Consider the following 52940-nt stretch of genomic DNA (forward strand, 5'->3'; position numbering starts at 1 on the left):
CATTGAGATTTATTACAGCTTTGTCGGCAAGATTGACTTGCCCGAATAACCGCCCGACCTATCCGACACAATGGCCAAGTGTCGGATAGGAACGGCAAAATTTTTTGCACTTCTATTGCTTCTTTATCACACATAAGCAAATGCGCAACGATTACAAAATAAACGTATTTGAAATTGCCTATCTCACCCAAGAACAGATAGACATGTTCCAAAGTGACTTTAGGTACGTGGCGGAATACATGGTTCAAAAACGGACTAATAAAGGATATCATCCATCATCCGGTGTCGTTAAGCACGTTGATGCGGTTTTGAAATTGTTGAGCGCTGTTTCCGGAAATCCTAATTTTGAGTTGATTATTCCTGAGGTTGAAGAAGGAGGTTTGAGTACAATGGATGCGATGATAGCTAGATTTGAACAAAGAGCTGAAGCTCGTGGTGAAAGAAAAGCCAACGACAGCTCTGCCGCTGAAATGATTAAGGACGGTCTTCCTGTTAGCAAAATTCAAAAATATACTAAATTAACCGTGGAACGCTTAGAGGAAATCGCCAAGAGTTTGAATACTACATTGGTAATGTAATTTCTTAAATAAGTTTTGAGCCAAAAAGTACGCAAGAGCCTGTATCACAAGGATGCAGGCTCTTGTTTTTTCTTAGGATATCCACGCCGTACACGCGTCTCTCTTCATCTTGGGCAATCATCAATATCCATATTTCTTTTGCTTAATTTTCAGGAAAAACGTCATTAATATAACAGCCATACACTCTGCTACTACCACTGACATCCAAATTCCATCAGCGCCAAATATTTTAGGTAAAAACAAGATTGCCCCAGCTTCGAAAACCAAGGTTCTAAAGAAAGCAATTATCGCTGATGTTACCCCATCATTCAAGGCCGTGAAAAACGCTGAACCAAAAACACCAAAACCCATAAAAAGAAAAGACAAGGAAAAAATCCGGAAGCCAGTAACAGTCAACGCCATAAGCTCTTTGTCATAGCCTGCGAATATTGTTGCCAAGGGTACAGCACCGATTTGAGCAACTAGCACCATCACTATCGTTACCATTGCAATCAAGGTTACACTTTTTCTCAGAATACTTTGCAACTCGCTCTGGTTACATGCACCATAATGGTAGCCAATTACAGGCGCAGTACCAAGAGAATATCCCAAAAAGCCAGCAGCAAAAACAAAGCTTACATACATCATGATGCCATAAGCTGCAACGCCATTTTCTCCTGCATACGCTAGGAGCTGTATATTGTACAGCATACCGACAATACTTACGGAAATATTGCTCATGAATTCCGAGGATCCGTTAGTACACGCTTTCCATATAGCATGAGTATCAAAATGTACTTTTCCTAGATGTAAAATGCTATTGTTCCGACGATAAAAGTAAAACAACGGCACAGCACCACCTACGACCTCGCTTAAAGCCGTAGCAATGGCTGCACCTGCCAGTTTGTATGCTTGCGGCAGCAGCATAATTAGCACTGCGTCCAAAACCATGTTAGTAACACCAGCGCCGACAGTTACCACCAGCCCAATCCGCGGTTTTTCAGCAGCAACGAAAAACGACTGAAAGAAAAGTTGCAATATAAAAAACGGTAAAGCCAAGAGAACAATACGTCCATAGGTTACACAATTTTCCAGCAGTTCCCCTTCTGCACCCAGAAAAACAGCGACAGAACGTATGTTAAGTATGCTGATTATAGAAATAATTACACCTAAAGCGAAGGCTGTACAAGTAAACAAAGAAAAAAGAGCATTGGCTTTTTCATTATCGCCTTCACCAAAGGTCTTGGCAACTAGAGCGGTGCCGCCTGTCCCAAACATTAGGCCAACGGCCGCAACAATCATCAGGAAAGGCATGATCAGATTTACAGCTGCAAAGGATGTTTTCCCCACATAATTGGATACGAAAAAGCCATCTACTACGCTATATACTGATGTGAAAATCATCATGGCAATGGAAGGAATGGTAAATCTTATTAGTTTGCTATAAGAAAAGTGATCTGAAATCTTTATCATATTATCCTCATCCTCATAATCCGATCTCTAACTTCGTGTTCCTTTTCCATCACCTTAAAGCTGCTTTACCTGAGCGCGAAAAGTGTCTGCATACTTTTGCGTAAGATGGATGTAAGTAGCAATCTCCTCCTCGGTCCAACTTGCAAAAGCCCCTATTTCCGCGGCTACCATTTTAGAAATCGTTGCATCGGCTTTCTGCTTCCCCAGCTCGGTCAAAAAAACTTTCTTGGCTTTCCCATAATGCTGTTCCAATTTGATAATATCCTGCTCTTCCAATTTGCGCAGAGCCGAATTAACCGTCTGTTTACTGATGCCAAAATCTTTATAAATGTCACTGAGCAGGCAAGAACCACCGGCTGTATAAAGTGCATATAAAATTCTACATACACTGTCACTCAGTCCAATCTTGAAAGATGCTTGGTGATATAATCCGATAATCTCAGATGACAATAAATTAATCCTCTGAAGTGTTGCCAACTTATTTGCTTGCATAATGCGCCTCCCTATGTCCGAAATCATACTTGTAAGTATAGTACGAAATCGTACATAAGTCAATATAAAAATAGCGATACCCAGTTTTTACACCAAGTACCGCTATTGATTCTACTAGACAATTACCACAAAACGTCCGCTTTTAATTTTATTTTTTCGGCGTGATAGCTACAACGCGTACAGGCAAACCCGTAGCACCTTCAATGCGCGGCCATGCGGCCAATAACAATGCGCCTGCAGGAGCAACTTTGTCCAGATTGTCCAAAACTTCGATTTGCAGCTTGCCTTTGCTCAAAACATAACGCTCGCAAGCAAGGTCACCTGCAGCGGCAGCAACAGCACTGGCGTCAGTATCGAGAGTTTCGTGACCATTAGCAGCAGCATTGCGTTCTTCATAAATGTATTGTAAAGCTTCCAAAGACCATCCCGGGAAATTCTCGCTACCATCTTCGGCAATACCGCTAAGAGCATTCATATCAGGCCAGTTTTTGCCCCAACCTGTGTACAGCGCTACAAAAGCACCCTCAGGAATGGGACCGTATTTAGCTTCGTACTCTTTGATATCTTCCACAGTAACCGCATAATGCACATCTTTTGCTACCTTGGCAGTAACATCAATGACGCACAGCGGAAACAGCATTTGTTTAGCACCATATTTTTCAGACAAAGGCGCATCTTTTACAAAATGCCCCGGAAAATCAATATGGGTACCAAATTGACCGGGGAATTTAAAGGTTTGAATCAAGCATTCCAACATAGGATTGCCCCAGTCAAAAACAGTCTTGCCCAACTCCACGCTGCCTTCCGGAATACCTGCCCAGAAAGGACTTTCATTATTCAAGGAATGGGACAACTCCACCCATTCATATTCATCGGATTGTAATTCGTTTAAAACATTCCACAGCTTGTAGCTCATGATATTTCCCCCTCAGATTAGGCCCATAGCCTAGTTATTTAGTGGGGTTATTGTAACACTAAACAGACCCTTTGTAAATAAAAAACGTCTTGAGCCTTCCGAAGAAACTCAAGACGTTAATTTTGTAACAATATTCAGGTTAGTCCGCCGTATGGCCTGCATGTAGCTGAGCTAAAGCCTGTTGGGCAGCGTGCTGCTCAGAATCTTTCTTCGTACGTCCTTGTCCTTCGCCAATTACTTTACCTGCAAGCAGAACTTCAGAAGTAAAAGTCTTGTTATGTTCAGGACCGGTACTGTTCAACAAGCGATAGCTGATATCAACTTCACCATCCCGTTGCAAAATCTCCTGCAGACGGGTCTTGTAATCGTTATAAATACCATGACGGCAGATATAATCGATTTCCTGTTGCATCAAGCCTAACAGATAAGTACGCGCTACCTCAATGCCTTGGTCCAAGTAAATGGCGCCCAGCACAGATTCAAAAGCATCCGCCAAAATGGAAGGACGCTCGCGTCCACCACTCATGGCTTCGCCATGACCTAAGCGGAGCAGGTCACCTAAATGAATACGCTTAGCGAACTCATACAGGGAACCTTCACACACAAGATGCGCGCGGAACTTAGTCAGCTGGCCTTCCGCCAAATCGGGGAAGTTGTTATACATATAGGTGCTGACAATAATGCTCAGCACGGAATCACCTAAAAATTCAATACGTTCGTTATGCTGCGGTTTAGGAGCCTCCTTAGCTTCATGGGCATAGGATGTATGGGTTAGAGCCATATCTAGCAGCTCCAAGTCATGCATTTGGATACCCACTGTGTTACAGAAGCTTTGCAGCTGCTGTTTACGTTTATCCTGCATCACCGTCAACCTGCTTTAATCAACGTATTTTTTGAAAACGATGGAAGCGTTATGGCCGCCGAAGCCCAGATTGTCGCTGAGAGCAACGTTAACTGCGCGTTCACGAGCAACGTTAGGAACATAGTCCAGATCCAGTACGCCTTCGGGATCGTCCAAATCCTTTTCTTTGTAGTTGATGGTAGGAGGAACGATGCTGTTTTCAATGGTCATAACGGTAGCGATTGCTTCTACACCGCCTGCAGCACCCAGCAAATGGCCAATCATGGATTTGTTGGAGCTAATGCACAGTTCGTAAGCATGGTCGCCAAATACTTTCTTGAAAGCAATGGTTTCGCCCAAGTCGTTACGATGGGTAGAAGTGCCATGAGCGTTGATATAGTCAACTTCTTCCGGTTTTACGCCAGCGTCATCGATTGCTGCTTGGATGCAGGCAGCCGGAGTTTCGCCGGTCGGATCGGGAGCAGTGATATGATAAGCGTCGCAGTTCATAGCGAAGCCTGCCAGTTCAGCGTAGATGTGTGCGCCACGTGCTTTTGCGTGTTCCAATTCTTCCAGAACCAGTACGCCTGCGCCTTCGCCCAGAACAAAACCGTCACGGTTTTTGTCGAAGGGACGGGAAGCGCCTTGAGGATCTTCATTGTTGGTGGACAGTGCTTTCATGTTAGCAAAGCCTGCGATAGCAACCGGGTTAACAGCTGCTTCAGTACCGCCAGCCAGCATTACATCAGCATCGCCATATTGGATAGTACGCAGAGCATCACCAATGCAGTTGGTGCCGCTAGCGCAAGCAGTTACGATACAGGTGTTGGGGCCTTTCAAACCGCATGCAATAGCGATTTGACCTGCGGACATGTTAGGAATATCCATAGGAATGAAGAAGGGGCTAACTTTGGAAGGGCCTTTGGAGCCATATTTCAAGGATTGTTCCAAGAAAGTATGGATACCGCCGATACCGCTGCCAACACATACGCCGCAACGGAGAGCATTTTCTTTGCTCATATCCAGTTTAGCATCTTCAATAGCCAATTTTGCAGCAGCTACTGCAAAATGGGTTACGCGGTCCATGCGTTTGCCTTCTTTTTTGTCAATGAATTTAGTGTAGTCAAAATCATTAACTTCACCGGCAATTTTAACGGTAAAGCCTTCAGTATCAAATTGGGTAATAGGGCCAACGCCGGATTTACCTGCTACCAGGTTGCTCCAAAATTCGTCTTTGCCAATACCAATCGGGGTAATGGGGCCAACGCCGGTTACTACAACACGTCTTTTAGTCAAAATTGTTCACCTCGTACTTAAATATTCGCGATTTCTTCTTTGATACGCCTAAAAATTTCTTTAACAGGCAAAATTTCTTTGATTTTCCACATATTGGCACCGGTAAATACCAAGCCATTCTCCACATCACCCTGTTGTGCGCGGGTCAGCGCGCGGATAATGCAGAAGCTGTGGGTACAATGCTTCAAACACAGATCACATTGGGTCGGTTTGGGAGCTCTATTTTCCAAAGACAGCTGTGCAAAAGGATTGCGGATTGCACGACCTTTGTAGCCTACAGGGCTATCGATCTGCACAACATCTTCTTTAGTCATTTTCAAGTAAAATTCTTTCAGGGCCGGTGCGCCGTTGGATTCTTCACTGGCAGCGAAACGACTGCCCATTTGCACGCCGCTGGCACCCAAATTCAAGAGTTCTGCCACATCTGCGCCGCATACTGCACCGCCTGCAGCAATAACAGGTATATTAACGGAGCTTACAATCTCCGGAAGAATTTCTTTAATGGAGCGTTGGGTACCAAGATGGCCGCCAGCTTCGGTACCTTCTACAACAATTGCAGAAGCACCCAGCTTTTCAGATATTTTAGCCAGCTTTACAGAAGATACAATAGGTACTACTTCAACACCATATTTACGTCCGACGGCAAAAATATCTCTTGAAAAACCGGCGCCGGCTACGATTAAATCAATTTTTTCTTCTGCAGCAGTAGTAATCAGACCTAAAAACTCTCTAGCTGCAAACATAGCATTAATGCCGATAATGCCTTTGCCACCGGTCAGTTCACGTGCCAGACGAATTTCCTTGCGCAGTTCGTCAAAGCTCATGCCGGATGCGGCAATAAGGCCGATACCGCCTTCATTTGCTACAGCAGCTGCCAAACGGGCAGTGGACAGTCTGATAGCCATGCCTCCTTGTATAATCGGTACTTGTGCAGTAAGCTTACCGATTTTCAGCACTGGTAGTTTCAACAAATATCCCCCATTTCAGGACAAGATTGCTTGTGCCGCGGAGCCCCCTAAGGGACTCCGCAAACATAAGCGTTAAGGAATTATTTTTCTTCGTCCAGCAGCTTAACAGCGTCAGCTACAGTGCGGATTTTTTCAGCTTTCTCATCGGGAATTTCTACGCCGAATTCTTCTTCGAAAGCCATGATCAGCTCAACGATATCGAGGGAGTCTGCGCCGAGGTCATCGATGAAAGCGGATTCCATCTTTACTTCGTCAGCGTCAACGCTCAATTGTTCAACAGTGATGTCTCTTACTTTTTCGAAAGTGCTCATTACGATTCACCTCCTTCCACTAGGCAAATTTGCATGTTGCCTTATTACATTACCATACCACCGTCGACATGTAAAGTCTGTCCGGTTATATATTTGGCGTCGTCGCTCGCAAGGAAGACAACAGCCTTGGCAATATCAGAGGGCTCACCCAATGCATGCAGGGGTATAGAAGCCAGCATGCCCTCTACAACTTTGTCGGAGAGAACAGCGGTCATGTCAGTTTTAATAAAGCCGGGAGCAATAGCATTTACGGTAATACCGCGAGCAGCAACTTCTTTGGCTACAGCTTTGGTAAAGCCGATTACGCCAGCTTTAGCAGCTGCATAGTTAGCTTGACCTGCATTGCCCATTACACCAACAACGGAGCTGATGCTCACGATGTGGCCTGCTTTTTGTTTCATCATGTATTTTACGGCAGCCTTGGTGCAGTTAAATACGCCCTTCAGGTTGGTGGTCAGGACTGCGTCCCAATCTTCTTCCTTCATACGCATCAACAGACCGTCACGGGTGATGCCTGCGTTGTTAACCAGAATATCGATGCGGCCGAATTCCTTCACCATTGCGTCCACCATAGCGGTAGCAGCTTCGTTGGAGGAAATATCTGCTTGCAGCACATAAGCCTTACGACCCATAGCTTCGATTTCAGCAGCAACTTCTTTAGCAGCAGCTTCGCTGCCTGCATAGTTAACTACAACGTCAGCGCCTTCAGCAGCCAATGCCAGAGCGATAGCGCGGCCAATGCCACGGGATGCGCCTGTTACCAGGGCTTTTTTGCCTTCTAATTTCATGTTAATTCTCCCTTAAAATTTATTTCGCGAAATGAGCCAAAGTTTTCTCCAGGCTTGCAGGATCTTCTACATTCAGAGCGGGGATGCCTTTAGCAATTTTCTTGGTGAAACCGGTCAGAACTTTACCCGGGCCAACTTCTACAAAAGTATCAACGCCGTTAGCAACCATGTTGCGTACGCTGGTTTCCCACAGTACAGGAGCAGCAGCTTGTTTAATCAAAAGCTTTTTGATTTCTTCGCCGCTTACAACTTCTTGAGCAGTTACGTTAGCAACTACAGGAATGGTGATATCAGCAATCTCAATGGGAGCCAGAACCTCTGCCAGACGGTCAGCAGCAGGTTGCATCAGAGTGCTGTGGAAAGGTGCGCTTACGGGCAGCAGTACGGCACGTTTAGCACCTGCAGCCTTCAATGCTTCGATTGCTTTATTTACAGGAGCAACAGCACCGGCGATTACAACTTGACCGGGGCAGTTGAAGTTTACAGCTTGTACAGCAGCACCGCATTCAGCTTCTACAGCTTTGCAGATTTCTACGATTTTGTCGCTGTCCAGGCCCAGAACAGCAGCCATGCTGCCTTCGCCTACAGGAACAGCTTCTTGCATGAATTGGCCGCGTTTGTGAACGGTGCGTACAGCATCAGCAAATTTCATAGCACCGCATTGAACCAGTGCGGAATATTCGCCAAGGCTATGGCCTGCAGCGATATCGCAAGTCAGACCGTGTTCCTTCAATACAGCGCCGCAAGCAGTGCTGACAGTCAGGATAGCAGGCTGGGTGTTAGCGGTCAAACGCAGTTGGTCTTCAGGACCTTCGAAGCACATCTTGGTAATGGAATAACCAAGAGCATCATCAGCCTCTTCAAAAATTTGTCTTACAACAGCATATTCATCATAAAATGCTTTGCACATACCCACGGTTTGGGAACCTTGTCCCGGAAAAACAAATGCAATCTTGCTCATGGGAAAAACCTCGCTTTCTCTAATTATACTCGTTAATTGAAAAACCTTCTATAGTTAAATGGGATATTCTAAAAATTATTTACTCCATTTCAGAACGATAGCAGCCCAAGTCAAACCTGCACCGAAACCATCCAGAATGATGTTGTCGCCTTTTTTCAGCTTGCCTGCAGCTTGTGCTTCGCACAAAGCGATAGGAATGGAAGCTGCGGAAGTGTTAGCATATTTATCAACGTTAACCCAAACTTTATCCATAGGCATTTTCAAGCGCTTAGCTGCAGAAGTGATGATACGCAGATTTGCTTGGTGGGGGAAGAGCATATCCAGTTCTTCCGGTTTCATGCCTGCGTTAGCCAAAGCCTTCTTAGCAGTTTTGCCCATGATTTGGATAGCGAATTTGAACACTTCTTGACCATTCATATTGATGGTGTGCTCGTTAGCTGCCACAGTTTCAGGGCTAGCAGGTTTACGGCTGCCACCTGCAGGTTGGAACAGGTATTTGCCACCGTTGCCGTCAGCACCCATATCGATGCCCAGCACGCCATAGCCTTCTTCAACTTCGCCAACAACTGCTGCACCGGCGCCATCGCCGAAAAGTACGCAGGTGTTACGGTCGGTCCAGTTCATGATACGGGACAGAGTTTCTGCACCGATAATCAGAATCTTGTTGTACAGACCGGATTTAATCATTTGGCTTGCTACTGCCAAGCTGTATACAAAGCCGCTGCAGCCTGCTGCCAAGTCAAATGCTGCTGCATTTACAGCACCAATGCGCGCTTGTACCAAGCAAGCAGTGGACGGGAAAATATGGTCGGAGGAAGCAGTACCCACAATAACCAGGTCGATTTCCTCAGGAGCTACATTAGCGTCCTTCAGCGCTTCCATAGCAGCATTGTAAGCCATATCGGAAGTTGCTTCCTCGGGAGCTGCAATATGACGTTGTTTAATACCGGTACGTTCTGTAATCCATTCGTCACTGGTATCTACGATTTTTTCCATCTCTTTGTTAGTAATAATTTTTTCAGGAACGTAATGTCCCACACCTAAAATACCAACTGCTCTAGTCATTGAACTATTTCCTCATTTCTTCTGTGATTCAGCAATTTTCTTCGCGATGATGCTGACTACATCCTCTTCAGCAAAATCCATAGCCACACGGATTGCATTAGTAATAGCCTTAGCTTTGGAGCTGCCGTGACAGATAATAAACGGAGCACGGATGCCCAGAAGCGGAGCACCGCCATATTCAGCAGGGTCCATACGCTTCTTTAAACCTTTCAGCGCAGGCTTTATTAAAAGGCCGCCCAGTTTTGCCAAGAAACCGCCGTTCATGATGCTTTCCTTTACCAAAGTCATCATAGCACCGGCAAGCCCTTCTGCAAACTTCAGGACTACATTGCCCACAAAGCCATCGCAGACAACTACGTCCACAGTGCCTTTGTTAATATCACGCCCTTCAACATTACCGATAAAGTTAATGGTTTTATTTTCCTTCAACAACGGATATGTCGCCAGAGCTTGTTCGTTACCTTTAGTTTCTTCTTCACCGATATTCAAAAGTCCTACCCGCGGTGAAGAAATTTTAAGAATTTTTTCTGCGTAGACCGTACCCATAATAGCGCTCTGCACCATATGTTCCGGTTTAGCATCAACTTTAGCACCACTATCCAGCACTACAGTAGTACCCTTCAAGTTAGGAATAGGAGTAGCTATGGCCGGACGCTCCACGCCTTTAATACGGCCTACGCCGAACAGTGCTGCCGCTACAGCTGCGCCGGTACTGCCGGAAGAAACCAAGGCGTCACACTCCTTATTGCGCAACAGTTTGGCTGCCACCACAATGGAAGCGTCCTTTTTAGATTTAACAGCAATTGCAGGATGCTCTTGCATTTCGATTACTTCGCTGGCATGGTGGATGGAAATGCGTTCATCCTTGTCCGCACCATATTTCACCAGCAGCTCTTTAATAACGCTTTCATCACCTACCAGTACCGTTTCACAGCCGTATGCCTTGACCGCGTTAACCGCGCCCAAAACCAGCTCCTTGGGACCGTAATCGGTACCCATAACGTCTACTGCGATTTTCATGCTTCCTGCTCCCTTTCCTGTTGATCGCGTTTATCCATGGACACAATAATGAATTTTGCACGGAAGACTTCTTCGTTATTGCTCTTGATGGAAACGAAAATGTAATATTTATCCAAGCGGCGATGGGTCACCACAGCCTTGGCCACTAAAGTAGCGCCCGGATTAACGGGAACCTTATATTTTACATTACCGACAGCGGTCAAAGCTTTTTCCGCATCCACCACTGCCAAAGCCAAAGTGTTGGCCATGGCAAACATATAATAACCCCGCGCGATGCCGGTTTTTTCCAGCACCATGTCCGCAGAGATTTTCAAAGTAGAAATGCCGACTTTATTCAGCTCCAAATCCAACAACTCGCCTACGATATCTTTTTTATCAATAGAGCGCACTTTGGTCTGAGCATCTTCGGCCATGGTACGTGTTCTGGCCCGCAGCTCAGGAATTCCTAAGGCAACACGGTCCAGGCGGATAGTCTGCACGCTGACGCCCAACATTTGGGCCAACTGCTCATCCGTGCTGAAAGGATTCTCCCGCAGCAGCTTCTGCAAGTTATTGTGACGTATTAACTTTTTAGAAGAATTCATGACCTCACCCGCTTTTTAGTACCTACTCTTAATATCAGTTTTTATTATACGGGTATAATTTAGTTTTGGCAAGTGTTTTCACAGATTTTTTTCTTAATTGATGACGAATTTTTACTTACTCAATTAAGGAGATTATCGCTAATAAAGTAAAAAGCCTCCGGAGAACTCCGGAGGCCTAAAGGTTCGCTTATTCAGCTACAGCGATGACTTGCTTGCCGTTGTAGTAACCGCATTCGGGGCAAACGCGGTGAGGCATTTTCAATTCATGACATTGCGGGCATTCAACCATGCCAGGAACGCTCAGTTTCCAGTTAGCACGACGTCTGTCACGACGAGCTTTGGACATTTTTCTCTTAGGTACTGCCATTTCTCAATACACCTCCTCAGTGCTATGAAGTGAAATTTAATTTTTGATGAATTGCTTCAATGCCGCCAGCCTGGGATCAATAGAAACCTTGTCACAACCGCAGTCGCCTTCATTCAAGTCGGCGCCACAGACAGGACACAGTCCTTTGCAATCCGGCTTACACAGAGCCTGCATGGGCTCTGCAAGCAGCAGCCCTTCACGAAGCGGTTCCGTTATATCAATAACGTCCGAATCGTAGACAAAAGCATCATTTTCAATATTCTCAGTACCGGCAGGGTAGAATTTCTCCACAACCTCTGCTTCGTTTGTACCTGTAAATTCCTTCAAGCAACGTCCGCAAGTGCGATGCACTTCGCAGCTCAGCTTAGCCTGCAACAGCAGAACATCACCGGTATTGCTGATGGAACCTTCCATTCTGATATCACCAACCACTGCCATTTCGGAAGGATTGATTTCCAATTCAGAAGGAGCCAGATTAAAAGCAAGGGGCTTTTCCCCAACCAGTCTTCTTTTGATTTGTGCGACATTTATTTGTATCATATTTCACCAATCGTTACAATTATAGCGGTCTTGAGGCTCTTTGTCAAGAAAAAACCTTGTCAACCTGTCATTATTTTTACAGTTTGATAATTCTACGGCAGATATTAAAGGTATCGCGAGCGATAACTAATTCCTCGTTAGTAGGAATAACAAAAATCTTTACTCTTGCTCGACGCACGCTGATTTCCTTCTCTTTGCCGCGCACCTTATTCAACTCCGGATCAATACGTGTACCCAAATATTCCAAACCATTGCAGATCTTGTCACGCATAAAGGGGGAGTTCTCGCCTAAGCCTGCGGTAAAGACGATGGCATCTACACCGCCCATGGCAGCTACGTACCCACCGATATATTTCTTTACCTTATAGGCAAAAACATCGATAGCTAATTGGCTGCGGTCGTCACCACGGTTAGCTGCGCTTTCCAAATCGCGGAAATCGCTGGACAGACCGCTGATGCCAAGGATGCCGCTACGACGGTTAAGATAATCGTCGATTTGTGCAGGCGTCATATTTTCCTTCTCCATGAGGAAAGGAATAATGGCAGGGTCGATCTCGCCGCTACGAGTACCCATAATCAAACCTTCCAAAGGAGTATAGCCCATGCTGGTATCAATGGACTTGCCATATTTAATAGCTGTAATGCTGGCACCATTGCCCAAGTGACAGGTAATAATGCGCAAGTCGCTCATGTGCTCGCCCATCATCTCCGCTGCTCTTTGAGCAACGTACTTGTGCGAAGTACCATGGAAACCATAACGGCGCAAACCGTATTTTACATACAGTTCGTAAGGCAGGCCGTATAAATAGGCAACCTTAGGCATAGTCTGATGAAAAGCAGTATCAAAGACCGCTACCTGAGGCACATCCTTCATAATCTCCATGCAGGCATGAATGCCATGCAGATTAGGAGGATTATGCAAAGGTGCGATTTCACAGCAAGCCTTGATATCGTTCAGTACCTCGCCGGTAATCAACACACTGTCCGTAAAGCGCTCACCGCCATGTACTACGCGATGGCCTACGGCATCAATCTCAGACATATCGCTGATAACACCGTACTCCTTGCTGGTCAAAGCCTTGAGGACCATTCTAATGCCAACTACATGGTCAGGAATATCCTCTTTAATATCAATAGTATATTTACCTGCAGGCGTATGCTTCAGGGTAGAGCCATCCATACCGATACGCTCTACAAGGCCCTTAGCCATAACCTTTTCGCCCTCCATATTAATCAACTGATATTTTATGGATGAACTACCGCAGTTTACAACAAAAACAATCACAACGTGCCTCCTGTTTGAACTTTAAAAGTAACACTATTAACTAAGCAGAAAGCTCCTGCATTACCTTATAGTATACACTATTTCATTCCACTTGAACAGAGATTATTTTGTATATTCATGTATTTCTGTTATAATATGGGTAAACAAAAGCACGGGAGGCGAAGATAGTGCAAAAAAATTACCTTCAGGCAACTGGCATTGTAGCTGAATATAATCCTTTCCACAACGGCCATCTGTACCATGTACAGGAAACAAAAAGACTCACAGGACTACCTGTAATCGCCGTTATGAGCGGCAGCTTTATGCAGCGTGGCGAACCTGCCATCCTCAGTAAATGGCAGCGTGCTTCCCTAGCCATCGCCGGAGGCGTAGATTTAGTGGTAGAGCTGCCCACCGCCTTCTCCCTGCGTAGCGCCCAGTTCTTCGCCCAAGGCGCTGTCCAAATTCTGAACGCTACAGGCTGCGTTTCCCACCTCGCCTGCGGCGTAGAAAGCCCGGAGCTGGACTTTACCGCCATTGCCGCTGCTATCACCGCTCCCCAAGCCCAAGAACGTTTAAAAGCTTTACTAAGTAAAGGTCTAGGCTACGCCGCTGCCTGTGCCCAAGTGCTACCGGAGTTTGGCTTGACCACTCCCAATGATATTCTAGCCTTAGAATACTGCAAAGCATTGCAGAATACTAATATACGTCCCCTATTCATTAAGCGCCACGACAGAGGCTATAACAGCACGGAAATCACAGTAGGAACCAACACCTTGGCCAGCGCCACTGCCATCCGTCAAGCATTACGCCAACGCGATAATGCTTGGCAGCAAGCTGTTCCCCCTGCCACTGCCGCAGCCTTGCACAGTGCGCATCCCGGTTACGACGAAACGCTGCTGTGGCAGTTATTGCGCTACCGCCTGCGCCTGTTTACAGCACCGCAGATTGCCGCACGCTGCCAATGCAGCGAAGGCTTGGAAAACCTGCTCAAGTCCGCAGCAGATTGCGCTACACTGCAGAAAGCATTAGCAGTATGCACCAACAAGCGCTACAGTACCAGCCGTATCCGCAGACTGCTTTTACAGCTGCTCTTAGACCGCCCCCGCAGCCAATGGGAGCAGGACTCCACCGCCTACATCAGAGTGCTTGCTTTTAACGATACAGGCAGACAGCTACTGAAGGCGATGAAGACTAGAGCGACACTTCCCATCCTTACCAAATTGGGCAAGAACCCCTACGCCAAACAAAACGTTGCCTTCCAAGAGCAGTTGGCCCTAGACTGTGCTGCCACCGATTTGTGGAGCTTGCTGCAGTTAAGCCCAAAACTCAACCATAGTAACAACGACTTTCTTCTTTCACCCATATATGCAACAAAGGAGCACCCGTAAAACGGATGCTCCTTTAGTATTTTGTAGAACTACTTATTCTTCTTCCTCAGCTTCCTGCTCTTGGGGTTGTACGTTACCACGTTCAACATCCTGCATAGCGTCGCTGATACCGGCACGGTTTTCTTCCACACTAGCACGATTAGCTTCCAATTCCTTCAAAGTGCTTTGCATTTTATCGCTAACAAATTCCAAAATCTGATCAGCATATTGCAATGCATACCGCTTGGTTTCCAAAGCATAGGTATCTGCTTCTTCTTTGGTCTCTGCTTGATAGCGCAAAGCGTTTTCTTTTACTTCAGCTGCAAAGGCATTAGCCTGTTTAACAATTTCTTCCTGCTGCACCATGGCTTCCGCATCAGCTTGTGCTGCAGACACAATACGCTCTGCCTCAGCCTTCGCACTGCTTACAATGCGTTCAGCCTCGGCATAAGCTTTATCCACGATGTTTTTCCGATCTTCCAAAACCTTATTGGCATCTCTTATGGCACCGGGAATAGTTTCCTTCAGATCGTCTATCAAACTAGACAAGTCATCCTCGTCCAGCATAACTTTTTCCGTAAAGGGAACCCTTTTGGCACTAGCGATCAGATTGTATACTTCTTCAAACAACTCATCTAAAGCTACACTGGTCTTCTTGTCACGCTCAATCATTTTCTCATCTCCGTAACTTATTCAAATTTTTCATAGACATGGTCACGTACACGCTGCTCGATACATTCCGGAATCAAATCCTTCAGCTGACCGCCAAAAGTAGCCAATTCACGGACACCGGAGGAACTAACGAAGGAATACTTAGCGTTAGTCATAATGAAGACAGTTTCTAATTTATTATCAATTTTCTTGAGCAACAAAGCTCTTTGGAATTCATATTCAAAATCAGTAAAAGCACGCAGACCTCTAACGATAAAAGGTGCTTGCTCCTTTTGGCAGAACTCGTTCAACAAGCCGGAGAAAGAAGTTACTCTGACATTGGGAATATGTTTAGTTGCTTCTCTGAGCATTTCTACACGCTCTTCCATGGAAAACATGGCGCGGTCTTTACCGGGATTATGGAAGACGCTGATAATCAGCTCGTCAAACATTCCGCTCGCTCTCTCAAAAATATCTATATGACCCTTGGTCACGGGATCAAAACTACCTGGGCACACCGCTCTGCGCATAGCCAGAACCTCCTAATTTCTTGGGATTGCCGCTTGCAGCAACAAATCCTCCTAATTCACTTTGTTTTTATTCGACGTAAATGCTTATATTCCTTTTTATTTTACAAAATATTATAAAGAATAAAATCCACAATAGTTTCGCCATAACGACTGCTGCGTACTAATTCGCAACCTGCAGGCAAGGTTGGCAGTTCATCATGGGCGCTGCGCTCCACTACCAAGTAGCCACCCTCTGTCAAGAAAGGCGTGCTACCGAGGACAGCAATGATTTGCTGCACCCAGCCCTTGTTATAAGGAGGGTCGCAAAAAGCAAAATCAAAGCGACGTCCTTCCCTTGCCAAACGTTCCGCAACTTGGGGAGCACTGCCTTTAACCACGGTGCAGTCAGCTTCAGCGCGACATTTGGCAATATTGCTTTTTACAAGGCGCAACGATTCCTTGCTTTCGTCAATAAAGGTAATAGCTTTGGCGCCACGGCTCCAGCTTTCCAAGCCTAAATTGCCTGTACCGGCAAAAAGGTCGAGGACTTCTGCTCCGATAATCTTGCTTCCGATAATATTAAAAACAGATTCTTTAACCCGATCTGCAGTAGGACGCACATCGTAGGTTTTGGGTACTGTCAATTGCAGACCGCGAGCCTTTCCTGTAATAATCCGCATAAAAATCTCCTGTATATGTTATAATGAAATGACTACGAAAAAAGGAGGCAGGCACCATGAAAAAGTTACTGGCAACACTATGTATGCTTTGTCTTTTCCTTGCCTTCCTCTGCCAACGACCTGCGGCAAATGTGCTACCGCAAGCAAAACCTACGGACACAGCCTTGCTAGTCCCCTTGGATAGCAGACCCGTTTGCAGTAACATGGTACAGCAAATCGCCAGTCTTGCAGGTCTAGATGTTATTTTACCCCCAAAAACACTTCTTGACAACTACCGTCAGCCTGCAGACAGGGAAAAACTTTGCCAATGGCTGCAAAAGAACGCTAATAACTATCCATACAAAGTAATTTCTACTGATTTACTGCTTCATGGCGGCTTGCTTGCCACCCGCACTGCCACCGCCACGCAGGAAGAAGAACAAAGAGTTTGGTCCACGTTGGAGTCATTAAAACCCAAGGAAGAAAACTCTACCGCTACTACTACCGCCATTTTTTCCGTTATTCCCAGACTGTTAGTCAGCGATGACCTGTACCCGGATTGCTGGTACCAATTCCACCTTATGCGCTATTCCCAACTGCTAGACATGGTGGAAATATCCAACAACCCTGTTTATACGGAAAAACTTTTAGAGTATCAAGAAGAAATTCCCAGTGATGTTTTGCAAAAATATATTAACCGTTTTCAACGCAGCCAAGCTTTTAACAGCAAACTGCTCCAAGGTCAATACGGGTTTACCGTTATCGGTCAGGATGATTCTTCTCCTTTGGGTCTGCCACACCGCAGCGCCCGTGCCTTGGCAACCCTGTTAGCACGGGAAGGATTAACGGAGGCAGCCATAACTTACGGAGCAGATGAAATCGCTGTCTTACTCCTGACGCGTCATATTCTGCAAAAGCAAAATTATCGCCCCAAGATTTTTCTGCAGTTCGCCACACCTGCTGCGGAGTTTAAGCACCTGCCCTACATGGCGTGCAGCACGGGAGCAGCACTGCGCAACCAAATCGAACTTTTAGGAGCCCGGGAAGCTAGTAACGCCAAAACAGCAGATATAATCTGCTACATCTATTGCGGCGATTCAGATAAGGGTGAACTGCCTAGCGTTCAACAAGCGAACGCAGTCAAAGATTTGCTTGCCGCAGGTAAACCTATAGCTTTAGTAGACAGCAGCGCTAACTACGAAGCCCAAGAACTACTGCTCCCCTTCCTTTTGGAGCAAAACGTATCTGTACAGCGTTTGGCAGCCTACGCAGGGTGGAACACCTTTAGTAATTCCTCAGGCACTGCTTTAGCACAGGCGTGCAACTTTACGGCAGGACTACACCAATTGCACCGCCAGCAGGCAGATACGCTGCAGTTGGCAGGACTTTACGCAGCCAATCTGCGTTTGAACGTACTGCGCATGCTGGATGATTACTACTACCAAAAACGTATCCACCCACAGTTACGGCCTTATTTGGAAAGTTTCGGCGTTACGCCTACGGACTTGAGCGAAGAAGAAAAACTCGAGGTGGAGCGGTATATTCAAGGACGTTTAAGTCTTTACGCAGTCTATCTGCAGTACAAATTATCCCGTGAGCCTTTTTACGAAAACTACCGCGTTAACAGCATCACGGTAGGCACACGCCTGCCATGGAGCAGGATTTTCGAAGTAGAGCTTAATCCCGAAGTTAAAGTTGGGAAATAAAAATGGATGCCACTGCGTAAAAGCAGTCAGGCATCCATTTTTTATATGAATTTACACGCAAACGCGTTGTTACCCTTAGTGATGGAACAGGCGCAGGCCGGTAAATGCCATAGCAATACCGTACTTGTCGCAAGTTTCAATAACATTGTCATCGCGGATAGAGCCGCCTGCTTGGGCAATGTATTGTACGCCGCTGCGGTGTGCACGTTCGATGTTATCGCCGAAGGGGAAGAAAGCATCACTGCCCAAAGCAACGTCCTTCAGTTCTGCTACCCAAGCTTTCTTCTCTGCACGAGTCAAAGGTTCCGGTTTTTCCGTAAAGAAGTTTTCCCAAACGCCATCAGCCAATACATCTTCGTAGTCATCGGAAATATATACGTCAATGGTGTTGTCGCGATCAGGACGGCGAATGCTTTCTTTGAAAGGCAGTGCCAAAACTTTGGGATTTTGACGGAGCCACCAAATATCAGCCTTGTTGCCTGCCAAACGGGTGCAGTGTACACGGGATTGTTGGCCTGCACCGATACCGATAGCTTGACCATCTTTAACATAGCATACGGAGTTGGATTGAGTGTATTTCAAAACGATCAGGGAAATCAGCAAATCACGTGCTGCTTCAGCAGGAATTTCCTTGTTCACAGTCGGACGATTTACCAGCAAATCTGCGGTGATTTTTGCTTCGTTGCGGTCCTGTTCAAAAGTAATGCCAAAAACTTGCTTGCTTTCAGTCAGTTCCGGTTTGTAAGCAGGGTCGATAGCAATAACATTGTAGGTACCTTTGCGTTTGGTTTTCAAAATAGCCAAAGCTTCTTCAGTATAACCGGGAGCAATAACGCCGTCGGAAACTTCGCGCGCCAACATAGTGGCAGTCTCCTTATCGCAAACATCGGACAATGCTACAAAGTCGCCATAGGAGCTCATGCGGTCAGCACCACGGGCACGGGCATAAGCAGTTGCCAAAGGAGAAAGCTCCAAATCATCTACATAATAAATCTTTTTCAAAGTGTCGCTCATAGGCAGGCCAACTGCTGCACCTGCAGGGCTAACGTGTTTAAAAGAAGCTGCTGCGGGCAGACCGGTTGCTTCCTTCAGCTCTTTTACTAATTGCCAGCTATTGAAAGCATCCAAAAAGTTAATATAGCCGGGACGGCCGTTCAATACAGTAATAGGCAGCTCCGCGCCATTTGCCATGTAAATGCGGGCTTTGGCTTGGTTAGGGTTACAACCATATTTTAATGCTAATTCGTTCATGTTCTTCCTCCCATAAGTCAATCCAATGCGTCAGAAAAAAAGAAAGACCGACACACTGGTACAAATTCTTGCCCAGACGGTCGGCTGCAACGGCTATACTCCCCTGTGGTAATCCACTTCCGTCAGTCATATAGCCTGATACTAAAGATTATAAAAGCAATGGAGATTTTTGTCAATAATTTTACACTCCCGTACCATCAAAGCAGGGAATAAAATCTTCGCAGGCAGCATCGCCCTCTTGGACAAAGCCATCCTCAATAGTGCTAGCCATTAGGTATTGCTCCACTTCCGCATATTCTGCATCCGTAACCTTGCGGTTAATTTCCGGGAACTCGGCAGCACGTCCACAGGGTACATATTGGTGCATTAGGCTAAACATAACCTGCCCTGGTTTAAAGGTATTTGCCACCCAATCGATAACTTTTTTGGTATTTTCTATCATTCCCGGCATCAGCAAATGCCTAATCACTACACCTTTAACAAGCATGCCCTCGTCGTCAAGCCGGTAATCGCCTACTTGTCGGTACATTTCCTTGATGGCATCCGTAGCGATACGGAAGTAGTAGGGCGCATTGCTATATTTGATGGCAGCCATATCATCACTGTACTTTAAATCGGGCAGATAAATTTGTACTTTGCCTTTTAAGCGGCGCAAAGTATCCTGAGTTTCAAAGCCGCTGGTATTGTAAACTACAGGCACGGGCAAAGGCTCTGCCAAACTTTGGAGCACTGCTTCCGTAAAATGAGTGGGAGTGACTAGGTTAATATTATGAGCGCCTTTAGCAATCAGCTCCATATATATTTCCCGCAGACGTTCCACCGTAATCTCCTTGCCAAAGCCTTTGCAGCTAATGTCGTAGTTTTGGCAGAAAACGCAGTGCAGATTGCACCCGCTGAAAAAGACGGTACCGCTGCCACGGGTACCGCTGATGCAGGGTTCTTCCCACATGTGCAGACCGGCCCGCGCCACAATGGGCTGCATACCGCAACCGCAGCTACCAAAGATACCATTAGAATCCGCCATATTTTCCGGTCTATCCACACCGCAACGATGGGGACATACATAACAATAGGTCATGGAAAACAACTCCTCTCTGACCAGTTTCCAAGTTTATTTATTAGCTTCTTGCAGTAGAATATGCGCCAAAACCTCTACGCCGCGGGCAATTTCTTCCGGAGCAGCGTATTCCGCAGGATTGTGGCTGATACCACCACGACAGGGGATGAACACCATAGTGGTTGGAGCAATCTTTGCCATGTGCATAGCATCGTGGCCTGCACCGCTGTTCATCACCAAGCTGCTGTAGCCCAAATCCTTGCAGATTGCTTCCGTCTGCGCTGCCAACGCGCCGTCCAAAGCCACAGGAGTATCGGCAGTGAGCATTTCAATCTGCATGCCTACTCTGTCCAAAACAGCAATATTTTCCGCCTGTTCTTCGATAGCACGCAGGGTACGGTTGATGCTTTCCTGCTCTACGCCGCGCACATCCACCCACAGGGTAACTGCACCTGGTACTACGTTGATGGAACCAGGCTCCACGTCCACCACGCCTACAGTGCCTACAACGCCGTTATCCTTTTCTTCCGTAGCAGCTTCGTTTACTGCCAAAATCAATTTTGCCGCTGCCACCAAAGCATCCTTACGCATGCCCATGGGCGTAGCACCACTGTGATCCGCTACACCGCACACGTGGATTTTAAAGCGGGTGGGTGCCGCAATATTACGCACAATACCAATCTGCTTGCCCGTAGTTTCCAGCACCTTGCCCTGCTCAATATGCAATTCGGCGAAACAACTGTAAGTACCGGGAGCAATAATGGCATCAGCATATTTTGCAGGGTCGCAGCCCCAAGCACGCAAAGCCTCCATAAAGGTAATATCGTCCTTGCGCGCTGCTTTATTCATTTTTTCCGGAACAGAAGTGCCTGTCAGCATTTTGCTGCCCATGGTAGCAAAGCCAAAACGACTGGATTCTTCCGCGCGGAAAATAATCACTTCAATACTGCGCTCCAGTTCTTCATCCTGCAGCATATACAATGCTTCTAAAGCGCCTACTACGCCACACATACCGTCATAAGCACCACCATGAATAACTGTGTCCAAATGGCTGCCGCAGGCAACAGGCGCTAAAGCAGCATTCTTGCCTTCGCGGCGCAGGAACACATTGCCCACTGCATCCTCACGGATTTTGAGATGCAAATCCTGTACTTGCTCTAACAGCCAATTTTGTGCTTCCCTATCCAATGGGGAGTACGCTAGACGGGTTACGACCTCTGCAGAATCGCTAAAATTGGCGAGTCCTGCCAATAAATTATTTACTCTTGCTTGATTTATAGCTAACAAATTAAAAGCCCCCTCAATAAATTCTCTTATTTTATTATACTTCTCTAGCCCACCAACCGCAAGGGCTAACAAAAGACTACCTATTTCCACCAACTTCATCCCTAGCCGGCCATTTACATATTCTTTACCTACCCTTAACAAAAGCGTGCTGTTTTTACGCTTTAGAGCAAGCTATGCTTATAGGTAGATTATTTGCGCTCTGCTGAATGCTTGAAGCAGGCGCATTTTGCGTACGAAAGGTTCACTATGAAGATAACCCTGAAAAATATTACTAAATCCTTTAGCGGCACCACCGTCATCCAGCCTTTAAATTTGGTCATCGACAGTGGCAGCTTCACCACCCTGCTTGGCCCCAGCGGTTGCGGCAAAACAACGCTTTTGCGTATGTTGGCAGGATTGGAAACACCTGATGACGGCGAAATTTACTTTGATGAACGCTGTGTATTTTCAGCAACAGAAAAAATAAATATTCCTCCGGAACACCGTGGTCTTGGCTTTGTCTTTCAAGATTTCGCCCTGTGGCCCCATATGACGGTTTTCGAAAACGTCGCTTTCGGCCTGCGTGCCAGCGGACACACAGAAAATTTAGAACAGAAAGTTGCCCAAGCTTTAGCAGCTGTAAAATTAGAAGACTTTGCCCAGCGTTATCCTCACCAGCTTAGCGGTGGACAGCAGCAGCGGGTTGCCTTCGCCAGAGCCATAGTCATCGAGCCTGCCTGCATCCTTTTTGACGAGCCCTTATCAGCGCTGGATGCCCTGCTCCGCGAATCCATGCGGACGGAACTCAAAGAGCTTGTCAGCAAACTTGGCTTTACTGCAGTCTTCGTTACCCATGACCAATTAGAGGCCATGAGCATGAGCGATAAAATAGCCATTTTCAATAACGGTGTCCTTCAGCAGTACGCTGCCCCGGAACATATTTACCAGCACCCAGCCACCAGCTTTACAGCCTACTTTATCGGCAAAGCCAATTGGCTGGATGCGCATATCATGTTCCGTCCCGAGGTTCTTGCCACAAGCCCTATTCCCAACGCCACCAGCTACAATCTGCAGGTTGTTGGTAGTCAATATTTAGGCAGATATTACGAACTTGCCTTGCAAAACGAGCAATACCGTTGGACCATTGCGTCCCCTGTTCCCTTGCCAACAGGACAAAACTTAACTGTTTATGTTCCCCATGATAAATTAATTAGCTTTTGAAGGAGAGTATGCAAAATGAAATTACGTAATGCTTTAGTTGGTTCTTTAATTCTTGGTCTTTTAGTTGCAGGCTGCGGTAGTCAAAAAGCAGCTGAAAAGAAGGAGGCTGCACCTAAGCTTTCCGGCAAGGTGGTAGTTTATATGCCCAGCCCTGCAGGCCTTTCTGACAAGCTTTGTGCTGATTTTGAAAAGAAAACCGGTGTTAAGGTAGAAAAGTTCCAAGGCACTACCGGCAAAATCATGGCACGTTTAGAAGCTGAAAAAGCCAACCCCGTTGCCGATGTGGTGATTTTAGCTAGCTGGTCCGATGGTCTCAATATGAAAAACAGCGGCAAGCTGCTCAGCTACCGCCCTGCTAATGCTGATAAGCTGAATCCTGCTTGGATTGACAAGGACAACACCATTGTCGGCACCAGTGCTTCTGCTGTAGGCGTAATTTATAATACTAAACTGCTGCCTAAGCTGAACGCGGATTGGGCAGAGCTTGCCGACCCCAAATACCAAAACCAACTGGCCATTCCAGACCCGGAAAAATCCGGTGCCTGCAAAGACTTTTTGGCAGGTTATATGACTAGCCAAAATAATCCTTGGCAAACTTGGGAAGCAATGGCTAAAAACGGTTTAACCGTCCCCGGTGCTAACAAAGAGGCTTTGGAAGCAGTTACTACCGGTGAAAAAGCTATTTTGATTGCCGGCGTAGACTACAATGCTTATTCTGCTAAGAAAAAAGGTGAACCCTTGGATATTTACTATCCTAAATCCGGCACTGTAGTCAATCCCCGTCCCGCTATGATTTTGAAAACCAGTCCCAACCAAGCCAACGCTAAAGCATTTATGGACTACCTTTTGAGCGACGAGGCCCAAAAGCTGGTTGTTAATGCCTATCTGCTCCCCGGTCGCAGCGATATCCAATGCGATAACCGCACCAATTTGAAGGACATCCCCCAATTCAAAACCGATTGGGACAAAATGCTGCAGGAAGCAGGAGCTATTGCTAAAAAACTTAACAGCATCTGCAAAAAATAATGAATAACTCCGTCTCCAAGTTAAACGTAGCCTATGCCTTCCTAGGCGTGCTCCTCGTAATCCTTATTCTATGCCCACTATTTATGATTTTTGCTGAGGCATTGTTTCCCCAGGGAAGCTTTGCCTCCAGCGCTAGTTGGCAAGTTCTGCTCAACGACAGTAATCTTACTACCATCCGCAACTCCTTACTTTTAGGCTTTGCCGTAACGTTGCTGTCCACCGTTATTGCCGCTCCCCTAGCCTTTCTGCTGGCAAAAACGCCTTTAGGTCGCCACAGTTGGCTGGATATCATATTCATGATTCCCTTCATGACTCCGCCCTATATTGCTTCCATGGGCTGGATTTTGTTTATGCAGAAACGAGGACTCTTAGAGCAGCTTTGCCCTGCCCTCAAATGGCTTTCTCCTTACTTCTTCAGTTTCGCTGGACTGACTCTGGTCATGAGTCTGCATGTGTTTCCCTTTATGGTTACCATCTTAAAGAACGCCATGCTCAACATTCCCAGCAGTCTTTTGGAAAGCGGTGCTGTTTTTGGTGCAACACCTGCCTACAGAATGCGTAAAATCTTTATGCCTTTACTCACCGCCAACTATGTTATCGGCGCTTTGCTAGTTTTCGTCAAAACGTTGGCTGAATACGGCACCCCTGCAACCTTAGGCTTCCGCATCGGCTTTTACGTATTCACCACGGACATTCACCGCTACGCTACTGTAGCCCCCATTGATTTCGGCAGTGCTGCCACCCTCAGTTCCGTCTTGATTATGATCTGCCTTGGATTTTGGTATCTGCAAAGCTATATCACCTCCACCCGCAGTTATAATCTCGTCAGCGGCAAGGGCGCACGCACTGCTTCCCAATGCAGCAGGCTCCTAAAAATCATCGGTTGGAACTATATCCTACTACTAATTTTCGTTGCTATTGTCATCCCCTATTTCTCCGTAGTTTCCACATCCTTGATCAAGCTGCGCGGCTACGGCCTTGCTGCCGGCAACTTCACATTGCAGCATTATGTGGATTTATTCCTAGAGAACGAAAACGGCATCGCCGCATTGTGGAACAGCGTTATTCTTGCTACTTCTTCCGCCAGCTTAGCGGCACTTCTTGGTACCATTATCGCTGTACTACTGCCCTATTACAGTAAGATGCGTCGCAAGCTATTGGAAGCTACCAGCCTGCTTCCGGAGATGCTGCCTGGCATTGTGCTGGTAATCGGCATTATGCTCTTTTGGAACAAAATTTATCAACTACTGCCCCTGTATAATACTTTGGGCATTATGGTACTAGCCTATACGGTGCTCTTCTTGCCCTATACAGTACAATATGTTGGTTCCGCTTTAACGCAAATCAGTCCCAGCTTGAATTGGGCAGGACGTACCCTTGGCGGCAGTCCCTTTTACGTATTCCGCCGCATAACCCTGCCCCTAATCGGTCGCGCAGTCAGCGCGGGCTGGATGATGACCTTTATTATCGCCTTCCGCGAGCTGGTCACTGCCAGCCTCATTGCTCCCCCCAACACCCTTGTAGTATCCACCTTCATTATGAGCGAATTTGAGCAGGGTAGTGTACCCGTGGGTATGGCGATGGCGGTTATCTGCGTACTTTTTACAACTACGGCGTTGATTTGTCTTAATCGCGCCTTGCATAAAAACAGAGGATAAAATATTATGGATTTATTTATTGGTGGCGGCTGTGGGGAACACGGCCGCAATTGTTTTTATTTTAGTGATGGCTATCATGGCATAATTGTTGATTGCGGTATCATGGCAGGAGCTTCCGCACCCTATCCCCGCTTAACCCCTAACCAAATACGCCACGCCAGTCATTTACTGCTCACCCATTCCCATGGCGATCACACAGGCGCGCTGCCCTGGCTGTTGCAACAGGGCTTTCAAGGTACTATTATTATGACAACGCCTACATGGGAGCAGTTAAGCTGCCACAGTATACCCAATAAAATTATCTTGCTGGACGAAACAGCACTGCCACTGCAGACCATGTTGCTGACAGAATACTTGTCCCTCACGTGGGGGCGCAGCGGACACTGCCCCGGTAGCTGTTGGTATAAAATTGGTTATGGTGATAAGAATATTTTCTGCAGCGGTGACTATATAGCGGACTCCCTGTGCTACGCCTGCGACGAAATTACAGACTACACTGCCGACCTTGCTATCTTAGATGCAGCCTACAGTCCCTGCACCCTCACTGCCCCTACCATGCGTGCTGCGTTCTTCCGCAAGGTAGAAGAACTTTTGGCAGAGCGTGATATTTTACTATTGCCCGTGCCCAAATACGGTCGTGGTCTAGAGATGCTGCTCGCCTTAAAGCCCTTGCTAGTAAAACACCCTGCCCATGGGGATAGCCACTTTTTAAAGCAGCTGCAAAAACTTTATGCTTTTTCCGATTGGCTTCTGCCAAAGGCTTTGCAACAACTGCAAAGTATCGACGTCAAAGGTTTTGCTTACACGGAAGATCTTCATCCGGGCATCTACTTTCTCAGCGACCCCCAGCTCAAACGCCCGGAAAACTACCAATTAGTCCGCCAGCTTGGCAATAATGGTCACACCCTTTGCAGCGGACACCTTGAAGCGAATAGTAACGCAGAACGTTTGGCAGCGCAAGGTTTATTGCAGCAGTGCTACTATCCTATTCATGGTACCGATAGTCAAGTACAAGCTTTACAAGAGCAAAACAACTTTAGTAAAATCATTCTCAATCACTCGGCAAAGCTACCAAGCGTTGAAAAAGTAGAATTTTAAAACAGCCCCACACCCGGCGTTCTACCGCAGTGTGGGGCTGTTTATTCTTAGCAAAAATTTCACCTGCAACTATCGTAAGGAGCGCAAATATTGCTTTTGTTCCGCTGTAATACGATAGCTTTCGCAAGCCTTTTGGATAGTTTTGCGATGGGTCCATTCATCTAACACACGTTGCTCAAGTAATGGCACCGTTACATTATACTGTTTAGCTAATGCTGTAGCAAAATACCAGGCAGCACCCATGCGGACGTAGTATTCCTCCGACCGCAAGTTAGCCACCCATTGCAGCTGTACAGGATTAAAATGCGTATCTAAGCAAAATTCCATAAGTATCCTGATACCAAAGCGGGCGGTATAACTATGCTCGGAGCCTAACCATGCAGGTATTTCTTGCAACAGATCATCTATATGCTCTTTAAATATTTTTGGGGTCAATAAATCGCAGGTTGCCCAATTATCAATATACGGAAGAAATGCTTTGACTTGCGCCATGCATATTTCGTAACCCTTGCAGTTGGACAGCAACACAGCATGGAGCTGGTTTTCGTCATAGTATTTATGGGGCAGCTCCTGCAAAAAAGCCTCTGCCAACGATGTTCCCTGTATTTCTTTCGCCAGCTTGCGCACAGCAGGCATCCGTATGCCTAAGATTTTCTCTTTGGGCAGCGTAGGCAGCAGACCGGCTTGAAAATCTCGGTAGCCCTGATCCTGCAATTTTAGCAGCTTGGTGTAAATTTCCTGCATAATATTCCCCTTTGGTACGTCAGCAAGTTTAAAGGTTTGGTGTTCATTATATAGCATTGTACCACAATTAGTAGCACCCAATAAGGTTTTTGACTAAGAAAATGGGACTCAGAAATGTGCGACAAGCCTCTTTACCAAAATTTAATTGCATCAACTGCAAGGTAGTAGTATAATATTCATAAAGAAGAGGTGCTACCGATAGACGGTTGCTCCCCTCTGTAACGATTATTTCAAAAAGATAACCGCGGAGTTGGTAGCTGGGCGGTTATCTTTTTGCATTTCTACCGACTACATATCCCGTATGAAAACATGCTAAACCGAAACCTAGCAGTTGAATAACATCAAGAATAGTCATAGGTATCACCTCCCGTAGACTAACACGATATGTTAACAACAAAATCAGTTAGTTACAGAGAGTCGCTCACCTCACACAGAGGAACCGCCTACCGCTTTGGTAGCACTATATTTATTTTAGCATGTTTTCGCTAAAGCGTAAATACTTTTATATTAAATAGTCTTTTCGTACAAACAGCCCCACACCCGGCGTTCTACCGTAGTGTGGGGCTGTAATTGTTTTATGCGTGCTCCTTAAGGCAAGCATATATTTCTTCGTTGATTTCTTCAAGAGATAAATCCGCTGTTCCATTTTTCTGAGCAGCTTCACTTAATGCGTTTAATGCACTAACAGCACACTGCTTTCGCAATCTTGCCTCGGAAGTTTTTATAGAACCAGAGTCATTCATATTTCACCCTCACTACTGTCAACTTTTCCTATTCCAAATAATTATGCGTAATATATTCTTTAAGTTCATTTACACTGGTATAGTAACGGTAACCATGTGCACTTACAATCGCTTGCGTTTCTGCAGTTTCATTTAAAAGCAATGCTATAGGTTCGCCTAGACCTGTTTGTATACCTTGCGGCCACGCCAAATCAATAATAGCTTCAACCTCATCACTATTGGCTTTTAGTAATTCGTGATTCATTGTGCCGGAGTTCAAGCCATGACCTTCCATCCAATTTATCATTTCTTCTAATTCTTCTTCCTCATCAATATCACGTACATATTGTTTGGATGAGTAAGATTGCAGGCTACTAGTTCCCATTTTGCCGTTATAGAGCAAGTCTAATAAGCTATTTGCAGCATCAGCAAGCAGTTTTCTTCGTTCTTCTAAGAACTTTTCGTAGTTCTCAACTTTCCAAAGATTGGGGTCATTGGGAATCCAATGAGTATCCATAGCACCTGGGCATTTCTTTCGGTAAACAGGGAAGTAATCTTCAGGCTTTTTATTAGAAATCGCAATATTGGTTGCTTTAGTCAAAAACGCATAGTTCGCCAAGGCATTTACGATAGCTTTACTCTTACCAGCTTTATAAAGCACATCTTTGGGGAATATATGGTGTACATCTAAGGAAGAACTACCTCCCAATAAAGCGTTCTTTAATTCAACATCACTACCCCAATCTCTAGCATGACCTGTTCTAGTGAGCAAGTAAAGTAATGGATAAAAACGTGCACCAGTACTCCAACCCCAGAAATCTTCAGGACGAATAGTTAAATCTCCACGAGTTTGTTTTAGCTTAGCAATCAAGCCATCAATACCGCCACCATCTTTAAGCGTATTTAAGTCTTGAGCCAAAGCACTCTCGGTAGAACTTGCATAACGTCCCCAAAGGAAAGCATGTACATACCAATATAGAAGCTTATCCCACTCAGCACTGTCAGCTAGTTTCCAATTGTTCTTTCCCAAATATCCAATCATGGTAACAATGCCAAAAACATTGCCCATAACACGTGCGTGGTCTAATCCAAGTCTAGATCCAATATGGTCAAGGCAGTCTCCTATTACCTTATCAACTTTCGGCAGAGAGGTTTTAAAATTCAGGACATCAATTTTTTCTAGCCCTGCAAAATATGGTTGCCCAGTAAGATATACGGTGATACAACGAAGCAGCCAATCCATAGAAAAATCATATCCAGCATTATGATATTTGGATAAAATTTTCTTCATTTCATCACGTGCCTCAGTCCATTGACCACAAATCTTAGCCAAAGCTAAATCACCTTTACTAAGCTTAGTGCCGCCACTGTTAACATTATTAAAGATGTCTACAACAACATCAATGGTTTTATCTTCACCAGACACGGTTTGAATGTATATATCAAGCTTCTTAATAGCATCCAGCCTATTCAGTACTGCCATATGAGATAACCAATAATTTGTATTAGCAGGACTTGGATCTGCCATCATTTTTTCTTGCATGAATACAGAGGCACCTTTTTGCATTAGTTCCGTTACGCTAATCCAAGCAGGCTCCGATTTCATTTTCATTTGTAGGTAAAATTCAAATATTTCCGTATCAACATTGAAATACAACCCTGTAAAAGAGTTGGCATTGCCATCAAAAAACTTAGGTGGAACACCTCTGATGATGCCATACAAAGAAGTCATGCGTTGCTGTCCATCAAGAATGAGATTTACATGACCGGGAGTTAAGGCACCATCACCTTTAGAAATAGTTGGGTCTGTAGTTGTATCCCATACCAACAAACTGCCTATTGGATATCCTTTATACAAAGATGTCATCAGCTTACGTACTTGATCACGGTTCCATACATAACCACGCTGGAATACAGGCATGGCAAAGCTGCCCAAATCAATTTGGCTTAATATCGTAATAATATCCATGCGAACGCCTCCAATATGTTTAATTAGTTAGATAGTATGTCAAGATTTTAGTATTAGTTACTTGCTTGTTTTCTAATAGCTAAAATGGCCTCAGAATCCTCATTATCAATTCTATTCATTAGCATATCGTATACGTAATTTACCAAGCCATCTTTCCCATTCATTCTAGCGTAATCATCTAAGCTATCGGTAATGGTTTCGCTTTTATCTGCATATTGTTTCTCAATATATTTATACATAAAGTACCCAATACTACGGTTTACAAACTCATATGCTTGTGAATATATGTTATCCCTCTTAGAGTCAGTTTCATTATATTCATATCTATTATCATTATCCACAAACATTCTAACATAACACAATTCCGTATACATACTATCCATACCAAAGTCATATTTAGCTGTAATAGCCTTCATCTGTTCTATGACACTGTCAATCATTTCGTCGATTATTCTTTTTAGTATATCATCTGGAATTCGTTGCCCATACTCATGTACTGATTCATAAGTTTGTAATCTGATATCCCTTACCATCCTATAAACTACTTCACTCTTTATCCGTGCAAAGTCAAGAGAAGAGTATTTAGTAATTTCTTTTTCATCCCTAGAATTGATATATAGCCAAATAAGTTTAATCTCTTCATCAGGCATACTTTCCAATACATGATTTACATCATTTTCCAAAATTCCATCAATATGATTATCCCTAACAAATACTCCCTGATCACAATATAAAAGGCTGTTATAAAAAAGTATTTTTTCTTTATCGGACTCGGCAGAATCCCAGGCAGGTACCTTTATATACATTTTAGCAATACTATTTACTTTTGAATCATATATGCCACCAATTACTGCTTTTATATTTTCTTCACGATTCATGACTGCACCTCATCATCTTCATCGCACATATCATCTTCTATTTCGTCACAATCATAAGGATTTTTCACTTCATCGTCTTCGGCGCGCTTATTTATCATTTGAATTATATACTCCACTATATCATCTTCAATACAAAAATTATAATAATTATCATAATCGATATTATATCCATTATGATAAGCATATAACCAAAGTGCTTGCTCCACTTTATAATTTTCCGAAGGGAATCTATCTAATTCACAACTTAGTTCTGCTTCCGCCATCTCACGCAAACTGCCATAAAATAAATCCTCGTTCTTTATTCCATCTCCATATTGCATTTCTACGCATAATTCTTCGTATGAGCTATTACACTCGCTTACAAAAACAGCAGGTGTAGCTTTTAACGCCATAATGAGCGAATCTGTAATATCATCATATATCCTTTTAACAGTCTCTTCCGGTATAGGTTGAGGGGTGCTTGCAATATCAGCAGCAGCGTCTACGAGCTTTTTTAAATAAACTGCCAATTTTAAACGTGCATCTTTTTCATTACGACACTTAGGAATGTTATTATAATCAGCAAACTTCACATAATAACAAATTTTCATCATTTCTTGAGGTAATTCTTGCACATACGCACCTATCTTACGTCCAATAATCGGTCCAAAGTATTTTACATATTCCTCTAACGGATATTGCTTGGCAAAGCAGTAGGCATCCCAAACATTGGTAATGTAATAATACTCTTCTTCAAAAGGTACAATATTAATAGTCTTCAAATTTTCAATAATATTATTACATTCTCTGTTTAAATATGAATCAACTATTCTGTCATACATATGTGTAGGTACCACTCTAATCCCTCCTAGTATCTATATTATACGCACTTATACACTGCTACAAAAAGGAGTGCTAACGCACCAATAGTGGCAAGTATGCTATTAGTAAATCAGGAAGTGCCCCACACCCGGCGTTCTACCGCAGTGTGGGGCTGTGAATGTTTGGAACACCAAACTTATCTACTATCGCGAATTTTCTGCTCTACGAACTCCTTCAACGTACCTGCTTTAGCTACCGGAATTGTATCAGCATTAAAGAAATTACGATGGGAAATGGACTCTGCTTCTTCATCAAATCCAAAGATATAGCTTGTAGCAATAGCATAAATAATACTACTAGGAGCAAAACCAAAGACTTGTTTCTCCAAAATATGTTTCAGTCTAGCCATACCATCCGGGAACACCTCTTTGTGAACAGGACTATTATACAAGCGTTTTACTAATTCCGTAATATACAAACCAGACTTCATATAGGGATCCATAAAAGTCCTTTCCGTGCTATTGAAGATATCAGGATTCTCCTTCTCCAATTCGTCAACCATCATCTTTACTACTTTCTTAGGAGTAAAGATTTGGTTTGTTTTTTGAGGCGGAATGTAATCAAAGATGTCCTTTTTACTGGTTTCGTCGAAGTAATTACTTAGCTCCGCTTTTTTGCGAAGGAACTCTTTGATAGATTGGTCAAAGACAACATCATCAAAGCATTTTGCATTATCTCGCAGATAGCAAAATTCTTCTACAGTAATGCTGGTGACTTCTTCAAAAACATTTTCAGGAGGATATGTTTCTAAATTTGCCATAGTGAGCTTATCATCCCCGTAAGCCATAATAAAACTGGGAATGGTTCGCGTAAAGCCACGCAAATGAGCACGCAAGTCGTTCTCAATATCACGTTTCGCTTGATTTTCCTTGTGTTCTTCTAGTGTTTCCGTAACTTGTTGGGCAACTTGTACCTGTACTTCCTGTGCTTTAGTTTGCACGGTTTCAACAAAAGTTTCTTGCGCCCTTTTTAGATCTTGGTTATATTGCTCTTCTATAGCCTGCTTTTCAACTGCAGTTTCAGCCTGTTCAATTTTCTTTTCCTTCTCGATAGTAAGGATTTTTTCCTGCCGTGTATAGTCGTCAGCCACACGCTGCAACTCATTTTGAACCGCTTGCTGTATCTGCTTTTCTACACGTTCTACCTCTTTGTTTTTGAGTCCGTATTGTTCTTTAGCAGGCTCACGAATACCCAATATAATATTTTCGCTTATACCTTTAGCTAGGTTATTAGCGTGAATATTTTGCGGTCTGTCCTCTTCTTCAACTTGTGCTGTAACAGAAATAGCAGTAACAGGAGATGTATTTGCAGGTTGGAATACCTCTTCTGCAGGTTTAGTAGGTACTTTTTCGTAAATTTTATCGCCAAAGATTGCTCCTGTAGTTTGAACAACAATTTCTTCAGGAATTTTTACCTCACCATTTTCGTCAACGTGGATGTTCTCAGCATCATCCATTGTACTATTGGTTTTATTTTTCTGACCTTGTTGTTCTACAGGCTCTATTTTTTTGAGAATCTCTACCGCCTCGCGATTAGCGCCAAAAACATTCCCTAGATTGTTAAACAAGAAGTTACTCATAAAGCCACGATTAACTACTTCTTCCGTCTTAATGGCAATAGGTATGCTCATTACCTTGGCAGCATCCAGTTCAACCATTTCTCCATCAGGATCTTCTGCATAAACGGAGAAGAAATTGAGCAAGCGCTTGATATTGCTTTCACGTTCTTCCTTGGTGCCACCGCCGCCGGAAGTAGAAGTATACAGGCTGTTGGAGAATTCATCAAAGACAATCAATGTGCGTTCAGGAGAAAAGTCAAAGACGTAGGCATTTTCTTTTTGGTAATATTTGCCATCCTTTTCGTATCTCCATGGGTTTTGCGCACGAAAAGCAGCTTGGATATATTCTGCAGGGGAACGCATATTACTGAGCATAAACACTGCCGTCCACTGAGGAATAGTTACACCTGTTGTCAACTGACCAACACTCAGGGTAATGGTTTTATCATTATTAGCAATAGCATCCTTTACTTTATTCAAGCTCTTTTTGTTAGCAGTTTCGTCCTGTTCATCTACTTTACCATCCCCTGCTGCAAGCACTACTTTATAATTGCCAAACACTGGATGATTAGCTAAAAGTTTCGCCATAGCCTTAGCACTGTCAACACGGCTGAGAATCCAGAAGGTATGTTTCAATTCATTTCGCAGTTCAGGAGTGGAGAATGGGAATTTTTTATAATTTACCAAGGCATCGAGGAACTTCTTAACGTCTGCTTCATGGTTAAATTTACCATTATTATTAGTGCTAAAGAATTCGTTCAAATCAAAAGCGTATTCTACGTTTTCGTCATCGCTCAAATCCAGTCCTTGGTTAACAGTATCCTGCACCATTTTGGACATTTGGTAGGTAAAAAGGTTCATATGGGGCATGGTTTCATAAGGGTTGGCAGATTCACGTTCCCCATCCTTATCCCAATTTGCTTTTGCTTCCTGTTCATCACTAAATGTCCAGTTAAAGATTTGCTCTGCACCGAACTTACCCATGGCGATTGCTTTAAAGGGAGTACCGGAAAGATGCAGGGTAAATTTGCGTTTAACATAGTCAAAGGCTTTATCTGTTTTTGCAGTATCTACCCCTTCATGGGCTTCGTCAATAATGAGCAAATCCCATTCCATATCATAAATCCATTTTAGCTTGTCGTATTCCCCGCCAAAATACGTTGAACCCTTTAACCCTTGTAAGCTTTCAAAGGCAACGCAACGAGTATCATCGCTATCTTCCTCGCTTGCTTCGCTAAGGAACTGTTCACGACTAAGTACCGGTCTTCCACTTAACGCTTCACATTCGCTGACAAAAAGGTACCCTGTTTGCCAAGCGATGAATTGTTCAAAATCATCATACCAAGAGTTGGCGATGGCAGGTCTATTGGTTACAACGAGGACGTTTTTAGCATCTATCCTGCGCATAAAGTCATAGGAGGTCAAGGTTTTACCAAAGCGTGGTTTGGCGTTCCAAAGATATTCTTTGCTGGCAAAGGGATCGTTCTTTACTTTATTGTAATAGGCAACGGTTTGGTCAACTGCCTGCTGTTGTTCCTTACGCAGGGTGTATTCGCTGCCTTGCTTCTGCCCTTGCAGGTTTTTATAATCATGAGCAGCAAAACGATGGAACAATTCGTGGGACTCCGCTGCGCCTATCTTGAACCATTCGCGATTAGGGAGTCTTTCTATATTGTGATAGCGTTCCATGTAGTTATGAAAATCGCTATCACGGAAATATTCTTTAGGATCTTGAACGTATCTTGCTTCTTCATCCCATTCCAATTTTGCTTCTACGTCAGCAGTTTTTACTTGCTGTTCAATACGAGCTGCTACAGTCTGTTTATCAGTATAGCCAATCTTTGTCCAACCATCATGTCTTTTCACTTCTGGGGTGGTATAGGCGTAAATCATCGGTTTGATTGTTATGCATGGTTTAATTTCGGGAGCCATTATGCCATCTCCTTAACGTTCGTCTCAATAAAGTTTATTTCTTCTTGGCTCAAACCATATTTCTTGTAAAGCTGTTGGTCAATCTCGGCAATTGATTTTGTCCAATCAATATCGGATTCGGAAGTGAAATCTTGGAGAGGAACATTTCTCCACATACCTTTTTTTAAATCTTGGGTAACTTTAGCCGTTCCTAACATCGCTCTAGAAAATTTTGTTTTCATATATTTTGAAACAGCAATCGCCTCATCAAAACTATCAAATGCTCCTATGCTAATAAATGTTTGAGTATGTCCGACCCCCTCGCTTACTGGAACAGCTTCAGCTATAGCTTCCCCAAACTTCCCTGTCCCAGATGCTTTGGGCATCAACACTTTATTTTTCAGCAGATTATCATGTTTTATTATGTAACAACTCTTTATCCATCTACTTACACGTGCATTGTCAAGTCGTCCATATATTTTAACGTACTCATCATTATCTAGTGGCATATTTTCCATAAAAACATCGGGTAATTTCTCAAATATATTGGTTGTAATATCATAGGAATGCCCTCTACTCAATCTAGATTCAACATCTGGGAAATCTTCATGAAGCTTATCAGTAAATTTGTAGCTTTCTGGACTATATACTATACTGCTAACATAACTATTAGCGTTATTCTTCACTTTATTAAGAATGTTTCTTAAAATTTCATCTGCAACAAATACTTCCATAGCTCCAAAATTACTAAGATTATCATGCAAAGTAACTGCAACGCCACCTTTAATTTCGGTATTAGCAAATACACCTCTAGGATCAGGATTGTAATACAATACCTTCAAATGCTCATCTGCAAGCATCTTTTCATTCCACGCTTTTGGAGTTTTGCCCGCATTGAACAAAAAACGTGCAGGAGTAATGAAAACAGCCTTGTCAGCAAGTTCATAAGAAGCATCTAAAAACTTATCATAAATAGGAGTATCAGAAGTATTCTCCGAATTTTCATGATACGGCGGATTGCCAATTATAACATCAATTTTCAAATCCTTTGTACTCATATTCCTTTCCTCCCCTTCCTTGATAACCAAATCTCTAATGGGAAAAGCAAAATTTTTCGTCCAGTCCTTAATCAAACATGGTATACCATTATGCTCACGGATATCGTTTTTAGAACACCCCACACAAGGACACTCCACAACATCCACATCATGCATAGCCTCCTGCTTCTGCACCGCTTTAGCACTAAGCTTAAAACTCTTCGCATCAAACACATCCGGCATATCACGTTTCACAGGCACTTGCTCTATATGGCAGCTGTTAGGCACAACCATCTTCAAACCATCCATCTGCCAAATGTTCCAAGCAATAATATCTGCAAAATGCAGCACCTGCGCAAGACTCAAATCACATTCACCAAATTTATCAGTATAATACTCAAGCACGTCAACCAAAATATTTTCCCTAGCAAGCAGTACATTATCCCCTTGCCAGTCATACCCATAAGTGCTTTGTACCGCGCGTCTTGCCCATTCCAGCCAAGACTTTTTCGTCCTCACATTTTCGTTAATCGCTCGCAACTTGCGGTCAAGCAAGCCTATACGCTGCTTTACAGGAATAAACTCTCCTGTTGCCATATCATACCTGCTCGTAAGGTAGGGTGCTTCACCACAAGTAATCTCTAAACGGCGTAACCAAATATAACTTCGCCAGCCACGCGAAGCCATCCTACCAACTTCCGGAAACTTTACCTTACCTTCGGTTACAGCCCATTCTTTATCTCCATTAGTGCTAAAAGCACCTTCATTACCAAACCAACCATCATCAACAGCATTGTTTTGCAAATTGCAAATCCAAGCAGGAGTAAAAACCTCGCCCTTTTCTCGAACCCTATTACGTTGAATATCTGCAGCCTTTTGAATACGCGGCATAATAGTAGAAGCATATGCTCCTGTTACACGCTCAGGAGTAATCATGTCGGTAGCAGCAAAACCTTCGCCCAAGCTACTATAATCGTCCGTACACCACATTAGCTGCTTCCCTGTAGTTTTGTCACACAAAAGCACAACCAACAAATCAGGACTAATAGCCTGCAATGCTTCTTCTTTTATATCAACTTTATTTAAAAGCTCTTCAAACACGTTATTCCTCCTCGCTATCGCAAGCAGTGCACAAAACGAATCACTCCATCTTACGCCTTCATTATACCAATAAATCCGCAAATTGCGGTCGCCTGCCCAGCGACATTTTTTCTACCCTTATTGTACCACAATCACTAACCTTGATAAATGCCTTAAATTAGACAGTAGAAGTTTTTTAAACATACAACACAATACTATTACAAATAAAAAAAGACCTGCCACATATACTCCTTCGTCCCCGATTAGGACACGGAAATACGTGACAAGTCTTTTTTATTGCTCTTTTCATATTCCTTTTTCTTTACCAGAAACGGTCTTTGAGGTCTTAGTATTATATACCATTAGTTTGGGATATAATACTATATATGATTTTTCTAACTTTTTCACCCAAAAACAATCTATATGCTTTCCTCTGCTAGGCATATTTCCTTTTAAAGCATCGTCACAGGAACACAATATGATACATCGTTCAAAGGGCGGATTCTGTCCGTAGAATCAAGAACAATACCGGTTTTTATATTCATATTGTATTTTTGAAGAACATTGAAATTCTTAGTTGGTTTTTTCGGAGCTATCCCGCGTTTAATTTCGATTGGACAAATCCCCTCCGCATCAACATATAGTAGGTCTATCTCTTTCTGATCTATATCCCTATAATAAAAAATATAGCTTTTAGGGTCAATACCGCTAGAATACATACTCTTTATGATTTCACTGACTATATACGTTTCAAAAAAAGCACCGCTCATAGCACAGTTTTCCAACATTTCCGCATTAGGCCATTTACACAAATAAGAGCATAACCCCGTATCTAAAAAATACATTTTAGGTGTTTTGATTATCCTATTAGAGATATTTGCCATATATGGTTGCAGCATATATATTATTCCTGACGTTTCTAGAATGGAAAGCCAGTTCTTGCACGTTCTGACATCAATGCCTACGTCCCTCGCAATAGTATCATATTTAAGCTCTTGCGAAGTCCTCAACGCCAAAATAGAAATAAAATTTCGGAACTGAGCCTCATGAGAAGCGCTGATAAGCTTCTTTACATCCTTTTCTATATATGTATCAACATAGGACTTGAAATACAAATCACGTTTAACTAATCCTGTGTATATGTCAGGCATCCCACCTATGAAGATATCCTGAAAAACTTCGCTTCTCTGCTTATATTTATATTCACCCTTGCGTTCACATTCTAAAAGTGCTTTGATATCAGGATTAAAAGCCCTAGCAGGCAGGCCCTGTTTCTCCCTATTGGATAAAGACAGCATTTCTATAACCCCGCAACGACCTGCCAAGGAGTCTGATATTCCTTCTTGTAGTTCGAATCTATTGGATCCTGTCAGAATATACATTAACTGCCTAGGTTCATTGCTGCGCATCCATTTCAACCTTTGAGCATCAATTACTTTTTTGATTTCATCCAAAAGGTTCGGAGCCTTCTGAATCTCGTCTATAATTACAGGCCAAGAATATCTTTCTAAAAATAATTTAGGATTTGTCAAAGCTAAAGTTCTGTCATCTGCATCGTCCAATGTTACCATAGGATATTTATCTTCAAAAATATAAGCTACTGATGTGGATTTTCCAACTTGTCTAGGACCATAAATAACAATACAGGGAAAAGATTCCGCTGTTTCTTTGATAAGTTCTTCAACGTGCCTCTTTATGTACATCTCTTTCGCCTCCCTAAAAACTCTTAGCCCTATGCCTGCTTCTTTTCGCTTTCTTATACCTATTATAAAGCAAAACTGCGATGAAAACAACATCGTATTGTCATTTTCATCGCAAACTGCTCTTTTTCGAAGTCTTTTTTATTGTCCTCTTTCCACATCTTCCGTGCGAAAAATGTTGTAACTAAAAAGCTCCCAGAGCGAACTCTGGGAGCAGGCAAACATTGATATTTAGTTGTAATCAAGCATGTTCATGAGCTTTGGCTTTGCCCTTTTGGATGAACCAAACCGCTGCCAAAACAACCACGCCCACTACGTCAGTAACCACACCGGGATGCATAAGGGAAAGAGCACCCACTGTTACTACTGCACGCAGCCACAAGGCAACAGGAGCCATAAAATAGCCTTCAACAGCAACACCGATCAGGAATACGCCTACGCAAGCGGTCAAAGCTACGGAGAAGCCTTGCAGGATAGTAGTATCAATCAGCATCAGCTGCGGAGAATATACGAACATAAAGGGAACGATGAAGCCCGCAATCGCCAGCTTAACAGAAGCAACGCCCGTCTTCATAGGGTCGCCACCGGACAAACCCGCTGCCGCAAAGGATGCCAGTGCAACAGGAGGTGTCAAGTTTGCAAACATTGCATAGTAGAAGGAGAACATGTGGGCTGCAGCAGGAGCAATGCCCAGCTTGGACAGTGCCGGAGCTGCAATAGAAGCGGTAATGATGTACGCAGGAATGGAAGGAAGACCCATACCCAAAATCATACAAGTAATCATAGTGAAAACCAAAGTAAAGAGAATGCTTTGAGAGCCTAAGCTAATAATGGTATTAGCCATAGTCAGACCAAAACCAGTCTTGGAAGACACACCAATGATAATGCCTACGCAGGCACAAGCAATAGCTACGGAAACAGTTTGCTTCGCACCTTCAGCCAACGCTTCGATGAAATCCTTCACGCCCATACGGGTGCTTGCGGAAAATTGAGAAACGACTACAGTTACGATAATGGTGCAAACCGCAGAGAAAATAACGGTAGTACCGGAGAAGAACAGCATATAGAGCAAGAAAATAACCGGGATCAACAAATGGCCTTGGCGTTTCATAACTGCGCCGGCGTTAGGCAATTGGTCCTTGGGCAAACCTACCAAACCGTCCTTGGAAGCACGCAGCTGCACCTGGATAATAATACCCAAGTAGTACAGCAAGGCAGGAATGGCCGCCCAAACAATAATCTCGGAATATTTTACAGAAAGCATCTCCGCCATGATGAAGGCAGCAGCACCCATAATTGGCGGCAGCAGCTGCCCACCAACGGAAGCAGAAGATTCAACTGCACCGGCAAATTCTTTGGAATAACCGGTTTTCTTCATCAAGGGAATGGTGAAAGCACCGGTAGTAACTACGTTTGCTACTGCAGAACCATTAATGGAGCCCAAGAAGCCGGAAGCAATAACGGATACCTTGGCAGGACCGCCCTTAGTATGACCTGCAAGAGCAAGAGCAATATCATTAAAGAACTGCCCCATGCCAGACTTCTGCATTACACAGCCAAAAAGGATGAATAGGAAAATATAGCTTGCAGCTACACTGACGGAGGTGCCGTAAATACCTTCCGTATTGGCAAAGAAATGGTTGGACAAGCTAGTCCAATCATAACCGCGATGCATAAAGAAGGAAGGCATGCTACGTCCAAACATACCATAGGCAATAAAGATTAATGATAAAATGGACAGAGCGTTGCCGCTGACACGACGGCTGGATTCAAGCACCAAACCGGTAAGCAGCGTCGCCATGAACATATCCATCTGGCTGGCATTACCTGCACGTTCCACAACGCCAAGATAATCGTACCAAATATAGAAAGGAGCAACGAAGCTCAACGCAACGAGAATCCAATCGCAAATAGTTGGCTTTGTGCGGTCGCTTTTCTTGTTAAACGGATACATCATAAAGGAAAGAGACAGCATCATCGCCACGTGCAAAGAGCGATGCACCAGTGTTACAGGCCCACCAAAAGCAGCTGTATATAAATGATAGCAAGAAACTAAAACACATAATACAAAGAACACCTTACCAATGATACCGCTTAATTTACGGGTAGCAGACTCTTTGTCATGCTTTTGCAGAACTTCTTCCGCATTGGCCTGCATTTGCTGTCCTTCAGCAGAAGTATCAGCGTTTAAACTAATCTTTTTTTCGTCCATGGAATAGACCCCTCCTTTCAATTTTCAGCGTTAAACGAGTATGCTCTGGAAGGAGTCTACCGCTTGTTAAAAGCATATCGTTGACTTTGATATCACGCGTAGCTAAATGAGAGTTAATCCAGTCGAATTGTTGGAAGACCTGATCAATCCCCTCCATATAGATCATACCATTCTCCACTCTAACTCTTTTGCCTTTGTTTTCAGGTATACCTGCCCCAAAGGCAGGAAAGCAAATCGTATCTAAAACAAGAGTATTGTTGCTTTCTATATGGTAATACTCATGCCAACGAATTCTTTCCCAAGAATGAATCCAGCCGAAGAAGAGCTTATCCCCCACTTTTACCGGATATTCCACATATATTTTCCCTGTCTTGAAATCTCTGATTACGAGCATTCTGTCAGGTGAAAAGCTGTACTGGGCATAGAGCCCAGCACAAGCAATTACCATAAGGGCTGACAAAATCAGCCAAAATCTTTTCATAATACTAAACTAAGCAGCCGAAGCCAATTATTTCAGCAAGCCTTTATCTTTGTAGTATTTTTCTGCGCCCGGATGCAGTTTAACGGAAGTGCCGGTAATACCGCGCAGTGCAGTTTCCGGTTTAATTTCGCGTTTAGCAGTTGCATGGGATGCGCCAATGGTTTCCAAGCCTTTAGGAGAGTAGATGCCGTCCAACAGGTCGTATACTACTTCGTCCTTCATGTCTTTGTTAACGATCATAATATTCATAACAGCTGCAGTAGTAGTATCTGCTGCAGTGTCATAGGTAGCTTTAGGAATCTTCCACTCAATGTAGAAGGGATATTTTTTGGTCAAGTTTTTGAGAGCTTCGCCATCAACAGGAACGAAGGAAATTTCCTTGGTAGTGCCAAGTTCTTTAATGGTTGCGTTGCCCAAACCGGAGGTTACGAAAGCAACGTCGCATTGACCATTTTTCATTTGTGCAATAGCTTCGCCATAGGACAGGTAGTCAACCTTAGCGTCCTTATAGGTCATGCCATTAGCTTCGAAAATCATGCGGGCGTTAAGTTCTACACCGGAATTGGGAGCACCTACGCCAACACGTTTGCCTTTAATATCTTTAAATGTTTTGATACCAGAGTCTTTAGTGGTAACGATTTGGACAACGTTCGGCCAGAGCCCCATAATTGCACGGAGGTCTTCAGCTTTCTTTTTGCCTTCGTATGCACCAAAGCCATCAACCGCTTGGATTACAGAGTCGGACATAGCAATAGCCAATTCGCCTTTGTGGGTGAGGATGCCATTGATGTTTTCGCCCGTAGCACCGGTTGCAGTCGCACTGGTTTTGTAGCCCATTTCACCAATAACTTTGGAGAAAGCGCCACCAATTGGGAAGTAAATACCGGAGGTAGGACCTGTTAATACGGTAACGAATTCTTTGGAGCGATCAACTTTGGCATTTTTATCGCTAGCTGCTTTTTGATCACCACCGCCACACCCGGCGATAAGAGTTGCTGCACAAGCTAAAGCAGCAAGAGACGCTACTAATTTCTTTTTCATGAGATTGCCTCCTTTTACTAAAAATGGCCAGGCGGAATATCAAACCCGCGCTGGCCTATCCTTGTTGTCATATTCTACATAATTTTCAAAATTCCTGCAAACTTTACAGTATATATATGCAATTTGTTTTGCAATATTATCCACAAAAATAAAAAACTCCCAAACCGAAGTCTGGGAGTATGTTTGCATTGGAGCTAGGCACAGGAATCGAACCCGCAACCTGCTGATTACAAATCAGCTGCTCTGCCAATTGAGCTAGCCTAGCGTCTACCATGTTATTATAATGGAATTAATCCAATTTGTCAAGGATTACATATAGAAATACCAGTAAGTTACGCAAGCCAAGGCAATACGGTACCAAGCGAAACTGGTCAAATCGTACTTATGCAGAAATTTGAGGAACCACAGCACGGACCAATAAGCCACCACAAAGGAAACCACAAAGCCAATAGTAAGCACCGTCAGCGCATCACCATTAAGATTATTCAAATTCTTCAACAAGTCGTAAATGCAGGCCACAAACATCAAGGGAACAGCTATGAGGAAAGTATAGCTGGCTGCAGCCTGACGGGAAAGCCCCACTAAAAGTCCACCGGCAATGGTGCTGCCACTGCGGGAGAAACCAGGCCACAAGGATAAGAATTGGTAGATACCAACCCACATAGCCTGCTTCATAGTAATCTTGTCCACATCGTCCACAAGCTCTGCTTCCCTGCCTTTGGTCTTGTGCTCCGCATACATCAGCAGCAAACCACCTAAAACTAAGCCAATAGCTACAGTAAAGGGAGAAAATAGATACATCTTAATATATTTGTACAGGAAGAACGCCACTGCCATCACCGGCACGATACCTGCCGCAATATGCCATACGGATAAGCCCTTGTGCATATCCCAGCCATCCTTAGTAAAGAAACGAGTAAAGCGTTCTTTATAAATAAAAATCACAGATAAAATAGCGCCCAACTGTACGAAAACGTCAAATACATCTGCCACAGGACCATCAAAGCCCAACACATGGCCTACGATAATCATGTGACCGGTGGAAGAAACAGGCAAAAACTCCGTCAAGCCTTCCACTATACCTACCACAACGGCGATCAAATACTGCTCCATGGTAACATCCTTTCCTTAGCATCATAATCTTTTCTATTATACGCTAAACCATATAGATATGCAACGGCAACGCCTATATTTTACGATTTTCTCACAGCTTGAACGCAAAATAAAGGACAGCCCCATCGGACTGTCCTTTATCATATACGTTTTAAATGAATCAAAAATTAATTTACAGGAACTTCATCGCCAAAGCTAATGCCCAACTGGCGCCCGGTACGGATGATTTCATTATCCACGGATACCTGTCTAGGCTTAGAAGCCGCCTTTTGGATATACACTGTCACAATCTGGTCGTGATACAGGGACACCATAACATTGTACTCGCCCCGCAAGCACGCTTCCGCTGCAGCCACGCCATAACGAGTGGACAGCACACGGTCGAAAGCAGTGGGAGAACCGCCACGTTGCAAATAACCAAGGACGGTGCAACGGGACTCAATACCTGTTGCTTCTTCAATCTCGTTAGCTACCTTTTCGCCAATACCGCCTAAACGGATGGGTTCAAAGCTACCCTTTACCATGCGGGCTACGGACATTTCACCGCCTTCGGGCTTAGCGCCCTCGGCAACTACCACGATACTGAAGTTTTTGCCTGCTTCCTTACGCTGTTTAATCTTAGCAATCACAGGCTCCAGCTTATAGGGAATTTCCGGAAGCAGGATAACATCCGCACCACCGGCAATACCGCTGTGCAAAGCAATCCATCCGGCGTAACGCCCCATAACCTCCAGCACCATAACCCTATGATGGGATTCCGCTGTAGTATGCAATCTGTCGAGCGCTTCGGTAGCCATGGCCATTGCCGTGTCAAAGCCAAAGGTCCGTTCCGTACACGGCAAGTCATTATCAATAGTCTTGGGCACGCCCACAACCTTGACGCCACACTCTCTAGCCAATTGCGCACCAATATTCAGGCTGCCATCGCCACCGATAACCACCAGCGCTTCAATATCATATTTCTGCAGATTGTCCAGCACTTGCTGGCGCATATCCTTATAAACAATCTCGCCATTTTCCTGCTCAACAGCAAACTTGAAAGGATTATCCCTATTGGTGGTGCCTAAAATAGTACCACCGCGGGGAAGAATGCCGGACACGCTGGCATAATCCATCAACTGCATATTGCCATTGATCAAGCCGTTAAAGCCATTATGGACACCATAAACCTCGCAACCATTCTGCAGGAAAGTTTTCACTACGGCTCTAATAACGGCATTTAAGCCCGGGCAGTCGCCACCGCCCGTCAAAACTGCGAAACGACGCTTTTTTTCAGCCATGTTCTTGCCTCCGCATCTTTCACATTAGGATTTTGGCAAATTATTCTTCTACGTTCCAAATCTTGAAGCCATCAGGGCTGATACGGATTGCTTCGGTGCCGTCAAATTTATCATAGCACAGGTTGCCATTGTCGATATAGCCGGGCCATGCAGTGATAATGGTGAACTTTTTGCTCAGTTTACGCATGAGGCTGTCGGTGTTGATATGGAATACGGGAACAAACAAAGTTTGCAGACGGTCAAGAATGATAACGTCAGCATTGTAGCTTGCTAAGATTTCTGCAAACATATCAGGAGCGTACAGGCCACGGTCTGCTGCAGGAATAGCCAAAAATTCTTCGCTGATCAACATACGGCAATCTACATAGGTCCATTTTTTAACCTCTGCAGCTTCGCGCAGAACTTTGCTCTTACCGCTGCCGGGTTTACCGGTAACGATTACTACGTTGCCTTTGTCAGCTTGGGCTGCTTCTACAACTTTCAACAATTCTTCAACTTGATTCATTTGAAAAACCTCCTATGACACCGAAGTGTTAATTTACCAATCTAAATTGTTTAGTTAGTGTATTCGCTATTCTTTGCTAAAATCCTTTAAAAAAAGTACACCATTCTGAAAATTTCAAAACGGTGCACTTTAATGTTACACATTTATCAGTAATCAACCATTTTTCGAGTTTTTATTATTAAAACGCTCGTAAGGATCGATAGCCATGAGCCCGCTATACACGGTCCGCAGGTCCGTAATATCACCTTTGCTGATGATATACTTCTCCAACTTGCGTTTAACGCGCTGCAAGGCGTTATCGATGGATTTGATGTGTCTGTTGAGGTCCACAGCAATTTCCTGATAGGATTTGCCGTCTAAGTAGCTCATCAGCACCTTCCACTCCAGATCACTGAGAATATTATTCATTTTATTTTCGATATCGCTGAACTCTTCCCTGCTGATCACCATATCCTCGGGATTAGCTACACGTACGCCGCTGATTACATCCAGCAAAGTACGATCGCTGTCTTCCTCGTAAATAGGTTTATTAAGGGAAACATAAGAATTCAACGGAATATGCTTTTGGCGTGTTGCCGTCTTAATGGCGGTAATGATTTGCCGAGTTACGCATAGCTCTGCAAAAGCGCGGAAGGAAGCCTGTTTATCACTGCGGAAGTCACGAATAGCCTTATACAGACCAATCATGCCTTCTTGGATAATATCCTCCCTCTCAGCACCAATCAAAAAATAGCTGCGTGCCTTGGCTCTAACAAAGTTTCTGTATTTATGCAGCAAATACTCCTGCGCCAGCACATTATCATGGAGCTGGGCCTCGGAAACGATTTCCTCATCGGTCATTTGCTCAAAAACCATATAAGGATCGTTTTTTCTTGCGGTATCTGTGGTCATCAATACATTTCCTCCGTGTGGGTTAAAAAATAACGATACTTTTCTATTATAGCCTGTATGGCATCTGCCGTCAACTTTTCTGCCGGCGTAATTTTTCCAGATGCGCCAACACCTGTCCGTCTATCCTCCCGCCCACTTCGTTACGGTTAAGGCTGCGGTTGGGAATACGCAAACGCTCAGCAATCTGCTGCTTCGCCTTGCGATAGTCTTCCCTAAACTCACGGGCGCTGATACGGTAGGCGCCTGCACCTAAAATATTAATCTGCTCCGCATAGTCGCTGGTGACAACGAAAACTTTAGCACGCTTCTCGCGCCCCAGTTCATAGGCTCTGCGTTCAATCCAAGAATCCGCTGTTTCGCCTTCGTTGGTGTAGACAACATCAATGCCATGAACCTTTTCTACAGCAGCAGCACCCTGTACTTCCTGAGCATCAAAAACCACCGTAGCGCGATAGCCTTTAAAAGCGGCATATTCCGCTACGCCTGCTACAAGAAGCTCGCGGCAATGCTCCAAACTGGTCTGGCGCAGTTGGGCAAATTCCTTCCAGGCGTTAATAACATTGTAACCGTCTATAATCAGGTATTCGCCCATAAGTCACCTCGTTTAGAAAAGGTGGCGCTGCCGCACCACTTCGTACATCAAAACAGCACCTGCATTGGAAGCATTCAAAGAGTTTACGCCGCCATTCATGGGAATGCTGACGATATCATCACATTTTTGCTTAACTAGGCGGCCAATGCCCTTGCCTTCAGCACCGATGACTAAGACAATGGGGCCTGTCATATTGGCAGCATAAAAATCTACGCCGTCCATATCGGCACCAATAATCCAGCAACCGCGTGCTTTCAGTTCTTCCATAGTTTGGGCGATATTGCCAATCTGCACCACGGGCACATATTCCACTGCCCCTGCAGAAATTTTAGCAACTACCGCGTTTAACGGACAGCTACGACGACGAGGCATCAACACACCATGTACGCCGGCAGCATCAGCAGTACGGATTAACGCGCCTACATTCTGGGGATCCTGCAGCTCGTCTAAAAGCAGCAGGAAGGGAGCTTCGTTCTTAGCGGCAGCTTTAGCAAAAACATCATCCAAAGTTTGGAAGGCGATGGGCGCTGCCAAAGCAGCTACGCCTTGATGGCGGATACCCGGTGCCATTTTATCCAGCTTTTCTGCCTTTACAGTTTCTACAGGCACGCCCTTGGCTTTCGCCAACGCCAAAAGTTCACCTAGACTGCCGCCACGGGCGCCTTCCTGTACTACAATCTTATTAATGGAACGATTGCCGCGCAAGGCTTCGGAAACAGCATTGCGACCGGCAATAATGTCGGTATTTGCCATCATCGTCCCTCCTTATTCAGCAGCCTGCGCTTTAGCCTTCGCTGCCAAAATAGCATTAATACGTCCGCAGGACATAGCGCCTTCATGGCACACGCCTTCGGAAACGCAGGTAGGGCCTGCATTCTCAAAAATTACAGGAGCTACTTCTTTACATTGGCGCAGCATTTCGTTAGCCAAAGCACGGATTTCCCATTGGGCACGGGCGCAGCAGCGCAGGCTGAAGAAGTTCAGCAGGCTGCGGGCATTAAAAGTGCACACGATCTTGGTTTCCGTAGCGTTAGGCAGAATGTAGCGGGCATCCTCTGCAGGAATACCTGCCTCCGTAAATTCGTTATACAAGTCTTGGATTTGCGCCATTAAAGCATCGTATTTTGCCTTAGCTTCCGGATTTTTGCCAATGGAAGCAGGCAGAATAGTTTCAAAGGCGTGCTCCTTAACATAACGTTGGGATTGCTGGGAATAGGAGGCAATGCGGTGACGCACCAATTGGTGTGTCAAGACGCGGGATACGCCTTCAATGGCAAAAGTGAAGGTTACATGCTCCAAAGTAGAAAAATGCCCCATGCTTACCAATTTGCGCACCAAAGTAGCTGCCTGCTCGTCGCTAATGCGTTCTTCCAATTGGGCTGCGCCAATAGGAGAATAGCACAGGCGGGCGCTCATAGCCACTGTACGCTCAGGCTCCGGCGTATGGCGGACTAATTTTACCTGCATTGTCATTTTCCTGCCTCCTTTTTCGCATTCATTTTTTCCGTAATAATATCAAAGGATTTATCCATAAATTCTTCCAAGCGTGCTTCCCGTTCTTCCAGGAACAAGTAGCCCAACAGTGCTTCGAATGCTGTAGCCATACGGTATTCATGGACGGAAGCGCTTTTAGGCACCATGGACTTGGCATTACGGCCGCGGCGGAAAATCGCCTGCTCGTCCTCGCTTAAAGATGCTTCCAATTCCTGCATAGCTTGGCATTGGTACACAGCCGATACCATGCGGCTGCCTAAATCATGGACGATGCGCACATGACTGGATAAAGGCAGTAGGCGCAGACGGATATACATGGAAAAAACCACGTCCCCAATATACGCCAAAAGAATGGGATTGATTTGCTTGGTAGGCGGAAAATCTACGCCGGCGCCTTTGCAGGCAGCCAGCGTATGTTCCTTTAACATTTGATATTGTGCAAATTTCATTATTGTTTAGACCACTTTACGCCTTGGGGAGTATCCTGCAGCACAATGCCGATTGCAGTCAACTTGTTGCGCAGTTCGTCTGCCAATGCGTAGTTTTTAGCCTTACGTGCATCTTGACGCATGGAAATCAGCAGTTCAACCAGTGCTTCTTCCTTGCTGTCGCCTGCTTCTGCAGGAGCTGCAGCAACAGTTTTTTCCAATACACCGATAATAGAAGCCATTTCTGCAAAAACAGCAGCCATCATCGCAACCAGTTTGCCGTCCGGTTTGCTCTTAGCATCGGTTACAGCTTTATGGTAGATGTTGATTTCTTTAGCAAGTGCAAACCAGTGGCTGATAGCCAAAGCGGTGTTAAAGTCATCGCGCATTGCTTCCATAAAGGCTTCGCGCAGTTCGCTAACTTTAGCACGCAATGCCAAGCTTTCTTCGGTAGGACCTGCGTTCATCATTGCTTCCAATTCGCCCAAGGTTTCTTGTGCTTGACGCAAACGACCCAAGCTCTTTTGTGCTTCAGTCAGACGGGCATCGCTAAAGTCCAAGGGGCTACGGTAATGGGTGGAAACGATGAAGAAACGCAGAGTTTCCGGATCATAATGCTCCAGAATATCGATAACCATAAAGAAGTTGCCCAGAGATTTGGACATTTTTTCTTCGTTTACAGTGATGAAGCCATTGTGCAGCCAGTAGTGTACAAAGGGATGGCAACCGGTGCAGCCTTCAGATTGGGCAATTTCGTTCTCATGATGGGGGAAGATCAAATCGCTACCGCCGCCATGGAAATCGAAGGTTTTGCCCAGATACTTCATGCTCATGGTAGAACATTCAATGTGCCAGCCGGGACGACCATTGCCCCAAGGGCTCTTCCAAGAAGGTTCGCCGGGTTTAGCAGATTTCCACAAAGCAAAGTCCATAGGATTGCGTTTGCGGTCATCAACGTCTACACGAGCGCCTGCCAACATATCTTCCAGATTACGGCCGGACAGTTCGCCATAGTGCTCAAATTTTTCTACACTGTAGTAAACGTCGCCATCAATAACGTAAGCATAGCCATTATCGATCAAAGTTTGTACGGTACCGATAATATCCTCGATATGCTCGGATACGCGGGGATATACATGAGCACGGCGCACATTTAATTTATCCATTACTTCAAAGTAGGAATCAATATAACGGTTGCAGATGTTGAACCATTCTACGCCTTCTTTGTTAGCAGTATTGATAATCTTGTCATCAACGTCGGTAAAGTTCTGCACATGGGTTACATCATAGCCTTCATGTTCCAGAAAACGACGGATTACGTCCCAGGTTACAAAAGGACGGGCATTGCCCACATGGGGATGGTTGTAAGGAGTTACGCCGCATACATAGATATTGGCTTTGCCGGGAGTAATAGGCACAAACTCTTCTTTCTTTTTAGTAAGGGTGTTATAAACTACAATAGCCATTTTCTAGCTCCTTTACTACTATTACAGGGTTACACCTGCTTTTGCCATGGATGCACGTACACGTTTAGCAGTACGTTCTACGCCCAGCAGCGGAATCATTGCTGCCAGTTCGGGACCATGTTGGTTACCGGTGAGGGCAACACGAATGGGCATGAATACGTCCTTGCCTTTCAGCTTGGTACCCTTTTGGATTGCTTTGAAGAGTGCTTTAACAGCAGCATTGTCCAGATTTTCAATCTTGGGCAGTTCTTCCAACAGCATATTGATAACGGTAGGAACAGTTTCAGCTTTCAGTACTGCTTCTGCTTCCTCGTTTTCAAAGTCAAATTCATCATTGAAGTACATTTCTACACAAGCAGGAATTTGCGCAGCGTAGGAAACGTGTTCTTGAGCGGTAGCAACTACACGGTGCAGCCATTCCAGCTTTTCGCCGGTTTCTTCGCCGGTCATATAGCCTGCAGCAACCATGTGGGGAACTGCTGCTTGGAAGAATTCTTCTGCGCTCAGTTGACGCATATAGTGTTGGTTAATCCAGTTCAGCTTATCGATATCGAAAACTGCAGGGTTTTTAGCAACACGGTCCATGGAGAAGGCTTGAATCAGCTCTTCCATGCTGAAGATTTCTTGCTCGCTGTTAGGAGCCCAGCCCAACAGTGCCAGGAAGTTGTTGATGCCTGCAGGCAGATAGCCCAGTTGACGATATTGGTCAACGCTGGTTGCACCATGGCGTTTGCTCATCTTGGTATGGTCTTTGCCCAAAATCAAGGAGATATGGCCAAAGGTAGGTTTCTTGAAGCCCAGTGCATCATAGATCAGGCATTGGCGCGGGGTGTTGGACAGATGTTCCTCTGCGCGGATAACGTGGGTAATATGCATTAAAGCATCGTCGATTACAACTGCATAGTTGTAGGTGGGGATGCCGTCGGATTTTACGATTACGAAGTCACCGATATTGTTGGAATCAAAAACAACATCGCCACGTACCATGTCGTGGATCAGAATTTGTTGATCTGCAGGTACACGGAAACGAACGGTGGGTTTGCGGCCTTCTGCTTCAAATTGAGCGATTTGCTCCGGAGTCAGGTTACGGCATTTACCCATGTAGCGAGGCATTTTGCCTTCTTTAATCAGGGATTGGCGTTCTTCCTCCAGTTCTTCGTCAGTGCAGTAGCAGTAGTATGCTTTGCCTTCTGCCAGCAGTTGGTCGGTGTACTTTTTGTACAGATCCAGACGTTCCATTTGATGGTAGGGACCATATTCGCCGCCTACATCAACGCCTTCATCCCAGTCCATACCCAGCCACTTCAAAGCAGCCTTGATGTTTTCTTCGGATTCCGGGGTGGAACGCTCGCGGTCAGTATCCTCAATGCGCAGAATCAGCTTGCCACCGGTTTTACGAGCCAGCAACCAGTTGAACAGGGCGCTACGTGCGCCACCAATATGGAACGGGCCGGTCGGGCTCGGCGCAAATCTTACTCTAACTTGTTCATTACACATGTATTTTATACCTCCATTTTTAACTCCCCCAAAGTGCTTTTTCTACTTACTGCGGGAGCATTTATTTGCTAATCTGTCAATTTATTATTATAACATAGCTTTAGGCCTTATGCCACCTTACACACCAAAATTTATGATATTATTAGACCCACACCTTAATCTCTACAATTAATACAACCATGTTCTTTTATCAGTCCACGTTAGAATTAATATGTGCAAAATAAAAGAGACTGGGACAAAACCAGTCATCGTTACCATATTCCAAGACGAATCATTGCGATTTTAGCTCATAAGTGCTTAGAATCACTGAAGTGAAGCGAACCGAACAGCAAATTGTTTTGCGAACAAGATCGGCCGCGAATCTTCGTTGTGATTCTGCACGAAATGAGCGTTAAGAAATCGCACGTGAGTCGGAATATGGTAACATGGCTATATATGTCCCAGCCTCCAAAAATTTAAAACTTAATCAAAGAAGCCACTGCCTCTGCAGCAATGCCTTCCCCACGTCCGGTAAAGCCCAGCTTCTCCGTCGTAGTAGCCTTTACATTTACTGCGTCCTCATCAA

At 44.6% G+C, this 52940-nt stretch carries 50 protein-coding genes, 1 tRNA gene and 1 riboswitch; of the genes, 7 read left to right on the plus strand and 44 right to left on the minus strand.

Annotated elements, in window-relative coordinates; translation table 11 throughout:
* The first annotated feature begins 239 nt into the window (after positions 1–239).
* On the plus strand, positions 240–578 hold the full coding sequence (locus tag ACJMM4_RS01850; RefSeq protein ID WP_405382826.1) for a hypothetical protein: 339 nt from the start codon (positions 240–242) through the stop codon (positions 576–578).
* A 120-nt stretch (positions 579–698) separates the two neighbouring features.
* Here the strand turns inward: ACJMM4_RS01850 and ACJMM4_RS01855 are convergent, their stop codons facing one another.
* From ACJMM4_RS01855 to ACJMM4_RS01925, 15 genes are all read right to left on the minus strand, one after another.
* Complete coding sequence (locus ACJMM4_RS01855; protein WP_405378322.1) at positions 699–2030, minus strand: MATE family efflux transporter; 1332 nt, start codon at positions 2028–2030, stop codon at positions 699–701.
* Positions 2031–2084: 54 nt separating this feature from the next.
* The gene (locus ACJMM4_RS01860) at positions 2085–2522 is read right to left on the minus strand and encodes a MarR family winged helix-turn-helix transcriptional regulator (protein WP_405378320.1); all 438 of its coding nucleotides are present in this window, start codon (positions 2520–2522) and stop codon (positions 2085–2087) included.
* A gap of 148 nt (positions 2523–2670) precedes the next feature.
* Positions 2671–3438, minus strand: a complete 768-nt coding sequence (locus ACJMM4_RS01865; RefSeq protein ID WP_405378318.1) for a cyclase family protein — start codon at positions 3436–3438, stop codon at positions 2671–2673.
* Between the two features lie 139 nt (positions 3439–3577).
* Positions 3578–4300: a ribonuclease III gene (gene rnc, locus ACJMM4_RS01870; RefSeq protein ID WP_405378316.1), complete on the minus strand. Its 723-nt coding sequence runs from the start codon at positions 4298–4300 to the stop codon at positions 3578–3580.
* A 15-nt stretch (positions 4301–4315) separates the two neighbouring features.
* Positions 4316–5575: a beta-ketoacyl-ACP synthase II gene (gene fabF, locus ACJMM4_RS01875; protein WP_405378314.1), complete on the minus strand. Its 1260-nt coding sequence runs from the start codon at positions 5573–5575 to the stop codon at positions 4316–4318.
* 17 nt (positions 5576–5592) lie between these two features.
* Positions 5593–6543, minus strand: coding sequence for an NAD(P)H-dependent flavin oxidoreductase (locus tag ACJMM4_RS01880; RefSeq protein ID WP_405378312.1), 951 nt, complete (start codon positions 6541–6543; stop codon positions 5593–5595).
* An 80-nt stretch (positions 6544–6623) separates the two neighbouring features.
* Positions 6624–6854, minus strand: coding sequence for an acyl carrier protein (locus ACJMM4_RS01885; protein ID WP_021720057.1), 231 nt, complete (start codon positions 6852–6854; stop codon positions 6624–6626).
* A gap of 44 nt (positions 6855–6898) precedes the next feature.
* A complete protein-coding gene (gene fabG / locus ACJMM4_RS01890) occupies positions 6899–7642 on the minus strand; it encodes a 3-oxoacyl-[acyl-carrier-protein] reductase (RefSeq protein ID WP_405378309.1) in 744 nt (247 codons plus the stop codon).
* A gap of 19 nt (positions 7643–7661) precedes the next feature.
* Positions 7662–8603: an ACP S-malonyltransferase gene (gene fabD, locus ACJMM4_RS01895; RefSeq protein WP_405378307.1), complete on the minus strand. Its 942-nt coding sequence runs from the start codon at positions 8601–8603 to the stop codon at positions 7662–7664.
* A gap of 75 nt (positions 8604–8678) precedes the next feature.
* Positions 8679–9668, minus strand: coding sequence for a beta-ketoacyl-ACP synthase III (locus ACJMM4_RS01900; protein ID WP_405378305.1), 990 nt, complete (start codon positions 9666–9668; stop codon positions 8679–8681).
* Positions 9669–9680: 12 nt separating this feature from the next.
* The gene (gene plsX, locus ACJMM4_RS01905; RefSeq protein ID WP_405378303.1) at positions 9681–10688 is read right to left on the minus strand and encodes a phosphate acyltransferase PlsX; all 1008 of its coding nucleotides are present in this window, start codon (positions 10686–10688) and stop codon (positions 9681–9683) included.
* Complete coding sequence (gene fapR / locus ACJMM4_RS01910) at positions 10685–11272, minus strand: transcription factor FapR (protein WP_405378301.1); 588 nt, start codon at positions 11270–11272, stop codon at positions 10685–10687. Before fapR ends, plsX begins: the two co-directional genes overlap by 4 nt.
* Positions 11273–11459: 187 nt before the next feature.
* Positions 11460–11639, minus strand: coding sequence for a 50S ribosomal protein L32 (rpmF, locus tag ACJMM4_RS01915; protein WP_303166171.1), 180 nt, complete (start codon positions 11637–11639; stop codon positions 11460–11462).
* A gap of 36 nt (positions 11640–11675) precedes the next feature.
* Complete coding sequence (locus ACJMM4_RS01920) at positions 11676–12179, minus strand: YceD family protein (RefSeq protein WP_405378298.1); 504 nt, start codon at positions 12177–12179, stop codon at positions 11676–11678.
* A gap of 76 nt (positions 12180–12255) precedes the next feature.
* The gene (locus ACJMM4_RS01925; protein WP_405378296.1) at positions 12256–13464 is read right to left on the minus strand and encodes an acetate/propionate family kinase; all 1209 of its coding nucleotides are present in this window, start codon (positions 13462–13464) and stop codon (positions 12256–12258) included.
* A 167-nt stretch (positions 13465–13631) separates the two neighbouring features.
* On the opposite strand from ACJMM4_RS01925, the gene ACJMM4_RS01930 reads away from it, so the two are divergent.
* Positions 13632–14834, plus strand: a complete 1203-nt coding sequence (locus ACJMM4_RS01930) for a nucleotidyltransferase (RefSeq protein WP_405378294.1) — start codon at positions 13632–13634, stop codon at positions 14832–14834.
* 33 nt (positions 14835–14867) lie between these two features.
* Here the strand turns inward: ACJMM4_RS01930 and ACJMM4_RS01935 are convergent, their stop codons facing one another.
* From ACJMM4_RS01935 to rsmD, 3 genes are all read right to left on the minus strand, one after another.
* Positions 14868–15485 carry a hypothetical protein gene (locus ACJMM4_RS01935; RefSeq protein ID WP_405378292.1) on the minus strand — a complete coding sequence of 206 codons (618 nt, stop codon included), beginning with the start codon at positions 15483–15485 and terminating at the stop codon, positions 14868–14870.
* Positions 15486–15502: 17 nt separating this feature from the next.
* Entirely contained in the window at positions 15503–15994 is a 492-nt protein-coding gene (coaD, locus tag ACJMM4_RS01940; protein WP_405378290.1) for a pantetheine-phosphate adenylyltransferase, read from the minus strand.
* A 101-nt stretch (positions 15995–16095) separates the two neighbouring features.
* On the minus strand, positions 16096–16653 hold the full coding sequence (rsmD, locus tag ACJMM4_RS01945; protein WP_405378288.1) for a 16S rRNA (guanine(966)-N(2))-methyltransferase RsmD: 558 nt from the start codon (positions 16651–16653) through the stop codon (positions 16096–16098).
* Positions 16654–16709: 56 nt separating this feature from the next.
* Between rsmD and ACJMM4_RS01950 the strand changes: the two genes are divergently transcribed.
* Positions 16710–18338, plus strand: a complete 1629-nt coding sequence (locus ACJMM4_RS01950) for a DUF4127 family protein (protein ID WP_405378286.1) — start codon at positions 16710–16712, stop codon at positions 18336–18338.
* A gap of 75 nt (positions 18339–18413) precedes the next feature.
* On the opposite strand, the gene ACJMM4_RS01955 is transcribed toward ACJMM4_RS01950, so the two are convergent.
* From ACJMM4_RS01955 to ACJMM4_RS01965, 3 genes are all read right to left on the minus strand, one after another.
* A complete protein-coding gene (locus ACJMM4_RS01955; protein WP_405378284.1) occupies positions 18414–19589 on the minus strand; it encodes a phosphoribosylaminoimidazolecarboxamide formyltransferase in 1176 nt (391 codons plus the stop codon).
* 63 nt (positions 19590–19652) lie between these two features.
* A riboswitch (ZMP/ZTP riboswitch) is annotated at positions 19653–19729 on the minus strand.
* Between the two features lie 41 nt (positions 19730–19770).
* Entirely contained in the window at positions 19771–20667 is an 897-nt protein-coding gene (locus ACJMM4_RS01960) for a radical SAM protein (protein ID WP_405378282.1), read from the minus strand.
* A gap of 33 nt (positions 20668–20700) precedes the next feature.
* Positions 20701–21933 carry a M20 family metallo-hydrolase gene (locus tag ACJMM4_RS01965; RefSeq protein WP_405382828.1) on the minus strand — a complete coding sequence of 411 codons (1233 nt, stop codon included), beginning with the start codon at positions 21931–21933 and terminating at the stop codon, positions 20701–20703.
* A 246-nt stretch (positions 21934–22179) separates the two neighbouring features.
* Here ACJMM4_RS01965 and ACJMM4_RS01970 point away from each other — a divergent pair, with 246 nt between their 5' ends.
* The 4 genes from ACJMM4_RS01970 (at position 22180) to ACJMM4_RS01985 (ending at position 26915) form a co-directional block, all read left to right on the plus strand.
* Complete coding sequence (locus ACJMM4_RS01970) at positions 22180–23133, plus strand: ABC transporter ATP-binding protein (protein ID WP_405382830.1); 954 nt, start codon at positions 22180–22182, stop codon at positions 23131–23133.
* A 15-nt stretch (positions 23134–23148) separates the two neighbouring features.
* Positions 23149–24159, plus strand: coding sequence for an ABC transporter substrate-binding protein (locus tag ACJMM4_RS01975; protein WP_405382832.1), 1011 nt, complete (start codon positions 23149–23151; stop codon positions 24157–24159).
* 83 nt (positions 24160–24242) lie between these two features.
* Complete coding sequence (locus ACJMM4_RS01980; RefSeq protein ID WP_405382834.1) at positions 24243–25817, plus strand: ABC transporter permease; 1575 nt, start codon at positions 24243–24245, stop codon at positions 25815–25817.
* Positions 25818–25823: 6 nt separating this feature from the next.
* Entirely contained in the window at positions 25824–26915 is a 1092-nt protein-coding gene (locus tag ACJMM4_RS01985) for an MBL fold metallo-hydrolase (protein WP_405382836.1), read from the plus strand.
* 69 nt (positions 26916–26984) lie between these two features.
* On the opposite strand, the gene ACJMM4_RS01990 is transcribed toward ACJMM4_RS01985, so the two are convergent.
* The 23 genes from ACJMM4_RS01990 to ACJMM4_RS02100 all read right to left on the minus strand — a co-directional run.
* Positions 26985–27659, minus strand: coding sequence for a DNA alkylation repair protein (locus tag ACJMM4_RS01990; RefSeq protein ID WP_405382838.1), 675 nt, complete (start codon positions 27657–27659; stop codon positions 26985–26987).
* A gap of 575 nt (positions 27660–28234) precedes the next feature.
* Positions 28235–28402, minus strand: a complete 168-nt coding sequence (locus ACJMM4_RS01995; protein WP_405382840.1) for a hypothetical protein — start codon at positions 28400–28402, stop codon at positions 28235–28237.
* Between the two features lie 28 nt (positions 28403–28430).
* Positions 28431–30350, minus strand: a complete 1920-nt coding sequence (locus tag ACJMM4_RS02000; protein ID WP_405382842.1) for a DUF262 domain-containing protein — start codon at positions 30348–30350, stop codon at positions 28431–28433.
* A gap of 53 nt (positions 30351–30403) precedes the next feature.
* Positions 30404–31228 (minus strand): hypothetical protein, encoded by an 825-nt coding sequence (locus ACJMM4_RS02005; RefSeq protein WP_405382844.1) that lies wholly within the window; start codon positions 31226–31228, stop codon positions 30404–30406.
* Positions 31225–32064 carry a hypothetical protein gene (locus ACJMM4_RS02010; protein ID WP_405382846.1) on the minus strand — a complete coding sequence of 280 codons (840 nt, stop codon included), beginning with the start codon at positions 32062–32064 and terminating at the stop codon, positions 31225–31227. The genes ACJMM4_RS02005 and ACJMM4_RS02010 overlap by 4 nt, the downstream gene beginning before the upstream one ends.
* A 161-nt stretch (positions 32065–32225) precedes the next feature.
* Positions 32226–35579 carry a DEAD/DEAH box helicase family protein gene (locus ACJMM4_RS02015; RefSeq protein WP_405382848.1) on the minus strand — a complete coding sequence of 1118 codons (3354 nt, stop codon included), beginning with the start codon at positions 35577–35579 and terminating at the stop codon, positions 32226–32228.
* Positions 35579–37696, minus strand: coding sequence for an Eco57I restriction-modification methylase domain-containing protein (locus tag ACJMM4_RS02020; protein ID WP_405382850.1), 2118 nt, complete (start codon positions 37694–37696; stop codon positions 35579–35581). Before ACJMM4_RS02020 ends, ACJMM4_RS02015 begins: the two co-directional genes overlap by 1 nt.
* 431 nt (positions 37697–38127) lie before the next feature.
* Positions 38128–39378, minus strand: a complete 1251-nt coding sequence (locus ACJMM4_RS02025) for an ATP-binding protein (RefSeq protein ID WP_405382852.1) — start codon at positions 39376–39378, stop codon at positions 38128–38130.
* A gap of 238 nt (positions 39379–39616) precedes the next feature.
* Positions 39617–41587: a TRAP transporter permease gene (locus ACJMM4_RS02030; protein ID WP_405382854.1), complete on the minus strand. Its 1971-nt coding sequence runs from the start codon at positions 41585–41587 to the stop codon at positions 39617–39619.
* Positions 41568–41942 carry a DUF1850 domain-containing protein gene (locus tag ACJMM4_RS02035; protein ID WP_405382856.1) on the minus strand — a complete coding sequence of 125 codons (375 nt, stop codon included), beginning with the start codon at positions 41940–41942 and terminating at the stop codon, positions 41568–41570. The genes ACJMM4_RS02030 and ACJMM4_RS02035 overlap by 20 nt, the downstream gene beginning before the upstream one ends.
* Positions 41943–42095: 153 nt before the next feature.
* Positions 42096–43109: a TAXI family TRAP transporter solute-binding subunit gene (locus tag ACJMM4_RS02040; RefSeq protein ID WP_405382858.1), complete on the minus strand. Its 1014-nt coding sequence runs from the start codon at positions 43107–43109 to the stop codon at positions 42096–42098.
* Positions 43110–43298: 189 nt separating this feature from the next.
* Positions 43299–43374: transfer RNA gene (locus tag ACJMM4_RS02045), tRNA-Thr, on the minus strand.
* A gap of 44 nt (positions 43375–43418) precedes the next feature.
* Complete coding sequence (locus ACJMM4_RS02050) at positions 43419–44222, minus strand: undecaprenyl-diphosphate phosphatase (RefSeq protein WP_405382860.1); 804 nt, start codon at positions 44220–44222, stop codon at positions 43419–43421.
* Between the two features lie 167 nt (positions 44223–44389).
* Positions 44390–45502 (minus strand): 6-phosphofructokinase, encoded by a 1113-nt coding sequence (locus tag ACJMM4_RS02055; protein WP_405382862.1) that lies wholly within the window; start codon positions 45500–45502, stop codon positions 44390–44392.
* Positions 45503–45542: 40 nt separating this feature from the next.
* Positions 45543–46007 carry a BREX-3 system P-loop-containing protein BrxF gene (gene brxF, locus ACJMM4_RS02060; protein WP_405379226.1) on the minus strand — a complete coding sequence of 155 codons (465 nt, stop codon included), beginning with the start codon at positions 46005–46007 and terminating at the stop codon, positions 45543–45545.
* A 153-nt stretch (positions 46008–46160) separates the two neighbouring features.
* The gene (sigH, locus tag ACJMM4_RS02065) at positions 46161–46898 is read right to left on the minus strand and encodes an RNA polymerase sporulation sigma factor SigH (protein ID WP_405382864.1); all 738 of its coding nucleotides are present in this window, start codon (positions 46896–46898) and stop codon (positions 46161–46163) included.
* Between the two features lie 70 nt (positions 46899–46968).
* The gene (locus ACJMM4_RS02070) at positions 46969–47490 is read right to left on the minus strand and encodes an NYN domain-containing protein (RefSeq protein ID WP_405382866.1); all 522 of its coding nucleotides are present in this window, start codon (positions 47488–47490) and stop codon (positions 46969–46971) included.
* Positions 47491–47502: 12 nt separating this feature from the next.
* On the minus strand, positions 47503–48246 hold the full coding sequence (rlmB, locus tag ACJMM4_RS02075) for a 23S rRNA (guanosine(2251)-2'-O)-methyltransferase RlmB (protein WP_405379222.1): 744 nt from the start codon (positions 48244–48246) through the stop codon (positions 47503–47505).
* A gap of 9 nt (positions 48247–48255) precedes the next feature.
* Entirely contained in the window at positions 48256–48957 is a 702-nt protein-coding gene (gene thyX, locus ACJMM4_RS02080) for an FAD-dependent thymidylate synthase (RefSeq protein ID WP_405379247.1), read from the minus strand.
* A gap of 2 nt (positions 48958–48959) precedes the next feature.
* Positions 48960–49433 carry a Mini-ribonuclease 3 gene (locus tag ACJMM4_RS02085; protein ID WP_405382868.1) on the minus strand — a complete coding sequence of 158 codons (474 nt, stop codon included), beginning with the start codon at positions 49431–49433 and terminating at the stop codon, positions 48960–48962.
* Complete coding sequence (gene cysS, locus ACJMM4_RS02090; RefSeq protein ID WP_405382870.1) at positions 49433–50878, minus strand: cysteine--tRNA ligase; 1446 nt, start codon at positions 50876–50878, stop codon at positions 49433–49435. Before cysS ends, ACJMM4_RS02085 begins: the two co-directional genes overlap by 1 nt.
* Positions 50879–50899: 21 nt before the next feature.
* Positions 50900–52375, minus strand: a complete 1476-nt coding sequence (gene gltX, locus ACJMM4_RS02095) for a glutamate--tRNA ligase (protein WP_405382872.1) — start codon at positions 52373–52375, stop codon at positions 50900–50902.
* A gap of 455 nt (positions 52376–52830) precedes the next feature.
* The coding region (locus ACJMM4_RS02100) for a 2-C-methyl-D-erythritol 2,4-cyclodiphosphate synthase (protein WP_405382874.1) at positions 52831–52940 on the minus strand (110 nt) is incomplete at its 5' end.

This window comes from Phascolarctobacterium sp. (assembly GCF_045124115.1).
Classification (GTDB): Bacteria; Bacillota; Negativicutes; order Acidaminococcales; family Acidaminococcaceae; genus Phascolarctobacterium_A.

Bases quoted from the DNA above. Each gene is read 5' to 3' on its own strand.
- ACJMM4_RS01935 (WP_405378292.1), bottom strand. From the start codon at position 15,485: ATGATTGAGCGTGACAAGAAGACCAGTGTAGCTTTAGATGAGTTGTTT.
- ACJMM4_RS01885 (WP_021720057.1), bottom strand. From the start codon at position 6,854: ATGAGCACTTTCGAAAAAGTAAGAGACATCACTGTTGAACAATTGAGC.
- ACJMM4_RS01980 (WP_405382834.1), top strand. From the start codon at position 24,243: ATGATTTTTGCTGAGGCATTGTTTCCCCAGGGAAGCTTTGCCTCCAGC.
- rlmB (WP_405379222.1), bottom strand. From the start codon at position 48,246: ATGATGGCAAATACCGACATTATTGCCGGTCGCAATGCTGTTTCCGAA.
- gltX (WP_405382872.1), bottom strand. From the start codon at position 52,375: ATGTGTAATGAACAAGTTAGAGTAAGATTTGCGCCGAGCCCGACCGGC.
- brxF (WP_405379226.1), bottom strand. From the start codon at position 46,007: ATGAATCAAGTTGAAGAATTGTTGAAAGTTGTAGAAGCAGCCCAAGCT.
- rnc (WP_405378316.1), bottom strand. From the start codon at position 4,300: ATGCAGGATAAACGTAAACAGCAGCTGCAAAGCTTCTGTAACACAGTG.
- ACJMM4_RS01865 (WP_405378318.1), bottom strand. From the start codon at position 3,438: ATGAGCTACAAGCTGTGGAATGTTTTAAACGAATTACAATCCGATGAA.
- sigH (WP_405382864.1), bottom strand. From the start codon at position 46,898: ATGACCACAGATACCGCAAGAAAAAACGATCCTTATATGGTTTTTGAG.
- ACJMM4_RS01975 (WP_405382832.1), top strand. From the start codon at position 23,149: ATGAAATTACGTAATGCTTTAGTTGGTTCTTTAATTCTTGGTCTTTTA.
- ACJMM4_RS01860 (WP_405378320.1), bottom strand. From the start codon at position 2,522: ATGCAAGCAAATAAGTTGGCAACACTTCAGAGGATTAATTTATTGTCA.
- ACJMM4_RS01900 (WP_405378305.1), bottom strand. From the start codon at position 9,668: ATGACTAGAGCAGTTGGTATTTTAGGTGTGGGACATTACGTTCCTGAA.
- ACJMM4_RS01960 (WP_405378282.1), bottom strand. From the start codon at position 20,667: ATGACCTATTGTTATGTATGTCCCCATCGTTGCGGTGTGGATAGACCG.
- ACJMM4_RS02085 (WP_405382868.1), bottom strand. From the start codon at position 49,433: ATGAAATTTGCACAATATCAAATGTTAAAGGAACATACGCTGGCTGCC.
- ACJMM4_RS02070 (WP_405382866.1), bottom strand. From the start codon at position 47,490: ATGGGCGAATACCTGATTATAGACGGTTACAATGTTATTAACGCCTGG.
- ACJMM4_RS01850 (WP_405382826.1), top strand. From the start codon at position 240: ATGGTTCAAAAACGGACTAATAAAGGATATCATCCATCATCCGGTGTC.
- ACJMM4_RS01985 (WP_405382836.1), top strand. From the start codon at position 25,824: ATGGATTTATTTATTGGTGGCGGCTGTGGGGAACACGGCCGCAATTGT.
- ACJMM4_RS01855 (WP_405378322.1), bottom strand. From the start codon at position 2,030: ATGATAAAGATTTCAGATCACTTTTCTTATAGCAAACTAATAAGATTT.
- plsX (WP_405378303.1), bottom strand. From the start codon at position 10,688: ATGAAAATCGCAGTAGACGTTATGGGTACCGATTACGGTCCCAAGGAG.
- rsmD (WP_405378288.1), bottom strand. From the start codon at position 16,653: ATGCGGATTATTACAGGAAAGGCTCGCGGTCTGCAATTGACAGTACCC.
- ACJMM4_RS02050 (WP_405382860.1), bottom strand. From the start codon at position 44,222: ATGGAGCAGTATTTGATCGCCGTTGTGGTAGGTATAGTGGAAGGCTTG.
- ACJMM4_RS02005 (WP_405382844.1), bottom strand. From the start codon at position 31,228: ATGAATCGTGAAGAAAATATAAAAGCAGTAATTGGTGGCATATATGAT.
- ACJMM4_RS02025 (WP_405382852.1), bottom strand. From the start codon at position 39,378: ATGTACATAAAGAGGCACGTTGAAGAACTTATCAAAGAAACAGCGGAA.
- thyX (WP_405379247.1), bottom strand. From the start codon at position 48,957: ATGCAGGTAAAATTAGTCCGCCATACGCCGGAGCCTGAGCGTACAGTG.
- ACJMM4_RS02030 (WP_405382854.1), bottom strand. From the start codon at position 41,587: ATGGACGAAAAAAAGATTAGTTTAAACGCTGATACTTCTGCTGAAGGA.
- ACJMM4_RS01990 (WP_405382838.1), bottom strand. From the start codon at position 27,659: ATGCAGGAAATTTACACCAAGCTGCTAAAATTGCAGGATCAGGGCTAC.
- ACJMM4_RS01955 (WP_405378284.1), bottom strand. From the start codon at position 19,589: ATGAACGAATTAGCATTAAAATATGGTTGTAACCCTAACCAAGCCAAA.
- fabG (WP_405378309.1), bottom strand. From the start codon at position 7,642: ATGAAATTAGAAGGCAAAAAAGCCCTGGTAACAGGCGCATCCCGTGGC.
- ACJMM4_RS02040 (WP_405382858.1), bottom strand. From the start codon at position 43,109: ATGAAAAAGAAATTAGTAGCGTCTCTTGCTGCTTTAGCTTGTGCAGCA.
- ACJMM4_RS01950 (WP_405378286.1), top strand. From the start codon at position 16,710: ATGAAAAAGTTACTGGCAACACTATGTATGCTTTGTCTTTTCCTTGCC.
- cysS (WP_405382870.1), bottom strand. From the start codon at position 50,878: ATGGCTATTGTAGTTTATAACACCCTTACTAAAAAGAAAGAAGAGTTT.
- ACJMM4_RS01970 (WP_405382830.1), top strand. From the start codon at position 22,180: ATGAAGATAACCCTGAAAAATATTACTAAATCCTTTAGCGGCACCACC.
- fapR (WP_405378301.1), bottom strand. From the start codon at position 11,272: ATGAATTCTTCTAAAAAGTTAATACGTCACAATAACTTGCAGAAGCTG.
- fabD (WP_405378307.1), bottom strand. From the start codon at position 8,603: ATGAGCAAGATTGCATTTGTTTTTCCGGGACAAGGTTCCCAAACCGTG.
- ACJMM4_RS02015 (WP_405382848.1), bottom strand. From the start codon at position 35,579: ATGGCTCCCGAAATTAAACCATGCATAACAATCAAACCGATGATTTAC.
- coaD (WP_405378290.1), bottom strand. From the start codon at position 15,994: ATGCGCAGAGCGGTGTGCCCAGGTAGTTTTGATCCCGTGACCAAGGGT.
- ACJMM4_RS01995 (WP_405382840.1), bottom strand. From the start codon at position 28,402: ATGAATGACTCTGGTTCTATAAAAACTTCCGAGGCAAGATTGCGAAAG.
- ACJMM4_RS02000 (WP_405382842.1), bottom strand. From the start codon at position 30,350: ATGGATATTATTACGATATTAAGCCAAATTGATTTGGGCAGCTTTGCC.
- rpmF (WP_303166171.1), bottom strand. From the start codon at position 11,639: ATGGCAGTACCTAAGAGAAAAATGTCCAAAGCTCGTCGTGACAGACGT.
- ACJMM4_RS02055 (WP_405382862.1), bottom strand. From the start codon at position 45,502: ATGGCTGAAAAAAAGCGTCGTTTCGCAGTTTTGACGGGCGGTGGCGAC.
- ACJMM4_RS01920 (WP_405378298.1), bottom strand. From the start codon at position 12,179: ATGATACAAATAAATGTCGCACAAATCAAAAGAAGACTGGTTGGGGAA.